General features: G+C 72.4%; 47 protein-coding genes (2 of these 47 only partly in view). 24 read left to right on the forward strand and 23 right to left on the reverse strand.

Annotated features, from left to right (window positions below):
* The 3 genes from ACIOC1_RS03330 to ACIOC1_RS03340 form a co-directional block, all read left to right on the forward strand.
* Positions 1–402: the final stretch of a chitosanase gene (locus ACIOC1_RS03330; protein ID WP_355340133.1), read on the forward strand. The gene continues 435 nt to the left of window position 1, outside the view; the window shows 402 of its 837 coding nt (coding positions 436–837); its start codon lies beyond the left edge, outside the window; it ends in the stop codon at positions 400–402.
* A 105-nt stretch (positions 403–507) separates the two neighbouring features.
* Positions 508–987: an RbsD/FucU domain-containing protein gene (locus tag ACIOC1_RS03335; RefSeq protein WP_401851470.1), complete on the forward strand. Its 480-nt coding sequence runs from the start codon at positions 508–510 to the stop codon at positions 985–987.
* 96 nt (positions 988–1,083) lie between these two features.
* Complete coding sequence (locus ACIOC1_RS03340) at positions 1,084–1,446, forward strand: hypothetical protein (RefSeq protein ID WP_355339653.1); 363 nt, start codon at positions 1,084–1,086, stop codon at positions 1,444–1,446.
* Positions 1,447–1,453: 7 nt separating this feature from the next.
* Here the strand turns inward: ACIOC1_RS03340 and ACIOC1_RS03345 are convergent, their stop codons facing one another.
* From ACIOC1_RS03345 to ACIOC1_RS03355, 3 genes are all read right to left on the reverse strand, one after another.
* The gene (locus ACIOC1_RS03345; protein WP_391158628.1) at positions 1,454–2,089 is read right to left on the reverse strand and encodes a TetR family transcriptional regulator; all 636 of its coding nucleotides are present in this window, start codon (positions 2,087–2,089) and stop codon (positions 1,454–1,456) included.
* A 45-nt stretch (positions 2,090–2,134) separates the two neighbouring features.
* Entirely contained in the window at positions 2,135–2,620 is a 486-nt protein-coding gene (locus ACIOC1_RS03350) for a GNAT family N-acetyltransferase (RefSeq protein ID WP_391041850.1), read from the reverse strand.
* Between the two features lie 147 nt (positions 2,621–2,767).
* A complete protein-coding gene (locus ACIOC1_RS03355; protein ID WP_391158623.1) occupies positions 2,768–3,616 on the reverse strand; it encodes a helix-turn-helix domain-containing protein in 849 nt (282 codons plus the stop codon).
* Positions 3,617–3,717: 101 nt separating this feature from the next.
* On the opposite strand from ACIOC1_RS03355, the gene ACIOC1_RS03360 reads away from it, so the two are divergent.
* Entirely contained in the window at positions 3,718–4,431 is a 714-nt protein-coding gene (locus ACIOC1_RS03360; RefSeq protein WP_355339665.1) for an SDR family NAD(P)-dependent oxidoreductase, read from the forward strand.
* A gap of 70 nt (positions 4,432–4,501) precedes the next feature.
* On the opposite strand, the gene ACIOC1_RS03365 is transcribed toward ACIOC1_RS03360, so the two are convergent.
* Both ACIOC1_RS03365 and ACIOC1_RS03370 read right to left on the reverse strand, forming a co-directional pair.
* Positions 4,502–4,975: a carboxymuconolactone decarboxylase family protein gene (locus ACIOC1_RS03365; protein WP_355339668.1), complete on the reverse strand. Its 474-nt coding sequence runs from the start codon at positions 4,973–4,975 to the stop codon at positions 4,502–4,504.
* Positions 4,976–5,139: 164 nt separating this feature from the next.
* Positions 5,140–5,796, reverse strand: coding sequence for a hypothetical protein (locus ACIOC1_RS03370; protein WP_401851475.1), 657 nt, complete (start codon positions 5,794–5,796; stop codon positions 5,140–5,142).
* Between the two features lie 319 nt (positions 5,797–6,115).
* On the opposite strand from ACIOC1_RS03370, the gene ACIOC1_RS03375 reads away from it, so the two are divergent.
* From ACIOC1_RS03375 to ACIOC1_RS03400, 6 genes are all read left to right on the forward strand, one after another.
* Entirely contained in the window at positions 6,116–7,477 is a 1,362-nt protein-coding gene (locus ACIOC1_RS03375) for an efflux RND transporter periplasmic adaptor subunit (RefSeq protein WP_401851476.1), read from the forward strand.
* Positions 7,474–8,649 (forward strand): ABC transporter ATP-binding protein, encoded by a 1,176-nt coding sequence (locus tag ACIOC1_RS03380; protein ID WP_401851479.1) that lies wholly within the window; start codon positions 7,474–7,476, stop codon positions 8,647–8,649. Before ACIOC1_RS03375 ends, ACIOC1_RS03380 begins: the two co-directional genes overlap by 4 nt.
* Entirely contained in the window at positions 8,646–9,866 is a 1,221-nt protein-coding gene (locus ACIOC1_RS03385; RefSeq protein ID WP_355339680.1) for an ABC transporter permease, read from the forward strand. The genes ACIOC1_RS03380 and ACIOC1_RS03385 overlap by 4 nt, the downstream gene beginning before the upstream one ends.
* A gap of 51 nt (positions 9,867–9,917) precedes the next feature.
* The gene (locus ACIOC1_RS03390; protein ID WP_401851482.1) at positions 9,918–10,733 is read left to right on the forward strand and encodes a hypothetical protein; all 816 of its coding nucleotides are present in this window, start codon (positions 9,918–9,920) and stop codon (positions 10,731–10,733) included.
* Positions 10,734–10,801: 68 nt separating this feature from the next.
* On the forward strand, positions 10,802–11,539 hold the full coding sequence (locus ACIOC1_RS03395; protein ID WP_391158611.1) for a response regulator: 738 nt from the start codon (positions 10,802–10,804) through the stop codon (positions 11,537–11,539).
* Between the two features lie 13 nt (positions 11,540–11,552).
* A complete protein-coding gene (locus ACIOC1_RS03400; protein WP_401851485.1) occupies positions 11,553–13,151 on the forward strand; it encodes a sensor histidine kinase in 1,599 nt (532 codons plus the stop codon).
* Between the two features lie 499 nt (positions 13,152–13,650).
* Here the strand turns inward: ACIOC1_RS03400 and ACIOC1_RS03405 are convergent, their stop codons facing one another.
* The 3 genes from ACIOC1_RS03405 to ACIOC1_RS03415 all read right to left on the reverse strand — a co-directional run bounded on the left by ACIOC1_RS03405 (position 13,651) and on the right by ACIOC1_RS03415 (position 16,130).
* Complete coding sequence (locus ACIOC1_RS03405; RefSeq protein ID WP_401851487.1) at positions 13,651–14,658, reverse strand: aldo/keto reductase; 1,008 nt, start codon at positions 14,656–14,658, stop codon at positions 13,651–13,653.
* Between the two features lie 49 nt (positions 14,659–14,707).
* Entirely contained in the window at positions 14,708–15,580 is an 873-nt protein-coding gene (locus ACIOC1_RS03410; RefSeq protein WP_355339695.1) for a slipin family protein, read from the reverse strand.
* Positions 15,581–15,776: 196 nt separating this feature from the next.
* Complete coding sequence (locus ACIOC1_RS03415; protein WP_355339698.1) at positions 15,777–16,130, reverse strand: hypothetical protein; 354 nt, start codon at positions 16,128–16,130, stop codon at positions 15,777–15,779.
* 165 nt (positions 16,131–16,295) lie between these two features.
* On the opposite strand from ACIOC1_RS03415, the gene ACIOC1_RS03420 reads away from it, so the two are divergent.
* From ACIOC1_RS03420 to ACIOC1_RS03430, 3 genes are all read left to right on the forward strand, one after another.
* Positions 16,296–17,114, forward strand: coding sequence for a hypothetical protein (locus tag ACIOC1_RS03420; protein WP_401851490.1), 819 nt, complete (start codon positions 16,296–16,298; stop codon positions 17,112–17,114).
* A 9-nt stretch (positions 17,115–17,123) separates the two neighbouring features.
* Positions 17,124–18,107 carry an aldo/keto reductase gene (locus ACIOC1_RS03425; protein WP_391158602.1) on the forward strand — a complete coding sequence of 328 codons (984 nt, stop codon included), beginning with the start codon at positions 17,124–17,126 and terminating at the stop codon, positions 18,105–18,107.
* A 109-nt stretch (positions 18,108–18,216) separates the two neighbouring features.
* Positions 18,217–18,666, forward strand: coding sequence for a type II toxin-antitoxin system PemK/MazF family toxin (locus ACIOC1_RS03430; protein ID WP_391158600.1), 450 nt, complete (start codon positions 18,217–18,219; stop codon positions 18,664–18,666).
* Positions 18,667–18,790: 124 nt separating this feature from the next.
* Here ACIOC1_RS03430 and ACIOC1_RS03435 read toward each other — a convergent pair whose 3' ends face one another.
* Positions 18,791–18,982: an antitoxin gene (locus ACIOC1_RS03435; RefSeq protein ID WP_355339710.1), complete on the reverse strand. Its 192-nt coding sequence runs from the start codon at positions 18,980–18,982 to the stop codon at positions 18,791–18,793.
* 209 nt (positions 18,983–19,191) lie between these two features.
* Positions 19,192–20,190: a MerR family transcriptional regulator gene (locus ACIOC1_RS03440; RefSeq protein ID WP_401851494.1), complete on the reverse strand. Its 999-nt coding sequence runs from the start codon at positions 20,188–20,190 to the stop codon at positions 19,192–19,194.
* Positions 20,191–20,273: 83 nt separating this feature from the next.
* Between ACIOC1_RS03440 and ACIOC1_RS03445 the strand changes: the two genes are divergently transcribed.
* Together ACIOC1_RS03445 and rpmG are read left to right on the forward strand one after the other, a co-directional pair.
* Entirely contained in the window at positions 20,274–21,755 is a 1,482-nt protein-coding gene (locus ACIOC1_RS03445; RefSeq protein WP_401851497.1) for an alpha/beta fold hydrolase, read from the forward strand.
* Positions 21,756–21,865: 110 nt separating this feature from the next.
* Positions 21,866–22,030 (forward strand): 50S ribosomal protein L33, encoded by a 165-nt coding sequence (gene rpmG, locus ACIOC1_RS03450; protein ID WP_355339719.1) that lies wholly within the window; start codon positions 21,866–21,868, stop codon positions 22,028–22,030.
* Positions 22,031–22,042: 12 nt separating this feature from the next.
* On the opposite strand, the gene ACIOC1_RS03455 is transcribed toward rpmG, so the two are convergent.
* On the reverse strand, positions 22,043–23,023 hold the full coding sequence (locus ACIOC1_RS03455) for an aldo/keto reductase (protein ID WP_401851499.1): 981 nt from the start codon (positions 23,021–23,023) through the stop codon (positions 22,043–22,045).
* A 174-nt stretch (positions 23,024–23,197) separates the two neighbouring features.
* On the opposite strand from ACIOC1_RS03455, the gene ACIOC1_RS03460 reads away from it, so the two are divergent.
* A complete protein-coding gene (locus ACIOC1_RS03460) occupies positions 23,198–24,073 on the forward strand; it encodes a helix-turn-helix domain-containing protein (protein ID WP_391041822.1) in 876 nt (291 codons plus the stop codon).
* 51 nt (positions 24,074–24,124) lie between these two features.
* On the opposite strand, the gene ACIOC1_RS03465 is transcribed toward ACIOC1_RS03460, so the two are convergent.
* From ACIOC1_RS03465 to ACIOC1_RS03475, 3 genes are all read right to left on the reverse strand, one after another.
* Positions 24,125–26,104 (reverse strand): amino acid transporter, encoded by a 1,980-nt coding sequence (locus ACIOC1_RS03465; RefSeq protein WP_355339728.1) that lies wholly within the window; start codon positions 26,102–26,104, stop codon positions 24,125–24,127.
* Positions 26,105–26,439: 335 nt separating this feature from the next.
* Positions 26,440–28,521: a glycosyl hydrolase family 28-related protein gene (locus ACIOC1_RS03470; protein WP_391158589.1), complete on the reverse strand. Its 2,082-nt coding sequence runs from the start codon at positions 28,519–28,521 to the stop codon at positions 26,440–26,442.
* A gap of 664 nt (positions 28,522–29,185) precedes the next feature.
* Positions 29,186–29,866 (reverse strand): hypothetical protein, encoded by a 681-nt coding sequence (locus ACIOC1_RS03475; protein ID WP_401851502.1) that lies wholly within the window; start codon positions 29,864–29,866, stop codon positions 29,186–29,188.
* Between the two features lie 372 nt (positions 29,867–30,238).
* Here ACIOC1_RS03475 and ACIOC1_RS03480 point away from each other — a divergent pair, with 372 nt between their 5' ends.
* Both ACIOC1_RS03480 and ACIOC1_RS03485 read left to right on the forward strand, forming a co-directional pair.
* Positions 30,239–30,442 carry a cold-shock protein gene (locus tag ACIOC1_RS03480; RefSeq protein WP_161307368.1) on the forward strand — a complete coding sequence of 68 codons (204 nt, stop codon included), beginning with the start codon at positions 30,239–30,241 and terminating at the stop codon, positions 30,440–30,442.
* Positions 30,443–30,709: 267 nt separating this feature from the next.
* Positions 30,710–32,212 carry a DEAD/DEAH box helicase gene (locus tag ACIOC1_RS03485; RefSeq protein WP_401851505.1) on the forward strand — a complete coding sequence of 501 codons (1,503 nt, stop codon included), beginning with the start codon at positions 30,710–30,712 and terminating at the stop codon, positions 32,210–32,212.
* Between the two features lie 167 nt (positions 32,213–32,379).
* On the opposite strand, the gene ACIOC1_RS03490 is transcribed toward ACIOC1_RS03485, so the two are convergent.
* Complete coding sequence (locus ACIOC1_RS03490; RefSeq protein ID WP_401718494.1) at positions 32,380–33,273, reverse strand: phosphatase PAP2 family protein; 894 nt, start codon at positions 33,271–33,273, stop codon at positions 32,380–32,382.
* Positions 33,274–33,649: 376 nt separating this feature from the next.
* Between ACIOC1_RS03490 and ACIOC1_RS03495 the strand changes: the two genes are divergently transcribed.
* The 3 genes from ACIOC1_RS03495 to ACIOC1_RS03505 all read left to right on the forward strand — a co-directional run bounded on the left by ACIOC1_RS03495 (position 33,650) and on the right by ACIOC1_RS03505 (position 37,759).
* Positions 33,650–34,159 (forward strand): MarR family winged helix-turn-helix transcriptional regulator, encoded by a 510-nt coding sequence (locus ACIOC1_RS03495; protein WP_355339742.1) that lies wholly within the window; start codon positions 33,650–33,652, stop codon positions 34,157–34,159.
* 206 nt (positions 34,160–34,365) lie between these two features.
* Entirely contained in the window at positions 34,366–35,607 is a 1,242-nt protein-coding gene (locus ACIOC1_RS03500) for a PP2C family protein-serine/threonine phosphatase (protein WP_401851508.1), read from the forward strand.
* A 217-nt stretch (positions 35,608–35,824) separates the two neighbouring features.
* Positions 35,825–37,759, forward strand: a complete 1,935-nt coding sequence (locus tag ACIOC1_RS03505; protein ID WP_401851510.1) for a transglycosylase domain-containing protein — start codon at positions 35,825–35,827, stop codon at positions 37,757–37,759.
* A 63-nt stretch (positions 37,760–37,822) separates the two neighbouring features.
* On the opposite strand, the gene ACIOC1_RS03510 is transcribed toward ACIOC1_RS03505, so the two are convergent.
* The 8 genes from ACIOC1_RS03510 to ACIOC1_RS03545 all read right to left on the reverse strand — a co-directional run bounded on the left by ACIOC1_RS03510 (position 37,823) and on the right by ACIOC1_RS03545 (position 51,140).
* A complete protein-coding gene (locus ACIOC1_RS03510; RefSeq protein WP_401717635.1) occupies positions 37,823–39,148 on the reverse strand; it encodes a hypothetical protein in 1,326 nt (441 codons plus the stop codon).
* A 195-nt stretch (positions 39,149–39,343) separates the two neighbouring features.
* Complete coding sequence (locus ACIOC1_RS03515; RefSeq protein ID WP_401305624.1) at positions 39,344–41,359, reverse strand: protease pro-enzyme activation domain-containing protein; 2,016 nt, start codon at positions 41,357–41,359, stop codon at positions 39,344–39,346.
* 728 nt (positions 41,360–42,087) lie between these two features.
* Positions 42,088–44,118, reverse strand: a complete 2,031-nt coding sequence (locus ACIOC1_RS03520; RefSeq protein ID WP_401851514.1) for a beta-galactosidase — start codon at positions 44,116–44,118, stop codon at positions 42,088–42,090.
* Between the two features lie 8 nt (positions 44,119–44,126).
* The gene (locus tag ACIOC1_RS03525; RefSeq protein ID WP_401851517.1) at positions 44,127–46,160 is read right to left on the reverse strand and encodes a TIM-barrel domain-containing protein; all 2,034 of its coding nucleotides are present in this window, start codon (positions 46,158–46,160) and stop codon (positions 44,127–44,129) included.
* A gap of 152 nt (positions 46,161–46,312) precedes the next feature.
* Positions 46,313–47,344 (reverse strand): LacI family DNA-binding transcriptional regulator, encoded by a 1,032-nt coding sequence (locus ACIOC1_RS03530; RefSeq protein WP_355339763.1) that lies wholly within the window; start codon positions 47,342–47,344, stop codon positions 46,313–46,315.
* Between the two features lie 113 nt (positions 47,345–47,457).
* A complete protein-coding gene (locus tag ACIOC1_RS03535; protein ID WP_401851519.1) occupies positions 47,458–48,423 on the reverse strand; it encodes a carbohydrate ABC transporter permease in 966 nt (321 codons plus the stop codon).
* Complete coding sequence (locus ACIOC1_RS03540; RefSeq protein WP_401851522.1) at positions 48,420–49,457, reverse strand: ABC transporter permease; 1,038 nt, start codon at positions 49,455–49,457, stop codon at positions 48,420–48,422. Before ACIOC1_RS03540 ends, ACIOC1_RS03535 begins: the two co-directional genes overlap by 4 nt.
* 3 nt (positions 49,458–49,460) lie before the next feature.
* Entirely contained in the window at positions 49,461–51,140 is a 1,680-nt protein-coding gene (locus ACIOC1_RS03545; protein ID WP_401851524.1) for an ABC transporter substrate-binding protein, read from the reverse strand.
* 387 nt (positions 51,141–51,527) lie between these two features.
* Here ACIOC1_RS03545 and ACIOC1_RS03550 point away from each other — a divergent pair, with 387 nt between their 5' ends.
* The 3 genes from ACIOC1_RS03550 to ACIOC1_RS03560 form a co-directional block, all read left to right on the forward strand.
* The gene (locus tag ACIOC1_RS03550; RefSeq protein ID WP_401851527.1) at positions 51,528–54,491 is read left to right on the forward strand and encodes a glycoside hydrolase family 3 C-terminal domain-containing protein; all 2,964 of its coding nucleotides are present in this window, start codon (positions 51,528–51,530) and stop codon (positions 54,489–54,491) included.
* Positions 54,492–54,619: 128 nt separating this feature from the next.
* The gene (locus ACIOC1_RS03555; RefSeq protein ID WP_355339778.1) at positions 54,620–55,483 is read left to right on the forward strand and encodes an aldo/keto reductase; all 864 of its coding nucleotides are present in this window, start codon (positions 54,620–54,622) and stop codon (positions 55,481–55,483) included.
* Positions 55,484–55,531: 48 nt separating this feature from the next.
* Positions 55,532–56,485 carry the 5' portion of an aldo/keto reductase gene (locus tag ACIOC1_RS03560; RefSeq protein ID WP_391041793.1) on the forward strand. The gene runs 21 nt beyond the window's last position, so 954 of the gene's 975 nt are visible here — the first part of the coding sequence; the start codon lies at positions 55,532–55,534; the stop codon falls past the right edge of the window.

The raw sequence follows: 56,485 nt of genomic DNA on the forward strand, positions 1-56,485 counted from the left end.
ACCGTCTTCCAGACCGCGCAGAACGACGAGCGCGACCGCGTCTACTTCAACCCGTCGGTCAACCAGGCCAAGACGGACGGCCTCGGCACCCTCGGCCAGTTCATCTACTACGACGCCATCGTGATGCACGGCCCCGGCGACGACTCCGTCAGCTTCGGCGGCATCCGCAAGACCGCCATGAAGAAGGCCAAGACCCCGGCCCAGGGCGGCAACGAGACCACGTACCTCAATGCCTTCCTCGACGCCCGCAAGGCCGCGATGAAGACCGAGGACGCCCACGACGACACCAGCCGCGTCGACACCGAGCAGCGCGTCTTCCTCAACGCGGGCAACCTCAACCTGGACCCGCCGCTGAAGTGGAAGACGTACGGGGACTCGTACCAGATCCTGACGCTTCCGTAGCGCCCGACGCTTCCCGCCCCCGGCCCGCCGACCCTTGTGTCGGCGGGCCGGGTACGCTCCCGGGGTCGGATGCAGAGATCGGATGTATCGAAGGAGCCGCCGCCCATGCTGCGCTACGGACTGACCCACCCCGCGATCCTCGCCGCACTCGCCGCCGCGGGCCACGGCTCCCGCGTCCTGATCAGCGACGGCCACTATCCGCACACCACGGGCGCCAACCCGGCTGCCGAGCGCGTCTACCTCAACCTCAGCCCCGACCGGCTGCTGGTCACCGAGGTACTGGACGCCCTGGTCGACGCGATCCCGATCGAGGCGGCGGCCGTCATGACCCCGCCGCCTGACCGTGACGACACTTCCGAGACGTCCGACACTTCCGAGACGTCCGACACTTCCGACCTTTCCGCGCCGGAGATCTTCGCGGAGTTCCGTGCCGCCCTCCCCGGCCTCACCCTCGACGGCCTCGACCGCTTCGCCTTCTACGACGCGGCCCGCGGCCCCGACACCGCCCTCGTGGTGGCCACCGGCGACCGGCGTACGTACGCCAATCTGCTGCTCACGATCGGAGTGCGGTCGGAGGACCGCTGAGCGGCGGACGGCCTTCGCCCCCTGCCGTCCCGGCCGGATGGCGGCTTACGCTGGGGCCCACACGCTGTGCACGCTCGACACGGGGGTTCCTTCCGTATGAACTGGCTCTGGTGGGTGATCGCCCTCTTCGCGGTCGGCGGTTTCACCTCGATCGCCGACACCGTCCGCACCGCGCTGCGCACCCGGCACGAGCGCACGATGGAGCGCCTTGAGGCGGACCGCAAGGAGCGCCGCGAGCTGGAGGCGGCGGGGCGCGGCCCCGAGCCGGTCTGCGGCTGCACCCACCACCTGGCCAAGCACGACAAGTCCGGCCGCTGCCACGAGACCGTCGAGGTCCCCACGGCCTGGGACGCGGACAAGAAGCCCACGCACTACGAGCCGGGCACGTGCAACTGCCAGCAGTACGTGGGCCCGCAGCCGCTCACCACGCTCTACGCCCAGGAGATCACCGACCTCTGACGACGCGTCAGCGCGGCTCTCGCGCGACGGTCGGCAGCGCGCGGGCCAGGGCGCGGGCGGTGCGCGCGGCGCGGGACTCCGCGCGGGCGACGGCGTCCGGCGCCGGGCCGAGCAGACCCTCCGCGAGGAAGAGGACCAGGCCGTGCGCGGCCGAGGAGACGTCCAGTATCAACTCCACCGCGCGGTCGCCCGAGGTGAGGCGGCGGGCCGTCGGGAGCACGGCGGTCAGCACCTGGTCGCCCGCCGAAGCCAGGCTCGAATAGCGGGACTTGTCGAGTCCCGCGCTGAACGTGATGTCGAACAGGGCCCGTTCCTCCACCGCGAACCGGACGTAGGCGGCGGCGAAGTCCGCCAACTGCTCGACCGGGTCCGCGGATTGACGGACGGCGGCCGAGAACCGGCGGTGCTGCTCGCGGTACCCGCGCTCGGCCAGCGCCGCCAGCAGCGCGTCCCGGTCGGCGAAGTGCTTGTACGGCGCCGCCGCGCTGACCCCCGCCCGCCGACTGGCCTCCGCGAGCGTGAAGCCGTGCGGCCCGCGCTCGGCGACGAGGCCGAGGGCGGCCCGCTCCAGGGCGTTGCGGAGGTCGCCGTGGTGCTGTCCACTGCGGCGGGCCGGTGCGGTGCGCTCGGCGGGAGGCGTCATATCCGCAGGTTAACACCCGTCACCACAAGGTGAATCGCCGTAACCTCAGGCGTTCATGACCGGCGAGGGGCGCACCATGAACACGTCGACCGCGTCCTCCGTCTCCAGGACGAAGCCCCACCGTTCGTAGAGCCGCCGGGCGGCGCTGCCCTGGAGGACGTTCAGCCGTACGTCCTCGCCGCGCGCGTCGGCGCGGCCCAGCAGTTCCCGCAGCACGGCCGAGCCCAACCCGCGCCCCTGGTAACGGGGTTCCAGATAGAAGTGTTCGAGCAGAGCGCCGCCGGTCTCGGCGGGCCGCAGCGTCACGCACCCGGCGAAGTCCCCCTCGACGGTGACGACCGAGGTGTACCGCGTCGAGAACGAGTCCCGCAGCCGCTGCCGTACCCTGTGCCCGTCGTACCGCCCGAGCCGTTCCAGATCCGCCCGCATCACGACGGCCCGCAGCTCGGCTATGGGCTCCACGTCCCCCGCGACGGCCGCGCGCAGCGCCCACCGCAGGTCAGCGCTCTGTACCGCCCCATTCGTCCGCATCCCCCAAGTATCCGCGAGCGCCCGCGCCGCCCCGCCCCGGCCCCCCCTCGCGCCACCGCCCCGGCGGCAGACCGCGGAGCCACCGCCCCGGCAGCAGGGCTCGGGGGAGTCGTCCGCGCCGTCTTCCGCGAGGCGTACGGACGCGGGTCAGGTGCCGGGGGTCCCGGCGGGGCTGAGCGCCTGGGTGCCGACGACGCCGAGCAGGGTGAGGCGTTCGGCGTCCTCGGTGCCGGGCTCGGCGGTGTAGACCATGATCCGCAGATCGCTTCCGGCGACACTGAGGATGTCGCAGTCCAGGGTCAGCGGGCCGACCACCGGGTGGTCGATCGTCTTGCGGGAGGCGTCGTGCCGGGTGACCTCGCCGGATTCCCACAGCTCGGCGAAGCGCGGGCTGCGGGCGCGCAGCTCGGCGACCAGGCGGCGCAGGCGCTGGTCGGCGGGGTAGCGGTTGGCGGTGGCGCGCAACTGGGCGACCTGGGAGATCTCCAGCAGCCGCAGCGACTCGGGGGTGTGGCGGACCCGGGAGCCGGAGCCGAGGAAATTGCGCCAGATCGCGTTGCGGTCGTTGCCTTGCTGCTGCCCCATCAGGGCCACGTACAGGGGGTTGGCCAGCAGCAGCGTCCACGCGGCGTCGCTGACGGCGACCGGCGTCCCGGTCAGCCGGTCGAGCATGCGCTGCACGCTCGGCGTGATGTACGCGGGGACGGTGCCCTGGCCCGGTGGTACGAGTCCGGCGACGTGGAAGAGGTGCTCGCGCTCGGCGGTGGTCAGCCGCAGCGCGCGGCCGAGCGCTTCGACGACCTGCTCGGAGGGGTTGGCCGCGCGGCCCTGTTCGAGCCGGGTGACGTAGTCGACGGAGATCCCGGCGAGCAGGGCCAGCTCCTCGCGGCGCAGCCCGGCCGCCCGCCGGTGGCCCCCGGCGGGCAGCCCGGCCGCCTCGGGGGAGACCCGGTCGCGCCAGCGCCGTACCGTGTGCCCGAACTCCGTGGTCGCCATGGTTCCACTGTGCACCGTGCGGCCCACGCCGTCCTGGTACCGGCAGTCCCAGGAAGACCGGGCCACTGGCTGCCCCGGCGGGCCTGCCGCACCGTGGACGTATGACAACGACACTGATCACCGGAGCGAACAAGGGCCTCGGCTTCGAGACCGCCCGCCGCCTGCTGGCCGCGGGGCACACCGTCTACGTGGGCAGCCGGGACGCCGACCGCGGGCGGGAGGCCGTCGAGCGGCTGGGCGCGGGCGCGCGGGCGGTCCGGCTCGACGTCACCGACGACGCGTCCGTCGGGGCCGCGGCCGAGGCGATCGCGGCGGACGGCGGCCTCGACGTCCTGGTCAACAACGCGGGCATCGAGAGCAGGACCGCCGACAACGGCGTCGTCGGCGCCGCCGACCTGACCGCCGACGTCATGCGGGAGACGTTCGAGACGAACGTCTTCGGCCTGGTGCGCGTCACCCACGCGTTCCTGCCGCTGCTGCGCCGCTCGGCCGCGCCGGTCGTGGTCAACCTCAGCAGCGGGCTGGCCTCGCTGTCCCGGCTCAGCGCCCCCGGCACCCCCGCCTACGCGTATCCGGGCGTCGCGTACCCGGCGTCGAAGACCACCGTGAACATGATCACCGTGCAGTACGCGAAGGCGTTCCCCGAGATGCGGATCAACGCCGTCGAGCCCGGTTTCACCAAGACCGATCTGAACGGGAACACCGGGGTCCAGACGGTCGAGCAGGGCGCCGAGATCATCGTCCGGATGGCGCAGGTGCCGGCCGACGGCCCGACCGGCGGGTACTTCGACGCCGAGGGGCCGCTGCCCTGGTAGCCGCGGCCCCTGACGGGGCGGCCCCGACGGCCCCTGTACGCCGGGGCCGCCGGTGCCGCCCGGCTGGGTCTCAGCCGAACATGCCCGGCTCGTAGTCCCCCGCGGGCTGCTGAATGATCACGTTCAGCCGGTTGAAGGCGTTGATCAGGGCGATGCCCGTGACGAGGGCGGCCAGCTCCTCCTCGTTGTAGTGCTTGGCGGCGTTCGCCCACACCTCGTCCGCGACGCCCCCGGCCGCGTCGGCGATACGGGTGCCCTGCTCGGCCAGCTCCAGGGCCGCGCGCTCGGCGTCGGTGAAGACCTTGGCCTCGCGCCACGCGGCCACCAGATTGAGCCGCTGCTGCGTCTCCCCGGCCGCCGCCGCGTCCTTGGTGTGCATGTCGGTGCAGAATCCGCAGCCGTTGATCTGGCTGGCGCGCAGCCGTACCAGTTCCTGGGTGGCGAGCGGCACCGTCGAGTCCGCCAGCACTTTGCCGGCCGCGGTGAGGTGCCGCAGCGACTTCGCGGCGAGCGGGCTCTCGAAAAGGTTCAGACGGGCTTCCATGGCGTTACTACTCCTCGGGCTCGTGCGTTTCCGCGCCGCCGCCGCCCTTCCACGACGTCCCCGGCGCACGCACCTCCCTGACGCCCCGCCCCACCCCGATGTGACCGCCCCCCGAAGTGACCCCCGTCTCCCCTCCGGGGGGCGGGGGGCGGCCGGGAGGGCGGTTATGTCGCTGAGGGGGAGGCGGGCGGGCGGGTGGGGAGGAGGGGTTTGCAGGTGGTGTAGGCCTTGGCCGTCTTCGGGTCGGAGGTGTTGAGGTCGCCGAAGCCGAAGCCGCCGCGGCGGGTGGTGGGGGAGGGGGTGGGGAGGGTGACGCCGTGGTCCTTGAGGCAGCTCGTGAACGCCTGGAAGGCGGAGCTGTCGCCGCCGGGGCCGCCGCCGCGCTGGCCGTTGAACTGGGGACGCAGCGAGGCGCATGCCTCCATGGCCTTCTGGGTGGCCGGGTCGGCGGACTCGCCGCCGAAACCGCCGAAGCCGCCTGAGCCCCCGCCGAATCCGCCGCTCGGGCGGCCCGAGGGACGGCCCGAGGGGCGGCCGGACGCGCGGTCGGAGGGGCGGCCGGAGAAGGACGGCAGCTTCACGCCGTGCTGGGAGAGGCAGTCGCGGTAGGCCGCCATGTCCTGCGCGCCGCCGGAGGCGCCCTTGGCGGAGGACGACGGCGAGGACGAGGACGACGCCTTCGCGTCGGCGGACGCCGAGCCCGAGGAGCCCGACGACGAGCAGGCGGTGAGCAGCAGCGCGCCCGAGGCGAGGACGGCGACGCACGCGCCCGCCCGCAGCGCGGAGCGGCGCGCGGACTGCCGGGTGGTGGTCAGGGTCATGACCGTGGTCTCCTCGGATGCGGGGGCGGGGGGCGCCGCTCACCCACGCGCACGCGCGGGACACGAGCACCCATGAGTGGCGGCGCATGAGTGAACCGCCGCGAGTTAGGCACAGCCAGGGCGCGAGCTGTGAGTTCCCGGGGAGCCGGGGCGCGCGAATCGGCCGTCGCGATCCGTACGGGCCCGCCGTACGGTCCGGTTGAGACGTAAAGCGACCGCTTCGTGCCGTGGCGGGGCGGCCTCGCGCACGGCGCCGTTCCCAGGAAACTCCCAGCCTTCTCCCAGGCCATCAAAGGCGTCGGCGGCCAGGATGCGCGCCATGAAGGTGCTCCCACGGCGGCGCAGGGCCGTCCTGATCAACTCGGTGCTCGGCGTGGTGGTCCTCGCGGGCGCAGGCGGCGCCTACGCGGCGGTCAACAACGGTGACAGCGGCAACACCCGTGGTACGGGCGCGCGCGTGGTGACGGTGTCCAAGGGCACGGTGCTGGCGACGGTGTCCGGCTCCGGCACGCTCGCCTCGCCCAGTGACGCCGGTGTGGACTTCACCACGGGCGGCACACTCACCGAGGTCGATGTGAAGCCGGGCGACAAGGTCACCAAGGGCCAGGTGCTGGCGAAGGTCGATCCGACCGACGCCGAGGAGACGTTGCAGCAGGACCAGGCGACGCTGACGGCGGCGCGGGCCAACCTCACCAAGGTCGAGGCGGGCGAGCTGGTCACCTCCGCCACGGGCTCCGGCAGCGGCTCCAACACCGGCTCCGGCAGCGGCGGCTCGCGGGACGCCGCCCCGACGCCCACGCCGTCCCCCACCTACACCGTCGACCCGGCCCAACTCGCCCAGGCACAGGCCCAGTTGACCCAGGCCCAGAACGCCGTGGACGCCGACCAGCGCGCGGTGGACGGCACCACGCTCAAGGCCCCGGTGTCCGGCACGGTCGCCTCGGTCTCGGCCGCCAAGGGCCAGACGGTGTCGGGCACCGGCGGCACCGGCAGCGGCTCGGGCGGCCAGGGCTCGAACTCCAGCAGCTCCAACTCCACGTCGAGCAGCAGCGGTTCCAGCACCCCGTCCGGCTTCGTCGTCCTGACCAACCCCACCGGCATGCAGGTGACGGCGAACTTCTCCGAGGCCGACTCGCTGAAGGTCAAGGCGGGCCAGCCCGCCACCGTCACCCTCAACGCGCAGTCGAGCACGGTGCTCAACGCCAAGGTGCTGTCGGTCAGTTCGCTCCCGGTGAGCAGCGGAAGCGGCAGCGGCGGCGGGAGCGGCAGCGCCGTGCAGTACGCGGCCACGCTCGCCATCACCAGCCCCACCGCGGACCTGCGGACCGGCCTGAGCGCCAGTATCCAGGTGATCACCGGCTCGGCGTCCGGCGCGCTGAACGTGCCGACCGCCGCGGTCTCCGGTACCGGCGCCAACCGTACGGTCACGGTGGTCAACTCCGACGGCAGCACGACCCGTACGTCCGTGACCGTCGGCGTCGAGGGCGACACCGCCGACCAGATCACCAGCGGTCTGAAGGAGGGCCAGCAGGTGCAGATCGCCACGGTCGCGTCCTCCGGCAACGGCGGTTTCCCGAGCGGCGCGTTCCCCGGCGGCCTCGGCGGCGGCGCGAACCGGATCGGCGGCGGCGGTGGCTTCCGTACCGGCGGTGGCGGCGGTGCCGGCGGTGGCCGCGGATGAGGCCCGCCCTGCGGCAGCGCCTCGGCGGCCTGCGGCCCGGCGCCCGTACCGGTGACGCCGAAGAGAGTCCGGGCGCGGAAGAGACCTCGGGCGTCGAGCAGACCTCGGGCGTCGAGCAGACCTCGGGCGTCGAGCAGACCTCGGGCGTCGAGCAGACCTCGGGCCGCGAGGAAACCGCGGGTGTCGAGGGGGACGACGACAGCCCCTGGGGCCGCCCGCCGGTCATCGAGGTGCGGTCGCTGCTGAAGACGTACGGGCACGGCGACGCCGCCGTGCGCGCGCTCGGCGGCGACCCCGACCCCGTCACCGGCGTCTCGCCCGGCGTGAATCTGCTGGTCGAACAGGGCGACATGGTGGCCGTGATGGGCAGTTCCGGGTCCGGCAAGTCGACCCTGATGAACATCCTCGGCTGCCTCGACATCCCCACCGAGGGCCGTTATCTGCTCGACGGCATCGACGTCGGCGGCCTGGACGAGCACCAGCTCTCGCTCGTCCGCAACCGTAAGATCGGCTTCGTCTTCCAGTCGTTCAACCTCGTGCCGCGCACCCCCGCGCTCGCGCAGGTCGAACTCCCCCTGGCCTACGCGGGTGTGCGGTCCGCCGAGCGCAGGAGGCGCGCGCTGGCGGCGCTCGCGCTGGTCGGCCTCGCCGACCGCGTCGACCACCGGCCGAACGAACTCTCCGGCGGCCAGCAGCAACGCGTCGCCGTGGCAAGGGCGTTGGTCACCGCACCGGCCATGCTGCTCGCCGACGAGCCGACCGGAAACCTGGACAGCCACAGCACCGAGGAAGTGCTCGCCATCGTCGACCGGCTCAACGCCTCCGGGCGCACCGTCGTACTGATCACGCACGAGGACGAGGTCGCCCGGCACGCCAAGCGGGTGATCACGCTGGTCGACGGCCAGGTGGTCGAGGACCGGCGCCAGGCACCGGCCGACGGCCCGCCGCCCGCGCTGCGCGACCCGGCGTCCTTCGCCGCGCACCACCCGCAGGACCCGATAACCGGCGGCCGGCGTCAGGCCCTCACCGGAAGCCGCCACGGCAACGGCGGCAACGGCGGTACGGGCAACGGCGGTACGAGCAACGGCAGTACGGGCAACGGCGGTACGGGCATAGGCAACGCGGGCAACGGCAGTACGGGCAACGGCTTCGGAAGCGGGGGCACCGCGTGAACCCCTTCGAGACCCTCCGCTTCGCCTTCGGCGGCCTCGCCGCCAACAAGGTCCGCTCCGGACTGACCATGCTCGGCGTCCTGATCGGCGTCGCCGCCGTCATCATCCTGCTCGCGGTCGGCAACGGCTCCTCGCAGTCCGTCAAGGACTCCATCGAGAAGCTGGGCACCAACTCGCTGACCATCTCCTCCGGCGCCGGATTCGGCGGCGGTTCGTCCTCGTCGGCGACCACCGTCAAGCCGCTGACCGTGGACGACGCGCGGGCGCTCGCCGACCCGACGGCCGCGCCCAGCATCGAGTCCGTCGCCCCCGAGGTGACCACGTCCTCGCAGACCGCGCTGTACGAGGGCACCTCGCACGACGTCGCGCAGGTCGTCGGCACCTACCCCGCGTACTTCAAGGCATCCAACAGCAAGGTCGCCAAGGGCGACTACTTCAGCGCCGACGACGTCCTCAACTCCCGCAAGGTGGCGGTGATCGGCTCGACCACGGCCACCGACCTGTTCGGCACGGCCGACCCGGTCGGCAAGAAGGTGGTGCTCGGCGGGACGCCGTTCACGGTCGTCGGCGTGCTGGAGACCAAGGGCGGCACCGGCTTCCAGGACCCGGACGACATCCTGGTCGCGCCGCTGCCGACCGTGCAGAACGCCTTCACCGGCTTCGGCTCGGTCAACCAGATCCTCGTGGAGGCCACGTCGGCCGACGCGACGACCCCGGCGCAGAACGAGATCACCACGATCCTGATGGGCACGCACGGCATCAAGGACGCCAACGCGCTGGACTTCCGGGTCAGCAGCCAGCAGTCGCTGCTCAGCACCCAGTCCGACACCAACAGGACGTTCACGGTGCTGCTCGGCGCGGTCGCGGCGATCTCGCTGCTGGTCGGCGGGATCGGCATCACCAACATCATGCTGGTGACGGTCACCGAGCGGACCCGCGAGATCGGCATCCGCAAGGCGATCGGCGCGCCCAAGGGCGTCATCCTCGGGCAGTTCCTCGCCGAGTCGACCCTGCTGTCGCTGGTCGGCGGCGGGCTCGGGGTGGTGGCGGGACTGATCGGCTCGCGCTTCACGATCGTCGGCATCAAACCGGTGATCATCCCGGAGTCGGTGTGGGGCGCCTTCGCCATCGCGGTCGCCATCGGCCTGTTCTTCGGCAGCTACCCCGCCAACCGGGCCGCCGCCCTGCGCCCGATCGAGGCCCTGCGCCATGAGTAGGCCGTCCACCACCACACCGCACGACGTACGAGGGACGAGGGAGAACCGGACATGGCGCGACGCCGCACCGAACTCGTGAAGGCCGACGCCGACACGGAGCTGCTGCCGCTCACCGACACGTTCGGCGAGGTGGAGATCGTCGAGCGGCCCGGCGAGGCGGTGCTCACCGAACGGCCGGAGGACGTCCTGTCCGAGCCGCCGGACGCCCGTGACATCTCGGCCGAGCTGGCCGCCCCGCCGCGCCGCAAACTGCCCTGGCTGACGCTGCTGCTGTCCGCGGGCGTCGTCGCCGCGGCGGCCTTCGCGGGCGGCGCGCTGGTGGAGAAGAACCACCTCAACGGCCGCTCGTCCGGCGGCGGTTCGGCCGCGGCCCGCGACTTCGCCTCGGCCTTCGCGGGCGCCAACGGCCGTACGGGCACGGGCTCCGGTACGGCGCCGGGCGCGGCTCCCGGCGCGGCTCCCGGCGCGGGCGGCGGCACCGGCTCCGGTGTCACCGTCGGCACCGTCAAGCTGGTGGACGGCGACACCATCTACGTCACCGACGCCCAGGGCGGCATCGTCAAGGTCACCACCGGCGGCTCCACGAAGGTCACCGTCACCAAGGACGGCAAGACCTCGGATCTCCAGCCCGGCCAGAGCGTGACCGTACGCGGCAGCGCGAACTCCTCAGGCGACATCGCCGCCACCACCGTCACCGAGGGCGCGGCCACCGCGGGCGGCTTCGGCGGCGGCTTCGGAGGCTTCGGCGGCCGTGGCGGCGCCGGAGGTGCCGGAGGTGCCGGAGGTGCCGGAGGCGCGGGCGGCGGTACGGGTACGGCGGGCGGCGCGGGCGGCTCGGGCGGCTCGGGCGGCGGTACGGGCAACTGACCCCGCCTTCACAGGACGGGAGCGTACGGTGCGAAACCGCACCGTACGACGGGGGCCAGGAGGACTCCATGGACACGACGCCCGAGGCCAGCCTGCTGGTCGTCGACGACGAGCCCAACATCAGGGAACTGCTCTCCGCGTCCCTGCGCTTCGTCGGCTTCAAGGTGGTCTCCGCCGCCTCGGGCGCCGACGCGCTGGCCGCCGTCGCCCGTGAGCGCCCCGACCTGGTCGTCCTCGACGTGATGCTGCCCGACATGACCGGTTTCGCGGTCGTCCGGCACCTGCGCGAGGAGTCGGGGCCGCGCGCGCGCCCCGGCAGCGGCGCCGCCGACCGGCTCCCCGTGCTGTTCCTGACCGCCAAGGACGGCGTGGACGACAAGATCAGCGGCCTGACGGCGGGCGGCGACGACTACGTCACCAAGCCGTTCAGCCTGGAGGAGCTGATCGCCCGCATCCGCGCGATCCTGCGCCGTACCGGCGGCCCCACCGACGAGGGGCGGCTGGTCGCGGGCGACCTGGAGCTGGACCCGGTCGGCCACCAGGTGCTGCGCGCCGGCCGCCCGGTCTCCCTCTCACCCACCGAGTTCAAGCTGCTCGCCTACCTCATGGCCAACGCCGACCGCGTCGTGTCCAAGCTCCAGATCCTCGACCACGTGTGGGCGTACGACTTCGGCGGCGACCTCAGCATCGTCGAGTCGTACATCTCGTACGTGCGCCGCAAGGTCGACTCCGGCGCCGACGGCACGGTCAAGCTGATCCATACGGTGCGCGGCGTCGGGTACGTGCTGCGCCGACCGCAGGGCTGACGCCGTGCGCACCGTGCGGTCCCTCAGGTCCCTCAGCTTCCTCGGGTCCCTCCGCTCGTTGCGGCTCTCCGCGCTCTCGCTGCGCTCCCGGCTGGTGCTGCTCTGCCTGGTCCTCGTCCTGCTCGGCCTCGCCGTCAGCGACACCGTCGTCCTCGGCACGGTCCGCGGCCAGCAGGTGCGGCGCGTCGACCAGCAGCTCCAGCGGTACGGCGAACCGCTCGCGCGGCGGCTCGGCACCGACGGGGTGCCCGCGCCGCGCTACGTACGGCCGGGGCCCGGCGCGCCGCGGCCGTGGCTGCCCAGCCAGTTCGTGGTGGCCTTCGCCGCGGCGGACGGGCGGGTCTCCGACCAGTTCCGGCTGCCGGTCTCGGCCGGGGACCCGCGCCCGCTGTGGCCGACGATGGACGCGGGGTCGCTGCGCGAGCGGCTGGGCAAGCCGTTCGACGTCGCCAGCGACCACGGCGGCGGGCGGTGGCGGGTGCTGATCGAACCGGTCGCCGCGGGCACGGCCGCCCCCTCCGCCGACCTGCCCGCGGGCGTCGTGGTCGCCGCGTCCCTGGACGAGGTGTCCTCCACGGCCTCCCACCTGCGCACCGCGTTCCTGCTGATCGGCGCGGTGGTCGCGGCGCTGCTCGGGGTGGCGGGCTGGTTCGCGGTACGAGCCGGGCTGCGGCCGCTGCGGCAGATCGAGGCCACCGCCGCCGAGATAGCCGCCGGGCGCCCGCTGTCGCACCGTATGCCCGCCGCGTCCCCGCGCACCGAGGCCGGGCGGCTGTCCGCCGCGCTCAACGGGATGCTCGCGCAGATCGAGTCGGCCTTCGCGGCGCGCGCGGAGTCCGAGAAGCAGATGCGCCGGTTCGTCGCCGACGCCAGCCACGAACTGCGCACCCCGCTGGCCGGTATCCGGGGCTTCGCGGAGCTGTACCGGATGGGCGCGCTGCCCGACGAGGCCGACGTGAAGCGGACGATGACGCGGATCGAGAGCGAGGCCGTACGGCTCGGCGGCCTGGTCGAGGATCTGCTGACGCTGGTGCGGATGGACGAGCAGCGGCCCGTGCAGCTCGCCCCGATGGACCTGCGCACCCTGGCCGTGGACGCCCTGCACGACACGACCGCCCTCGATCCGTCCCGGCCGGTCTCCCTCACCGGGCCGGGTGGGTCAGGGTCCGGCTCCGGCTCCGGTCCCGGTCCCGGTCCCGCACCCGTGCTCGGTGACGAGGCCCGGCTGCGGCAGGTCGTCGCCAATCTCGTCGGCAACGCCGTCGCCCATACGCCTCCCGGCACGCCCGTCCGGATCGGCGTCGGCACCGTCGGCGGACACGGGGTCCTCGAAGTCGCCGACGCCGGGCCCGGGCTCGGGCCCGACCAGGCCGCGCGGGTCTTCGAACGCTTCTACCGCGTGGACGCCTCCCGCAGCCGGGGCGCCGGGGGCGGCGCCGGTCTCGGGCTCTCCATCTGTGCCGCGTTCGCTGCCGCTCACGGTGGGTACATCGAGCTCGACACGGCTCCCGGCCAAGGCGCCCTCTTCCGCCTCCGCCTCCCCTCCGCTTCCCCGCCCCCACCGGCCGGTGGTCCGGACACCACCGAACTGCCCCGCTGGGGCGGGTGGTGACCTGCGGCAGCGTCGGCTCGCCGTCCGGGCGAAAGACGGTGCGCCCCGTCAGGGGCGCGGGGAACTGCGCGGCCAGCCCCCACCGGCGGGTGGTCCGGGAACAGCCGATCTGCCCCGCTGGGGCGGGTGGTGACCTGCGGCAGCATCGTGGCTGGTGGCGCAGTTCCCCGCGCCCCTTAAAAGATCGGCTCGCCGTCCGGCCGAAAGACGGTGCGCCCCTAAAGGCACGTGGCTGAGCGCGCCCACGCGGCGGCAGCCGCAGATCAGGAACAGTCCCGCGCCCCTTAAAGGATCGGCTCGCCGTCCGGGCGAAAGGGGGTGGGCCCCGTCAGGGGCGCGGGGAACTGCGCGGCCAGCCCACCACCGGCCGGTGGTCCGGGAACAGCCGATCTGCCCCGCTGGGGCGGGTGGTGACCTGCGGCAGCGTCGTGGCTGGTGGCGCAGTTCCCCGCGCCCCTGAAGGCGCGTGGCTGAGCCGCCCGGGCGGCGGCGGCCGGGGCTACCAGGCGAAGGCTTCGGGGGAAGGGCCGGGGCCCGGGAAGATGGCGTCGAGGGCGGCGAGGAGGTCCACGGAGAGGTGGAGATCGAGGGCGCGGAGGGCGCCGTCGAGGTGGGCGGGGGTGCGGGGCCCGATGATGGGCCCGGTCACGGCGGGCCGGGTGAGGAGCCAGGCGAGGGCCACCTCCCCGGGGTCGAGCTCGTGCTCGGCGAGCAGATCCTCGTAGCGCTGAACCTGGTCGCGGACCACCGGATCGGCCAGCCCCCGCGCCGAGCGCCCGGCGTGGGTGCGGGAGCCGCCCCCCTCACGGGACTTGCGGATGGCGCCGCCCAACAGCCCCTGGTGCAGGGGGGACCAGGGCACGACACCGAGCCCGTACGCCTCGGCGGCCGGGAGGACGTCCATCTCGGCGGTGCGCTCGAAGAGGTTGTACAGGCACTGCTCGCTGACGAGCCCGAGCGAACCGCGCCGCGCCGCCGCCTCATTGGCCTGCGCGATGTGCCAGCCGGCGAAGTTGCTGGAGGCGGCGTAGAGCACCTTGCCCTGCTGGATCAGGACGTCGATCGCCTGCCAGATCTCGTCCCAGGGCGTGGCCCGGTCGATGTGGTGGAACTGGTAGACGTCGATGTGATCGGTGCCCAGCCGCTTCAGGCTGGCCTCCACCTCGCGGCGGATGTTGAGGGCGCTCAGCCGCTGGTGGTTCGGCCAGGGCTCCTCCTGCCAGGGGTTGCCCTGCGTCATGTTCCCGTACAGCTTGGTGGCCAGCACCACCTTGTCGCGCCGGTCGCCGCCCTGGGCGAACCAGCTTCCGAGGATCTCCTCGGTGCGGCCCTTGCGCTCGTCCACGCCGTAGATGTTCGCCGTGTCGAAGAAGTTGATGCCCGCGTCCAGCGCGGTGTCCATGATCGCGTGGCTGCCGGGCTCGTCGGTCTGCCCGCCGAAGTTCATGGTGCCGAGGACGAGGCGGCTGACTTTGAGGCCGGTGCGGGCGAGCTGGGTGTACTTCATGGCTCCACAGCCAACACCTTGGAGTGCGCTCTATCGCAAGGGGCGGGTCTCAGTGATGGACGAGCCTCGGCCGGTCCGGCGGGACGTTCTCGTCGACCGGGCCCGTACGGGCGTCGGGGCCGGTGTCCGGTTCCGCGTGGCCCGCGCCGTCGGTGGCCGTGTCCCCGGCCACGCGGTCGAAGAAGCGCAGGATCTCGACCGGGAACGGCATCACGAGGGTGCTGTTCTTCTCGGCGGAGACGTCCACCACGGTTTGCAGCAGCCGCAGTTGGAGGGCGCCCGGAGTGTTGGCCATCGTGGCGGCGGCATCGGTCAGGCGCTGCGACGCCTGGAATTCGCCCTCGGCCGCGATGACACGGGCCCGCCGTTCACGTTCGGCCTCCGCCTGCTTGGACATCGACCGCATCATCGACTCCGGCAGCGCGATGTCCTTGATCTCCACGCGCTCGATCCGCAGGCCCCAGGGCTCCTCGGTCGGCTCGTCCATCACCGTCTTCAGCTCGGCGTTGACGTGGTCGCGGTCCGACAGCAGCGTGTCGAGGTCGGCGCGGCCGATGACCGACCGGAGCGAGGTCTGCGCGATCTGGGAGACGGCGCTGGGGTAGTCGTGCACGTTGACCAGGGCCTTGACCGGGTCCAGGACCCGGAAGTAGACGACGGCGTCGACGGTCACGGTCACGTTGTCGCCGGTGATGGCGCCCTGCGCCGGGACGCCGAGCACCTCGGTCTGGATGGAGACCTTGCGCATCCGGTCGACGATCGGGCGGATCGTCCGCAGGCCCGGCTGCCGCAGGTTCGGCAGCAGACGTCCGAAGCGGAAGACGACGCCCCGCTCGTACTGCTGCACATCGTGCAGGCTCATGGCGAGCAGGATCAGTCCGATCAGGACGACCACCACCAGCACAGTGATCAGAGCAACCATCGATCTCACGACCTTCTGGCGTGGCCGAAGACAGGCGCGCGCCGCACAGGCACGTGCCGCACCGCCACGCTCACCTGCACTTTCAGCCTACTCCGGCAGCCGCTTCCGGGGGCTGTCACCGGTCGCGGGCCGACTCCTCGGCCGACTGTCGGCCGACTCCTCAACGAGCTTCTGGACTAGGCCGTGAGCCGAGTGGTCAGGCCGCCCACGGCGGTACCGGGTCGTGCAGGTGCCGCGCCCGCTCGACGAATTCCACCAGCGCCACGCGCTGCCCCGGGCTCAGCTCCCCCGCGAGCCCCGACTCGCGGATGTGCGCCCGCACCAGCAGGTAGTGGCTGTCGAACATCCCCATGCCCGGCAGCGCCCGCAGCAGCGCCTCCACCCGGATGCCCGCCGCGTCCTCGTCGCCCGCCGCCGCCCTGCGCAGCACTCGCGACAGCCCCACCATCCCCTCCGCCGCCACCTCGCTCAGCACCAGGGCCCTGCGGTGACTGGCCTCCCAATCCTCAGGGTCCGTGGTCCCACGGTGACGCGACCCCATGATCGTCATGGCCACCACCTCGCTCCCTTTAGTCCCTTTTATCCCTCTCCCCGGACGAGCGTACGCCCGTCCCCCCGCCCCGCAAACGGCTCACTCCCCGTGACCGCGCCGGGCCCCTGCGTGGGTTTTCCCAAGGCCGGGTCACCGGCGGCGGCCGTCGGTTACTGTGCGCGAATGTCTTACGCGCGGATGGACGGCGGGCGGAGCGCGCGGGGCGGCCCCGCCGGGCAGGGCGGATACGGCGCGTACGGCGGCTATCGGACGGGCCTGCTGTGGCTGGGCGCGGGCGCGGCCTTCGCGGTGCTCGCACTGGGCCTCGCGGTCGCGCTGTTCGGCATGATGGAGTTCGACGAGCGGTGCGCGCAGGGGATGACGAAGGGCCCCGGCCCGCTGGTGCGCACCCGGAACCAGGCGTTTCCGCCCGCCACCGTCTGCGAGTTCCGCGACGGCGACGTGACCTCCGTCGGCGGCGGCGCGCTGCTCACCGGACTGCTCTGGGCCGCCTTGCTGTTCATGACCGCGTGCGTGTTCCTCGCGCTGCTCGCCGAGTGCTTCGAGCCGCCGCTTCGCGGAGCCTTCGCCAGCGAGCTGGTCGTGCCGATGTCGCGGGACGAGAAGGTCCGCCGTACGGGGGCGGCGTTCTTCGTCACCGGCTCCTTCTTCCTGATGATCTACGCGCTGGCGGGCTGGAAACTGCTGGCCGGGCCGTCCTCCGCGTGCTCGGCGGGCGCCGACTGGGGCAGCGGCCCGCCGCGCACCGTGACGTACAGCTTCTTTCCGCCGCAGGCCACCTGCCAGTACACCAGCGGCATGACCGACCGGATCAACCCCGACTGGCTGGCCTCGCTGACGGCCGAGATGATCGCCCCCGCGCTCCTGGCGGGGCTCGGGTTCTTCCTCGCGTGCCGCCGCAGGAGCGCGGAGCGCCGGACCGGGCGACCGGCCGGGCGACCGGCGGACGCCACGAGCGCCGACCGGACACCGGCGACGTAGCATCGCCGCATGGAGCAGCGGATTCTTGGCAGGACGGGCCGGAAGGTGTCCGTCGTCGGGCTCGGGACATGGCAGTTGGGTGCCGACTGGGGCGAGGTGCGCGAGGCGGACGCCTTCGCCGTGCTGGACGCGGCCGTCGCCTCGGGCGTGACCTTCTTCGACACGGCCGACGTGTACGGGGACGGCCGCAGCGAGCAGTTCATCGGGCGGTATCTCAAGGAGCGCCCGGACGCCGGGGTGTTCGTGGCCACCAAGATGGGCCGCAGGGCCGAGCAGGTGCCCGAGAACTACGTACTGGCCAACTTCCTCGCCTGGAACGACCGTTCGCGCGCGAACCTCGGCGTCGACACCCTCGACCTGGTGCAGCTCCACTGCCCGCCCACGGCCGTCTACTCCTCGGACGAGATGTACGACGCCCTGGACACGCTGGTGGCGCGGGGGCGCGTCGCGGCGTACGCGGTGAGCGTCGAGACGTGCGAGCAGGCGCTGACCGCCATCGCGCGGCCCGGCGTCGCGAGCGTGCAGATCATCCTGAACCCCTTCCGCCTCAAGCCGCTTGAGGCGGTGCTGCCCGCGGCGGCCGAGGCGGGCGTCGGCATCGTCGCGCGGGTGCCGCTGGCCTCGGGGCTGCTCACCGGCAAGTACACCCGCGACACCGTCTTCGCCGCCGACGACCACCGTACGTACAACCGGCACGGCGAGGCGTTCGACCAGGGCGAGACCTTCTCCGGGGTGGACTTCGAGACCGGCCTCGACGCCGCCGCCGAATTCGCCGCGCTCGCGCCCGAGGGCGCCACGCCCGCGCAGACGGCGCTGCGCTGGATCATCCAGCAGCCGGGCGTCAGCAGCGTCATCCCCGGCGCGCGCGATGTCGCCCAGGCGCGGGCCAACGCCGCCGCTGCCGCGCTGCCGCCGCTGACCGACGCCACGCTGGACGCGGTGCGCGAGCTGTACGACCGTCGCATCAGGGCGCAGGTGCACGGCCGTTGGTGAGGCACGGCTGAGGCACGGCTGAGCCGCGGGTGCGCCGCCGGGCGGTTCGTGACCGACGGGTTCCGACCCGCTCGCCGGGCCGCCGCCCGCAGGGCCTACCGTCTTGCGGATGACTGCGAATGCTGCCAATGCTGAATTCCCCGGCGCCAGCGGGCCGTACGCCACCACCGAGGCGGAGCCGCGCGAGGTGGGCCGGGTGCGGACGTCTTACGCGCCGGATCACGACGGTGACCCCGACCCCGGGGAAATCGTCTGGACCTGGGTGCCGTTCGAGGAGAACGACGGGCGCGGCAAGGACCGGCCGGTGCTGGTCGTGGCGCGCGAGGCGGGCGGCACGCTGCTCGCCGTCCAGCTCTCCAGCAAGCGCCACGACAACGACCACGAGTGGGTGCCGATCGGCACCGGGCCCTGGGACCGTGAGGGCCGCGAGTCCTGGGTCGCCGTCGACCGCGTCCTGCGCCTGCACGACCAGGGCATGCGGCGCGAGGCGTGCGCCCTGGACCGGGGCAGGTTCAACCTCGTCGTGAACCGGCTCAAGGAGTTGTACGGCTGGGCGTGAGCCCCCGGTCGCGCATGACGCGTCGGGCTGACGCGTCGGGCAGCCGCGTCCACCTCCGAGGCGGTGGACGCGGCTGCCCGTACGTCGACGCGTACGCCGTACGAATGCCGGCCGCGTCGTACGGTTACGGCTGCTCGTTCGACGGACGGGTGCCGCCGCCGAGCTGGTCGTTCAGCTTGTCCTGGACCTGGTCGACCTGGCCGCTGTACTTGTCGCCGGTCTTCTTGTCGACCATGTCACCGGCCTTTTCGACGCCTTGGTGCGCCTGGTCCTCGTGACCCTTCAGCAGGCCCTTGAGCTTGTCGAGCATGGACATGGCTGCCCTCCTTGGGGGAACGCCTTGCTCTCCCCGTTGCCCTCCCAGCATCGGGGCCCCCGAAGGTTTTCGCATTCCGGACAGGTCCGGACGAGTTCGTACGTTCTCCGGGGACGCCTTCCGGAACGTTTCCGCGGCGTACGGTCCGGTGAACGTATCCGCGTACCGGCGTATTGGCGTGTTGGCTTACTGAAGTACCGGCGTACGGCTCAGGCGGCCTCGGCGGTCGCGCCGTCCAGCGCGGCCAGCAGCCAGTCGTGCGTGCTGCCCGGGGTCGGCTCCGCCGGGCCGAACAGCTCCCCGGCGAGCTGCCAGTAGCGGTCGATCCGGGGGTCCGCGCCGAGCACCACGCCGAGGCGGCGGCGGAAGGCCGGGGTGTCGCGGGCGCCGCGCGAGCGGGCGTACGCGGCGACGAAGCAGTCCAGCGCCTCGCCCTCGTGCGGACGCCGCCCGGCCCGCAGGTGCGGGGCGGCGAGCCCGTACGCCTCGATGAGGCCGTCGTACAGGACGGCCGGGCGGTAGCCCTCCTCGGGCCGGTGCGCGGCGGGCTGGGTGGGGTCGCGGCCGTCGCCGGGGCTCGTGCCGGACGCTTTTCCGGAGACCTTTCCCGCACCGTCGCAGCTCCCCGACACCAGCGCGTGCAGGCGCGCGAAGGCCAGGGCCTGCGCCGGGGTCGGCGCCTCGGGGAGCTGCGGAATCGTCCCGTCGAGGATGGCCGAGACCAGCCGGGCGGGCATCCGCGGCGGCAGCCAGCGCCGCCAGAAGCGGGCCATGGCGGCGGTGCTGGGCGGGCTCGGCAGCGCGCCGACCAGCAGCAGCCGCTCGGCGCGCTCCCCGGGGCCGCAGTCCTGGAGCGCCCGGAGCGCGGCCTCGCGCCAGCGCAGGGCGGCCAGGCCCGCGCCGACCTCGCGCAGTTGCCCGGCGATCAGGCCGTCGAGCACGTCGGCCGCCGCGTCGGCCCCGGCCGCGCTCGCGCGGTCGTCCTCGTCGAGGACCCGGTGGACGTCGGGGACCGCGAGGCCGATGCCGCGCAGCGAGCGGATCGTGCGGAGCCGGTCGAGCGCGGCGGGGCCGTACCTGCGGTGGCCCCCGCTGCTGCGGCGCGCCTCGGGGAGCAGGCCGCGGTCGGAGTAGTAGCGGACGGTCTTGACGGTGACGCCCGCGCGCTCGGCGAGTTCCCCGATGGTCCACAAACGGTCAGGCGGCACGGCTTGAACCTCCCTCAGGGGGAGTTCCTACGGTACCCGCGGCCGGGAAAGCGGCCGTTCCGCAGGGTGACCGAGGAGATCTCATGACGGCGTACGTACTGGTGGCAGGCGCTCACACCGGCGGCTGGATCTGGCGGGAGACCGCGCGGGCGCTGCGGGAAGCGGGCGCGCGTGCGTATCCGGTGACGCTCACCGGCATGGGCGACGGCGGCCGTCCGGCGGGGCCCGACACCGATCTGGAGACGCACATCCGGGACGTGCTGGAGGTGATCGACGCGGTGGCCGCCGCCGAGGGGCCGGTGGTGCTCGTCGGGCACGACTACGGCATCCACCCGGTGGTCGGGGCCGCCGACCGCCGCCCGGCGCGTACCGCCCGCGTCGTCCATCTGGACACCGGTATCCCGCGGGACGGCGATCCGCCGCTCGCGCTCTGCCGCGACCAGGAGCTGCGGGACCGCGCGCAGGACGGTGACGGGCCGGTCCCGCCGCCGTCCGGCCCGGAGGAGTGGGCACGGCACGGCAGTACGGCCGGGGTCCCGGCGGACGCGCTGGCCCGGCTGACCGACCGCGCCGTACCGCAACCGCGCGCCACCCTCACCCGGCCGCTGCGCCTGACGGGCGCGGTCGCGGCGCTGCCGGTGACGGGCGTCTTCTGTACGGCGAACGGTTCGAGCATCGCGCTGGTCGAGACGCTGGTCGGGCTCGGCGACCCCCGGCTCGCCGTGCTCACCGAACCGCGGGTGACCTTCTTCGACCTCGGCACCGGGCACTGGCCGATGCTGTCCGCTCCGCGCGGGCTGGCGGACGTCCTGCTGCGGGCGGTCGCGGGGGAGGGGCGGCGGCTCGCGCCCAGGGGTGAACAGGCCCCCCAGCAGCGGCCGTTCCCCCTCCCCGTCCCCGAACTCCCCCGCGAGCGGCACGGTCGCGTCGACCTCCACCTCCCCCGTGCCGAACACCCGTCCCCCGCCGTCGTGTTCGTCCACGGCGGCCCCGTATCGCCGGACGTCCGCCCCACGCCGCGCGACTGGCCGGCCTTCCTGGGCTACGCCCAACTCCTGGCCTCCCAGGGCGTGGTGGCCGCCACCGTCGACCACCGCTTCCACGACCTCACCGACTTCGACCGCGCGGCCCACGACGTGGCCGAGGCCGTCGCCCTCGTCCGGGCCGACCCCCGCGTGGACCCCGACCGTGTCGCCCTCTGGTTCTTCTCGGCGGGCGGCCTGCTCTGCGCCGACTGGCTCGCGGCCCCGCCGCCGTGGCTGCGCTGCGTCGCCCTGACCTACCCCGTCCTCGCCCCCCTCCCCAACTGGGGCCTGTCCGCCACCCGCTTCCACCCCGCCCCCGCCGCCCTCCCCACCGTCCTCACCCGCGTGGCCCTCGAGGTCCCCGAAATCGCCGCCACGGTCGACCGGTTCATCGCCTCGGCCGCCTCCTCCCGCGCCCCCCTGGAGGTCGTCGAAGCCCCCGAGGCCCACCACGCCTTCGAATCCCGCGACCCCGCCCGCGTCTCCACCCCGCCCCTGCGCGCCGCCGTCTCCGCCGTCCTCGGCCACCTCACGGCGTGAGCGCGGCTCGGAATCCCGGACGCCGGACGCGGGGCATCGCAGTGGCGGTCGCCGGGACGGCCCCCAGCCGGTCTATTGACAACGACAACCGTTTTCGTATAGTGGACGTCATGGCACGCAACGAAGTACGTCCCGTGATCAAGCTCCGGTCCACCGCCGGTACCGGATTCACCTACGTCACCCGCAAGAACCGTCGCAACGACCCCGACCGGATGGTGCTGCGCAAGTACGACCCGGCGGCGGGCCGGCACGTGGAGTTCCGCGAGGAGCGCTAGGCCCTGACGGGGTCAGAAGAAGGTCGGCTCGCGAGGGGTGTAGGGGGCCTCGAGGGAGTCGACCTCCTCCCGGGTGAGCGTGAGGTCGAGCGCGGCGGCGGCGTCGGCGAGGTGGTGGGGCTTGGTCGCGCCGACGATGGGGGCGGAGACGACCGGGTTCTTCAGCACCCAGGCCATCGCGACCTGGGCCATGGGGACGCCTCGGTTCCGGGCGATCTCCTGGACGGCGTCGACGATGGCCCGGTCGGCGTCGAGGAAGATCGGGCGGTCCTGCGGGTCGACGGTCCGGTTGACGGCCGCGCGCGGCGTGGAGCGCTCGCCCCAGGGCCGGGTGACCAGCCCGCCGGACAGGGGACTCCAGGGGATGCTTCCCACGCCCTGGTGGGCGAGCAGGCCGAACATCTCGCGCTCCTCCTCGCGGTGGAGCAGGCTGTACTGGTCCTGCATGGACACGAACCGGGTCCAGCCGTGGAACTGCGCGGTGTGCTGCATTGTGGCGAACTGCCAGGCCCACATCGACGAGGCGCCGATGTAGCGGACCTTGCCCGCCTTGACCACGTCGTGCAGCGCCTCCATCGTCTCCTCGACCGGCGTCCGGGGGTCGAACCGGTGGATCTGGTACAGGTCGACGTAGTCGGTGTCCAGCCGCCGCAGCGAGGCGTCGATCTGCTCCATGACGGCCCTGCGGGACAGACCGGAACCGCCCGGGCCCTGGTGCATCGGCGCCCACAGCTTGGTGGCCAGGACGATGTCGTCACGCCGGGTGTACTTGCGCAGCGCCCGCCCGACGATCTCCTCCGAGGTGCCCAGGCCGTAGATGTTCGCGGTGTCCCAGAAGGTGATGCCGAGCTCGACGGCCCGGCGGAAGACCGGCTCGGCCGCGTCGTCGTCGAGGGACCAGGTCAGTCTGGTGGCGGGGTCGCCAAAGCTCATACAGCCCAGGGCGATCCGGCTGACCCTGAGCCCTGACGTTCCCAGTCGCGTGTACTCCATGGCCTGTTCCTCCTCGGTGACGCGGAGCCGCTCGCCCGCTCCGGGACGGCGGATCGCCTTCCCTTCCCACCGTGGCACGAACCGCTGCCCATGGCCTCTCACCAGGGGATTCCTGCTGTTACAGGTACTGACGGAGCCTGTCAGGCAGGCGAAAACGGCCGTACGGTTGGACGCATGGACGCCCGCACCGAATTCCGCGACTTCCTCACCTCGCGCCGCGCCGGGATCACCCCGGAACAAGCCGGCCTGCCAGTCGGCGGCGGATTCCGCCGGGTGACCGGGCTGCGCCGCGAGGAGGTCGCGCTGCTGGCGGGCGTCAGCGCCGACTACTACATCAAGCTGGAGCGCGGCAACGCCCGCGGCGTCTCCGACGGCGTCCTGGAAGCCCTCGCGCGCGCCCTCCGCCTCGACGAGGCCGAACGCGCCCACCTGTTCGACCTGGCCCGCGCCGCCGGTTCCGGGGCGCGGACACCCGCCCGCGCCCCGAAGCCTCATGTGCGCCCCAGCATCCAGCGCATCCTGGACTCCATGTCCACGACGACCCCGGCCTACGTACGCGACCGCCGCCTGGACATCCTGGCCACGAACCGACTCGGCAGGGCGCTCCTCGGCCCGGTCCTCGCGACCCCGGGGCGACCGCCCAACGTGGCCCGCTTCATGTTCCTGGACCCCGCGGCCACCGACTTCTACCGCGACTGGGAGCGGATGGCGGCGGGCACCGTCGCGATCCTGCGCGCCGAAGCCGGGCGCGACCCCCACGACAGGGCCCTGAGCGACCTGGTCGGAGAACTCGCCACCCGGAGCGACCTGTTCCGCACCCGCTGGGCCACCCACGACGTCCACCTGCACCGCGGCGGAGTCAAACGCCTCAACCACCCCGTCGTCGGCGAACTCACCCTCGCCTACGACGCCTTGGAGCTGCCCGCCGACACCGGGCTGACCATCATGGCCTACAGCGCGGAACCCGGCACGCCCGCGCGTGACGCCCTTGATCTGCTGGCCAGTTGGGCCGCCACCAACGACCGCGAGGCCGCCGATCACGCGGTCTGAGGCACGCGGGCTGACGCACGCTGACAAACCCGCGCGGTCTGCCCGCGCGGACTAACCCACGTGGACGCGGGGGCGGCGGGAGCGGTCGGGCTCGGCTTCGCGCAGGACCTCGCGGGTGACCGGGGCGACCTCGCCGTGGCCGAAGAGGAAGAAGCGGAGGAAGTTGGTGAAGGGGCTGCCCTCGGTCCACTCGAAGTAGATGTGCGGCTTGGTGCCGGTGGTGTCGCGGACGTGGAGGAGGAGGGCGGCCAGCGCGTTGGGGACGGACGAGCTCTCCAGGGACAGCACGCGGTAACGGCCGTGCAGGACATGCCCGGTGACGCGCAGGGCGGACTCGAACTCGGAGGCGTCGAGGACGGTGACCTCGACGAAGACGAGGTCGTCCTCGGGCGGGATGTCGTTGTCGGCGCGGATCTGGTGCACCTTGTCGCGGTACTCGGCCGCGTCGCGCAGCCCCGGCTCATTGGCGATGAAGCGAATGCGGCGACTGGCGATGTCGCGGACGAACCGCGTGGCCATGTCGTCCAACTCCACGCTGGTGACGCGCAGTTCGAAGGCGCGCGCGAGCCGGGACAGCAGCGAGACGAGGATGATCCCGGCGATGAAGCAGGCGCCGATCTTGACGCCGTCGGGCCGCTCCACGACGTTGACGACCGTCGTGTAGAGGAAGACCACCGAGATCACGGCGAAGACGACCGTCCAGCGCCGCTGCCCGGCCTTGCGGGCGGCGATCGTGACGGCCAGCGCGGCCGAGCTCATCAGGACGAGGACGCCGGTCGCGTACGCGCCGCCCTGCTTGTCGACGCTGGCGTCGAAGATCCAGGTGACGAGGAAGGCGACGAGCGTGAAGACCAGCACCATCGGCCGCACCGCGCGCGCCCAGTGCGGGGCCATGCCGTACCGCGGAAGGTAGCGCGGCATCAGGTTGAGCAGGCCCGCCATCGCGGAGGCGCCCGCGAACCAGAGGATGGCGATGGTGGAGAAGTCGTAGACCGTGCCGAAGACCGACCCCAGGTACTCGTGGGCGAGATACGCCAGCGCGCGGCCGTTGGCCTTGCCGCCGGTCTCGAACTCCTTCTTCGGGATCAGCACGGTGGTGATGAAGCTGGTGCAGATCAGGAAGACGCTCATGATCAGCGCGGCCGTCGTGAGCAGCTTCTTCGTGTCGCGGATCCGGCCGACCGGCCGCTCCTCGGTGTCACCGGGGTCGCCCGCGACGTTCGGCATGACGGCGACGCCGGTCTCGAAGCCGGACATGCCGAGCGCGAGCTTGGGGAAGATCAGCAGGGACACGCCGATCATGACGAAGACGTTGCCGCGCTCGGCGGTCAGCGCGTGCGACCAGTCGGTGACGACGTGCCCGGCGGTCGCGACGTGCCAGAAGCCGGCGATGACGACGACCACGTTGAGCGCCAGATAGAGCCCGACCAGGACGACGGCGATCCCGATGGCCTCCAGGAAGCCCTTGAGAAACACCGCGCCCAGCAGCGCGACCAGGACCAGCGTGATCACCATCTGGTGGCTGTGCAGCGCCGTGGCGAAGTGCGGATTCTCCACCAGGTGGGTGGAGGCGTCGGCGGCCGAAAGGGTGATGGTGATCAGGAAGTCGGTGGCGGCGAAGCCCAGCAGCGTCAGGACGAAGAGCTTGCCCTTCCAGAACGACAGCAGCCGCTCCAGCATCGCGATGGAGCCCGCGCCGTGCGGGCTCTCCTCGGCGACCCGCCGGTAGACGGGCAGCGCGCCCGCCAGCGTGACCAGGACCAGCACGACCGTCGCGATCGGCGACAGCAGCCCGGCCGCGAGCGCCGCGATGCCGGGCTGGTAGCCGAGGGTGGAGAAGTAGTCCACGCCGGTCAGGCACATCACCCGCCACCAGCGCTGGCCCTTGTGGGCGGGCGCGGCTTCCCGCTCCGCCGCCCCGCCGCCGCCCGACTGGTGCTTGCCCATGTCGGAGAGACCTTCGAGCAGCCAGGCCCTGAAGCGGCTGCGCGGGGGCGTCGAGGACCGCTCGGGCGGGACGGTCGTGGTCATCCGGAGGGCTCCTGGGGTGCGGCGGATCGGTCGGGCCATCGCGGATGACGGCCCGGCCAGCGTACGCACCCCTGCCCCGCTGACACATGATCGGCCGCCCGGGGTGTTCCGGGCGGCCGACCAGGCATTTCATCGGGACGGTGGGGGCTTTGCCGGGGTCTGTCCCGGCGCGCCGGCCACCGCGGCCCGCGAGTCTTAACGCTTTCTTAGCGGCCCCGCGCGAAACCTGTACGGATCTCCGTATGGACTTCGCGCGAGGCGCTTGTCACGAGGTGTCGCTCAGCGCGCGCTTCTCACGGCGCGCTTCTCACCGCGCGCTCCTCAAAGGGCAGCCGTCACCACGCCGACGGAGCCGGCGGTGCCACGACCGGCGGGCGGTCGTCGCAGGTGATCGTGTTCGGCAGCTCCCACGACGCGAACCACGGCCCGGTCGTACCGCCGCCGGTGTTGCCGCCGAGGTCGGTCAGGGAGAACTCCGAGCCCGCGGGCGTGAAGTTGAAGGAACCGCAGTTGTTGACACCGACGGCGCCGACATTGCGCGCGACCACGTTCTCGAAGGACGCGGAGCCCGCCACCCGGCCGCTGACCACCGAGGTACCGGTGCCGTCGACCTTGATGTCCTTGAAGTGGACGTTGGTGACCGAGTACAGGTCCTTCACCGGCCAGTCGGCGACGAGCATGATCGCGTTGTACGTGTTGTCGAGGAAGTTGTCCCCGGTCACCCGGATGTCCGCGTCGATGTTCTTCTCCAGCGCGTAGAACCAGATCGCGCCGAGCCCGATGTTCCAGTTCAGTTCGTACGTGCCCGCCCTGACCGTGGTGTTGTCCGTGATCCACAGGTGGCCGGTGAACGCCTCGGAGCCGAAGCGGGAACCGACCTGGATGGCGCTGCCCTCGCGGATCGGGTCGGCGATCAGGTTGTTGGAGACGGTGTTGTCCGTGCCGCCGTAGAGCGCGATGCCGTTGGCGAGCACCGGCGTCTGCACGGTGTTGTGGTCGATGGTGTTGCGCGCGTCCTCGGTCTTCTCCGACCACAGCGCGAGCGCGTCGTCACCGGTGTTGCGCAGGAAGTTGTTGGAGACCGTCGAATTCGTCACGCCGGTGTGGAAGTTGATGCCGTCGGCGATCTGGTCGACGATCACGTTGTTGGTGATCCTCAGGTTGCTCATCGGCCCGTCGAACCACATGCCGACCTTGGTGTGCTGGATGTACAGGCCGTCGATGGTCGAGTTGCTCAGCGAGCCGCCGATGCCGTTGACCTGGTCGGTGTCGATGCGCTCCCGGACGTCGCCCTGGATCGCGAAGCCGGACAGGTGGACGTTCGAACTCCCGCCCTTCGAGGCGTCCTTGCCGTAGAAGCCGACACCGGTGTGGACGCTTCCGTCGGGCGCCGGGGTGGCGAGGTCGACCTGGCGGCCCTTGATGATCGTGTACCAGCTACCCGCGCCCTCGATCGTCACGTTGTCGACGACGATGTGCCGGTTCACCTGGTACGTGCCCGGCGGGATGTACACCTTCAGGTGCGTGAGCTTCGCGAAGGCGATGGCCTTGTCGATGGCGTTCGCCGAGTCGCGGCGGCCGGTCGGATCGGCGCCGAACGCGAGGACGTTGGCCGCGATCAGGTCGATCTTCGGCGGCGCGACGAGCTGCGAGTCCAGCAGGTCGATCGTGGTGGTCGCGGCGGTGGCGCCCGCCGGGACCTGGAGCCGCACCTTGTCGCCCGCGCGGTACGTCTTCCCCAGCGACAGCCGCTGCTCGTCGTAGAAGTGGTTGGGGCGGAACGGCTTGGCGAACACCGGTGCGGGCGTGGTGTCCTGGGGCACGCAGGCGCACTCGGTCACCCAGTAGTCGGGGTGCAGGACGTCGGCGCCCGGGTCGTTCGAGAACGGGTACAGGTTGTAGAGCCACGCGTACTGCGAGGTGAGCGTCAGGGCCTTGCGGTCCTTGCCGTTCACCGTCACGTCGAGCGGCGAGGTGATGCCGCCGCCGGTCGGCGCGTCCGGGATGCTGTACCGCACGTTGATCGCGTTGGCGGCACTCGGAAGGGTGAACTCGACGTACTGGCCCGGCTTCAGCGACACCGCCTTGCGGCCCGACGCCTCGGCGGGCAGCGTGTACGCGTCCCGGCCGGGGCCGATGACCGTGCCGTTCGTCGCGGCGTTCTCCGCCTCCTGCTCCGCGAAGCCGACGTTCGCGCCGCGGCCGGCGACGAGCGAGGGGTCGAGCGCGGCCCGCGTCACCACCGGGGCCGTACCGCCGCCTGTTCCGCCCGATCCCGTACCCGCCAGGGCGGTCGTACCACCGGCCATGATGCTGAACCCGACGGCTACCGCGGTCGCCGTCGCGACCACGACCGCGGCTCTTCGCCGCGGTCTGCCCGACCACTCCACCACAGCGCCTGTGCTGCTCCGTGACATCGAAAGCTCGTTTCTGTCGAGACCTGCCGAGAGGGTGAGGTGACATTAGGGCGCGCGCGTCCGGTTCCACAAGGCTCATGCGAAATGATTTCGTAACCCTGCTGTCGAACTACGTCTGTTGGTTGACTTCTTGCAATCGCCTGCAACACCTGTTGCAGGCGTCCCCGCCTCCGCGCCGGAGCGATTGCCGGGAAGCGGCCCCGGCGGGGGTGCCAACAGGGGCAGAATCGGGGGGGACTTCGGCGCCGCGCGGACGCGCGGGCGCGCAGGCACGAAGAGCGGTACCCGGGGGAGGCGACGAGGCGTGGGACGGCGACTTGCTCCGCTGATCGCTCCGTACGAGCACGAGCACGAGCGCGAGCACGAGCACGAGGGCGCGGGGCTGCGGCAGTTGACCGCGCCGGGGCACGACGCGGAAGCCCTCGTCCTGCTCTACTTCACCGGCCACGGCCTCAAGGACGACGCCGGACGGCTGCGCCTGGCGACGGTCGACATCCGCCGCGACCAGAGCCCTGCCGGTGGCGCGTCTCCGTCGGCACCTCGCTCAACGCGTCGCCCGCGGTGGCGTACGGCGCCGGGTACGTCGGCGGTATGCGGTGCCCCGCGCCGGAGGGTGGGAACCGGCGCCGGAGGGTGGGAACCGGCGCCGTCCACGACGGTACGGCTACGCCTCGGCGTCCTCGGTGGCCTTGGCCTTCTTCCCGTCGGCCTTCTCCGTGGCGTCGGCCGTGTCGGTCGTGTCGGCCTCTTCGGCCTCCTCGACCTCTTCCACGTCGTCCGTGGCGTCGGCCGCCTCCGGCTTGTCGTCCTCGAAGTACGTGTCCAGCACCGCGTCCAGCTCGGCCGCCCAGGTCTTGAGCAGCGGCTTGGAGGGCGCCTCGACGTCGGTGTCGAACCAGCGCCGGGTCGAGGTGTAGACGGTGACGGAGAAGCGGCGGCCGAAGCGCGGGGTGTCGATCTCGACGGCGCCGATCTCGTCCCAGCCGAAGTCGGCGGTCTCGCCGTCCAGTTTGAAGGTGATGCCGGTGCGGTCGGCGGTGATCGAGCCGCGGCGGTCGGAGACCGAGAACACCGGGCCGGTGTCCTCCTCCGTCGCGTCCTCGTCGTCCGCCGCGCCCGTGTCCTCGGCCACGGCCTCGACGGCGGCTTCGGGCACGGCCTCGGCCGCCGGTTCCGGCTCGGCCTCGGGCGCGGCCGGGGGCGCGTCCTCCGGGGCGTCGTCGTCCACCACGGGCGCGGGCACCTCGGCGGCGGACCGCGCGGGGGGCGTCAGGCCGGGTATGTACGCCGGGTCGACTCCGGCGGGCGGTATCGGCGGGGTGTTCGGACCTGTTTTCTGCTCCACGGCGCGAAGTATGGCCGATGAACCTGTGCCCGCGACAGCCGTAACGGCCCCTGGGGCCGGGATACGGGCGCGATCGTGATGCGCGCGCGCCCGGCCGCCCCCGCGCCCGGGCGAGGGGCCGACGACACCCCCGTGGGGCGCGCCGGGGCGGGGTGTGACGCGTTTTACCCGGCGAAAATCTGGTTCCGTGGTACCGTTGTTTTCAGTTGCAGTTGTGGTTCCCAAAGACTTACAAGTGCTCCTTCATCGGCATACGTGCCGATAGGTGCACTTTTGTATTTCCGCTGTTCTTTCCTGAACGGGGCAATCATTGCGGCGACACGGGGTCCGTAATCCGCGGGCTTCGATGTACTGCCCCTGAAGGAGATTAATATGGCTTCCGGTACCGTGAAGTGGTTCAACGCTGAAAAGGGCTTCGGCTTCATCGAGCAGGACGGCGGCGGCGCCGACGTCTTCGCCCACTACTCGAACATCGCCGCCCAGGGCTTCCGTGAGCTCCAGGAAGGCCAGAAGGTGACCTTCGACGTCACCCAGGGCCAGAAGGGCCCGCAGGCCGAGAACATCGTTCCCGCCTGACGCGTCTGAATACGCCTGACACGTTCAGCGATATAGCTGGGGCCCGCGCCTTGGGGTGCGGGTCCCGGCTTGTTGCGTTGTACGGATTTCCACCGCGTTCCGCCGTTTTCCACGGCTTTTTCATGGCGCGGAAATGTCGAAGCCACGGGAGGAAATGTCCCGACCGGCTTCGTTTCGCTTTTTATCCGGCTCGTTCTTGCGATTGTCCCCGCCGCCTCGCGGCCGCCGGGAAATCCTCGATACGTGTCGCATCGAGGAAGGGTTCCTTTGAACCGCACATCTCGCACGAACGACCGTTTCAGCCGCACCCGAACGGGTGGTTCCTCCCGTACGGGCGGCTCCGGCTCGGGCGCCGGCCGCTCCGGCGGCCAGTCCCGTAGCGGCGGCGGCTCCCGCTCCGGCGGCTACGGACGGCGGCCCTCCGCGCCGCAGGGCGAGTTCGCCCTGCCGGTGACGGTCACCCCGCCGCTGCCCGCCGTCGAGTCCTTCGCCGAACTCGACCTGCCCGACGCCGTGTTGAACGCGCTGACCGTACAGGGCGTCACCGTACCGTTCCCGATCCAGGCCGCCACGCTGCCCAACACCCTCGCGGGACGTGACGTGTTGGGCCGCGGGCGCACCGGCTCCGGCAAGACGCTCGCCTTCGGCCTGGCGATGCTGGCCCGTACCGCGGGGCAGCGCGCCGAGTCCCGGCAGCCGCTCGCGCTGGTCCTGGTCCCGACCAGGGAACTCGCCCAGCAGGTCACCGACGCCCTCACCCCGTACGCCCGCACGCTGCGGCTGCGGCTGGCCACCGTCGTGGGCGGCATGTCCATCGGCCGCCAGGCCAGCGCGCTGCGCGGCGGCGCGGAGATCGTTGTGGCGACGCCCGGACGGCTCAAGGACCTCATCGACCGCGGCGAGTGCCGGCTGGACCGGGTCGCGATCACCGTGCTGGACGAGGCCGACCAGATGGCCGACATGGGCTTCATGCCGCAGGTCACCGAGCTGCTCGACCAGGTGCGGCCCGGCGGCCAGCGGATGCTGTTCTCCGCCACGCTCGACCGCAACATCGACCAGCTCGTGCGGCGCTACCTCTCCGACCCGGTGGTCCACTCCGTCGACCCGTCGGCGGGCACGGTCACCGCGATGGAGCACCACGTGCTGCACGTCCACGACGCCGACAAGTACGCGACCGTCACCGAGATCGCGGCGCGCGACGGCCGGGTGCTGATGTTCCTCGACACCAAGCACGCCGTCGACAAGCTCACCCAGCACCTGCTCAAGAGCGGTGTACGGGCGGCGGCGCTGCACGGCGGCAAGTCGCAGCCGCAGCGCACCCGTACCCTCGCGCAGTTCAAGACCGGGCATGTGACGGTGCTGGTCGCCACCAACGTGGCGGCCCGCGGCATCCACGTCGACAACCTCGACCTCGTCGTGAACGTCGACCCGCCGAGCGACCACAAGGACTATCTGCACCGCGGCGGGCGTACCGCGCGGGCGGGCGAGTCCGGCCGGGTCGTCACGCTCGTGGTGCCCAGCCAGCGCCGTGAGATGACCCGTCTGATGGCCAACGCGGGGATCGCGCCGCAGGTGGCCCAGGTGCGGTCGGGCGAGGCCGAGCTGACCCGGATCACCGGCGCCCAGGCGCCGTCCGGCATCCCGGTCACCATCACCAACCCGGTCGCCGACCGCCCGCAGCGCTCCGGCGCGCCGTCCTCCCGCGCCCGCCGCGGCCGTCCGACGTCGCAGTCCCGCCGCCGCTCGTCCCCGATGCGCGGCGCGGCGTAACCCCTCAGGGGCGCGCGACCAGCACGACCGGCGCCACCAGCACGACTGGCACCACACGTACGACGAGGGCCCGAGCCGTTCGACACGGCTCGGGCCCTCGTGCGTCCTGGCCGCGTTCGTCCTCGCGGCCCGCGGTGCGCGCGCGTTCGTCGGCGGCGCGCGGAGGACTACTGCCTGGTGCCCGTGCGGGCGCCCACCGGACCCAGGGGGCCCGGCGGGAGCGGGTCGGGGGCCGGGTAGAGGTAGGCGGGGCGGCCGAGCAGCAGGCGCTGGATGAGGAAGCCCAGGGCCAGGGTGAGGGCGCCCGCCACGGCGTCGGCGAGGAAGTGGTTGCCGGTGGCGAGGATGACGGTGAAGGTGAAGAAGGGGTACAGGAAGCCCAGGACCCTGACCCACGTTCTGCGGGCCAGCGCCGCGACCGTCAGACCGCTCCAGGCCGACCACACGATGTGGACGGACGGCATCGCCGCGTACTGGTTCGACAGCGACGACACGTCGTCGTTGTCCCACGAGCCCCACGTATGGTGCGTGACCACCGTGTCGATGAAGCCCTGGCCCTCCATCAGGCGCGGCGGCGCCAGCGCGAAGAAGGTGAAGCCGATCAGGGCCACGAAGGTCGCCGCGTACAGCGCGGTGCGCGCGCTGCGGTAGCTGGCGGGGTGGCGGGCGTAGAGCCAGATCAGGACGCCGAGGGTCACGATGAAGTGCAGCGTCGCGTAGTAGTAGTTCATGCCGACGATCAGCCAGTCGATCTTGTCGATCGCGTGGTTGATCGTCAGCTCGATGTTCACGTGCAGCTTGCGCTCGGCGTTGAGGATGTCCGTGGCGCGGTGCAGCGCGGCCTCGTGGTGCTCGGGCGCGGCGCGGCGGGTCAGCGAGTACGTCTTGTACAGCACCACGCTGAAGACCAGTTCGACCAGCAGGTGCGGGCGGCCGAGGCGGCGCAGCCGGGCGGGCAGGAGCGGGCCGAGGCGGCGGAATCTGCTCCTGGGGGCCTCGGCGGGCGCGGACCCGGACTCGGGTGCGGCCTCGGGCTCCGGGGCCGCGTCCTTGCGGAGCATGCCGGTGCGGGGCTCGTCGCCACGGGGTCCGTCCGTACGGGGTCCGTCCGTCCGCGCGCCGTCCGTACGCGGCGCGTTGCGCGTCGGGGACGTCATCGGCCGCCCTCCGGCGCGGCTGCGGGCAGGACCCGTCCCGGGTGCCGGGCACCTTGTGCGGGACTCGGGGGATACGCCAGCAGCATGAAGGTTTTCACTCTCGCCGTACGGTCCGGCCGTGGCCGGCGGACTCGGACGAGATTACATCGGACACCGAAGTTTCCGTCGTCCGGGTGGCGCCGAAGTGACGAGTCACCGCCCGCCGCGACGGGGTCCCGTCCCGCTCCTGAGAGGCCGCGGACAGGTGGTCCGTGACATGCCAGGGCCTACGCTCAAGGGCATGTCCCCGCACCACCCCGCGGTTTCCCCGCCGCGACCGCTCAGCAAGTCCGCCGACGCCCGGCTGCTCACCGAGGCCGTCACCCGGCTCCGCCGTGCCCTTCGGGTGTCCGTCGGCGGGGACGACCCGTGGGAGGCGCTGCCCATGGCCCAGGTGGAATTGTTGCAGGTCCTGGGCGAGCACTCGCCCGCCCGCATCGGTGATCTGGCCGTCCGGCGACGGCTCGCCGCCAGCACCGTCAGCGGGCTCATCGGGCCCATGATCGCCGCCGGGCTCGTCGCCCGGCAGACCGATCCCGCCGACCGGCGCGCCTCGGTCGTCACGCTCACCGCTGCCGGGCGGGAGCGGCTCGCCGCGTGGACGCTGGCGCACGAGCGGCGGATGGACGCCGCGCTTGAAGCTTTGCCCGATGCTGACCTTCGAGCGGTGCGCGCGGCCCTTCCCGCCCTCTTCCGGCTCGCCGAATTCCTCGACGGCCCCGCCCCCGCCCGGGACGGCTCGCCCCTGTAGGGCCCCGGGCCCGGTCCGTTCACCGTGCGCGGGCGGGCGCTTTTGAGGACCGCCGGGCTCACCCACCCGCCTGGAGCCGACGCACAGGGGGCCCGGCCCGGAAAAGACCGGGGGACGGGCACGTGGGAACGGGGGCAGCGGCGGGGGCCCTGGAAGGATCAGGGGGTGCCCGCCAGGGCGAACGGTGGGAGAGGCGGCGTGGAGTGGTGAGCGGACCGGTCGAGGGGGAGGCGGAGGGCACGGACGGGGGCCGGTTCGGGGTGGCGGAGGAGGCGGTCGAGGCCATCGGAAGCACCCTGGACGAGCAGACGACCTGCGCGGAGCTGGTCGGCTTCCTGTGCCGCCGGGTGAGCGACGCGGCGGCCGTGGACCTGCTGCCCGAGGACGTACCGGCGGACCGGTGGCCGGAGGAGCCGGCGCTGACGCGGACGGCGGCGGCGGGCAGGTCGGAGCTGCTGGAGCCGAGGACGCCGCTGAGCGCGCGGTCGCTGTTGGTGCGGGCGCTGGACGAGGGGCATCCGATCACGGCGACGGCGGACGCGGACGGGAGTCTGCCGCGTACGGCGGTGTCGATGCCGCTGCTGGCGCACGGACGGCTGTACGGCGCGCTGTTGGCGGTACGGGCGGGCCGGCGGGGGTTCACGGCGGAGGAGACGGCGGCCGTGCACTACGCGGCGCGCCTGGCGGCCGTGCACCTGAGCCACGCGCGGCAGCACACGGCGGCGCACAGCACGGCGCTGAATCTCCAGCGGGCGCTGCTGGCCGAGCCCCGGCGCCCGCACCCGAACCTGGACATCGCGACCCGCTATCTCCCGGCGGGCGGCGGGAGCCTGGTGGGCGGCGACTGGTTCGAGACGGTACGGCTCAGCTTCGGCCGGACGCTGCTGGTGATCGGTGACGTGATGGGCCACGGCCTGGACGCGGCCGTGGACATGAACGCGTACCGCTCGATGCTGCGGTACGTGGCCTCGGCGGATCTGCCGCCGCACCGCGTGCTGCGCCAGCTCGACGCGGCCGTGGCCGAGGACGGCACCCGCCGCCCCGCGACATGCCTGCTGGTCCGGGTCGACCCGGCGCGGGGCAGCGTGGCACTGGTCAGCGCGGGGCACCTGCCGCCGGTGCTGTTCTCGGCGGACGGCGCGGGCAGCCTGCTGCACCTGCCCGTGGGGCCGCCGCTGGGCACGGGCGTCGGCGGCTACGAGCTGACCACCCGTGACATCACCCCCGACCAGACGCTGGTGATGTTCACCGACGGCCTGGTCGAGCGGCGCAAGGAGGACATCGACGTCTCCCTGGCCCGCCTCGCCGATCTGCGGCTCCCGCCGGGCGCCGCGATCCAGGCCGTCCTGGACGAAGTCCTCACCCGGCTGGACGCCACCCGCGCCGAGGACGACGTCGCCGTGCTCGCCGCCCGCCTCCACCTCCGCGCGCGCCGCCTGCCCTCCTGACCCGGTGGCCCCGGGCCCCGCCGCTGTTACAGAACTGTGGCGGTCCCGCCCTCGGGCGGTCCACAACCGGCCTTAGCTTCCGGGGGTGTTGGGGAAAAAGTGGCTGAAGTTAAGGCGGTTGGGCCGAGGCGCGGTACGCGTGACCCGTGCGAAACGCGTGGCCCGTGTGTTGCGGCCGCGCTATCCACGGCCGGGGCGGCGCGGGATACGGCGGTGGGTGCCGTCGCTTCGCCAGGCGTCGCTGCTGGCGCTGTGGGTGCTGGTGACGCTGACCGCCGTGGTGGGAGTGGCGTACGCGCGGACCCGGATACCCACCGACCTCAATGAATTCGCCACGCAGCAGGACAACGTCTACTACTGGGCCGACGGCACCGAGATGGCGCGGGTGGGCCCGGTGGACCGGCAGGCGATGCCGCTGGACCGGATACCCACGAGCGTGCAGTGGGCGGTGCTGGCCGCCGAGAACGCCTCCTTCTACTCCGACCCTGGCGTCTCGCCGAAGGGCATCGGCCGGGCCGTCGCCACCATGGTGACCGGCGGCGACACCCAGGGCGGCTCCACCATCACCCAGCAGTACGTGAAGAACGTCTACCTCAACCAGAACCAGACGCTCTCCCGCAAGATCACCGAGATGTTCATCTCGGTGAAGCTGGACCAGAAGATGAGCAAGAGGCAGATCCTCGACGGCTACCTCAACACCGCCTGGTTCGGGCGCGGTACGTACGGCGTGCAGCGCGCCGCGAAGGCGTACTACGGCAAGGACGTCTCCCAGCTCAACGCCGGCGAGGGGGCCTTCCTCGCCACGCTGCTCAAGGGCGCCGCGCTCTACGACCCCGCGATCAGCCCGGCCAACCACCAACGGGCGGTGGCCCGTTGGAAGTGGGTGCTGGACCGGATGGTGAAGACCGGTCAGCTCTCGCGCGCCGAGCGCGCCGCGTACACCGTCTTCCCCGAGCCCAAGGCGCCGCCGAAACCCGCGGGGCTGAGCGGGCAGACCGGCTATCTCGTCGACACCGCGCGGGCGTACGTGTCCGCGCACGGCGACATCTCCGACGCGCGCTTCGACCTGGGCGGCTACCAGATCTACACGACCTTCGAGCGCCCGCGCGTCGACGCCCTGGCCGAGGCCGTGCGGCACGAGACCGCGGGCCTCGCACCGAAGGCGAGGACCGCCGACCGGAACGTCCGCGTCGGCGCCGCGTCCGTCGCCACCGACGGCCGGATCGTCGCGCTCTACGGCGGCCCCGACTACATCGAGCAGGGCTTCGACGACGCCAACATCACGATCGTGCCGGTCGGTACGGCCTACGCGCCGTTCGTCTACGCGGCCGGACTGCGGGACGGCGCGCTGCTCACCCGCGGCGCGCCGCGTACGCCCGTCACCCCCGACTCGGTCTACGACGGCGACGACAAGGTGCCGATACGGACGCCGGAGGGGCCGTACTGGAGCCGGGACGGCACGATCGTGAAGAGCCGCAACGACGGCGGGAAGTCCTGGGGGCGGATCAGCCTGCGGCAGGCGGTGGCGGACTCCGTCAACGGCCCGATCACCCAACTCGGCATGGACGTCGGCCTGGACCGGGTGCGGAAGGCGTCCGTCGACGCCGGGCTGCTGCCGCGCGGTTTCGGCGAGCAGGTGCCCGCCTTCGCCACCGGCACCGGCGTCACCCCGAGCCCGATCCGGGTGGCGAGCGCGTACGGCACTTTCGCCGCCGCCGGCGCGCACACCGATCCGTACTCCGTGCTCAAGGTCACCCGCGACGGGCAGCGCGTGGACATCGAACAGCCCGCTGTCACGCACCCGTTCACGCCGAAGGTCGCGGGCGAGGTGGACGACGCGCTCAAGGACGCGGTGACCGGCGGGACCGCACGCCGCGCGGTGAGGGCGGGCGGCGGGCTCGCGGGCAGGACGGAGCTGGCGGGCAAGACGGGCACGGCGGCCGGGGACCTGTCGGCCTGGTACGTCGGCTACCCACCGAGGGGGGCGCGGGCCGCCGCGGTGGCGACGTCGGTCGCCGTCTTCCGACTCGACCCGAAGACACAGGAGTTGCTGCCGCTGACCGGGACCGGCGGGCCGTCGAAGGCCACGAAGGAGTTCGGCAGCACGTATCCCGTCGACATCTGGACGCGGTACGTGGCGGCGGCCGGCTGAGCGGGCCGGGCCCCTCGGCGCGGGGCCCGGCCGCCGGTTCCCTGATCTCTCCGCCAGGCCCGGCTACTTGGCGGGAAACGTCGTCCAGTCCGGCGACTCGCTCGGGTCGAGGCCGCGCAATTCGGCCAGCACCGCCGGGTCCTGGACGTCCAGCCAGTCGGACAGCTCCTTGAACGACACGCAGCGCACCCCGTCCCGGTGGCAGACGTCCTTCACCACGTCCTCGACGGCCTGCATGTAGATGCCGCCGTTCCACGTCTCGAAGTGGTTGCCGATGAACAGCGGCGCCCGGTTGCCGTTGTAGACGCGCTCGAAGCCGTTCAGATAGCCCTGCCGGGTCTCGCGCTCCCAGGCCGGGAACTTCGCCGGGTCGCCCTGGGTCTGCTCGCCGCCCGACTGGTTGTAGAGGAAGTTGAAGTCCATCGACAGGACCTGGAAGTCCTTGCCGGGGTAGGGCATCAGCTCCAGCGGGAAGTTCCACACCCCGCCCGACTTGGCGGGCCAGAGCTGGAAGTCGCCGGGCGAACTGGCGTCGTACCGCCAGCCCAGCGCCTTGGCCGCGGGCAGCAGATTCTTCTGCCCCTCCAGGCACGGCGCGCGCCCGCCGACCAGCTCACGGCCGTAGTCGAAGGGCAGCGGCGGGAGGTCGGTGAAGCCGGTGTTCGTCTTCCAGTGCTCCACGAACGAGTACGCCTGGGCGATCTCCTTGCGCCAGTCCGCGGTGCTCCACGTGCCGCCGCCGCCCGCGTCGGGCGCGCAGAAGTGCCCGTTGAAGTGCGTCCCGATCTCGTCTCCGTCCTGCCAGGCCAGCCGCAGTTGCTCCAGCGTCTCCTTGATGTGCGCGTCGGTCGGGAAGTCGATCGCGGACGTCCCCGCCGCGTGCCGGGGCGGGTGGTAGAGCGACCGCTTCGCATCCGGGACCAGGTAGATGCCGGACAGGAAGAACGTCATGTTCGCGTTGTTCTCCTTGGCCAGCTCCCGGAAGCGCGAGAACAGATGGTCGTCGTTCTCCAGCGCGCCGTCCCAGGAGAACACCACGAACTGCGGCGGTTTCTCGCCCGGCTTGAGCTTTTCCGGCTTCGGCTGGTGCGGCTGCGGGCCGGTGTACGCGGTGGACCCGTCGCCGATCGGACCCTTCGTCTCGGTGACGGTCGGCGTCGGTGTCGGCGTCCCCGTCGATGGCCGTGCCGTCCTCGGGCTCGGCGCGCGGCTGGTCGGCGTCGCCCGCGACCGCGCCGCCGCGTCGTCCGCCTTGCCGCCGCCGTCCCCGCCTGCGCCTGCGCCTCCGCCGGTCAGCGTCGCGACCAGCGCGACCGCCACTCCCGCGGCGCCCACCGCCGACGCCCCCGCCACCGCCGCCTTCGGCCGCTGCCCGACCCACGACCGCATCGCCGCTAATTTCACCGTCGCCCCTTGCTCCCCACCGGCACCGCACACGTCCGGCGCCAGTATTGACCGCCTTGCTGTGTATGCAGACGCGCGTTCGGGGCGTCCTGTCACAGCCGATACGGCGGAATCGGCGGCGGCGGGGAATGCCGAAGGGCCCGGCGGAGGGTCGCTCCGCCGGGCCCTTCGGGGGATCGGTCAGCGGCGGCCGAAGGAGCGGAGGTAGGACAGGGTCGGGGAGCCGACACCGGTCGCGTTGTCGAAGCCGCGGACCGCGTTGAGCGAGGTGTCCTCGCCGAAGGCGGCGAGGCGCACGGCGAGGGTGCCGTTGACCAGGCCGAAGTCGGCGACGTTGCTCAGCGGGGCCTTGTGGTGGTGGGCGGCGTTCTGGTCCACGACGTCCTTGAACAGCCCGGCGCGGGCGTAGATCGCCGGGTTGGCGAAGCCGATGGCGTGGTGCCTGGCCTGGATGGCGTCGGCCTGGACCGCGGCGAATTCCGGCGCCGAGACGCTGGTGCCGCCGTAGCCGCCCTCGCTGTACGGGGCGCCGTCGGAGATGCCGACGAGGACCGAGGTGTACAGGTCGCCGTTCATCGAGACGTCCGGCGTGACGCGCTGGGCCGTACGGCTCTTCGCGCCGGTCATCAGCGTGTGCGACAGCGAGCCGGGCACGACACCGCGCTGGTACGCGGGCTGTGCGAAGTCCTCGCTGGTGCCGCCGCCACCGCCGAAGTAGAACGGGGCCGGGGGAGCGGGGGTCCAGCTCTTGCCGTCGGCCGACAGGTTGGAGCGCAGCGTGCCCATGTCGGTCTCGAAGCCGTACGAGCCGCTCTTGTCCTTCAGGCCGAGCGCGGTGCCGCCGACCGAGGTCACCCACGGGTCGGAGTCGGGCCAGTTGGCCTGCGCGCGCGAGGTGTCGGGCTGGCAGTTGACGCCGGTCGCGGCGGCCAGCGGGCTGCTGTCGCCGCAGTCGCCCGCGGAGAAGCCGATGGTGATGCCCTCGACGGCGGCCTGCTTGAAGACCTGCTCGTAGGCGGCGATCAGCGACGAGGTGACGTCGGCGTCGTCCGTGGTGTGCATGATCTCGCCCCACGAGTTGGAGACGACATCGGCCAGGTGGTTGTCGACGATGGTGCTGATGGCGCCCAGCAGGTCGTTGTCGTCGCAGGAGTTGGCGCCCACGTAGACGACCTTGGCGTCGGGCGCGAGGCCGTGCGCCATCTCGACGTCCAGCGCCTCTTCCGGCGCCCAGCCCTCGGGGCCGCCGCACAGGTCCTGGTTGGTCCACTGCGACGGGTCGACGACCTCGCTGTACTGGCCGGACCTGAACGCCTTGTCACCGTGCGCGGTCGCGTACTGGTTGGCGTCCGCCAGCATGGTGGAGCTGCCGTACGCGTCCACGATCGCGATCGTCGCGCCCTTGCCGGTCAGCCCCGAGGCGGTGATGCCGTACGCCTTGCGGAGCTGCGAGGGGTAGAACGAGCACTGGTCGAACGGCACGTCGGACGTGGTGTATCCGGCCGGCGCGCCCTTGGCGATCTTCTGGCCCCAGTAGTCGGAGCAGGTCGCGGTGGTCGGCAGTCCGGCGTCGGGCTTGCCACTCCTGGCCGGGGTCGCGGCGGAGCGGGCCGTGGTGTCGTCGACGCGGTGCGAGTTCGGCTTGGCGACGTTGGCGCCGGGCGTGGTGAAGCCCGTCACGCCGAGGATCGCGGAGGAGACGGACGCGGGGACCACGACGTCACGGGCCGGGGCGTGCCGCAGCGTGCCCGAGACGCGGTACTGGTGGATGCCGGTGCCGAACGCCTTGGTGACCGCCGCGTTGGTGCCCTTGACCGTGATCGCGTGGTCGGAGGTGCTCACGACCTTCAGGCCGGAGTCGGCCGCCCACTTCCGGACCGCGGAGACCTGCGCCTTGGTGGCGCCGAAGCGCGCCTTGTACGCGGCCGGGCTCAGGAACTCGCCGTAGCTCGCGTTGCTCGGGTCGGACACGGCCGTCGCGTACTTCGTCAGGCCCGCGGCGTCCTGGCCCGCCAGGTACACGGTGCCGGTGATCTCGGTGTTCGCCGCGACCGAGCCCTGGTCGGCGGAGGCGGTGGCCCAGTCCGGGTGGCTCTGCGCGATGGTCTTGGCCGCGGGCGCGGGGCCGCTGGCCTGCGAGGGCATGGCGAGGATCAGGGACCCGGACACCATGGCCAGCGAGGCCGCCGCGACCACCGCTGCGCGGGCCCGTGCGACACGGGGTTTTTGTATGTCGTTGATGACGACTCCAACGTGAGGTCAGGAACAGGACAAGGACGAGACCTGGATCGTGGTGCGATAGTTGCGTGTTGCACGCTTTTGACGGGCGACGGCTGTAGTGTGCACGCCACTTCCGGACGCTGGGAATGCCGAACAGCCGTCCTTAGCTGGACCTTTAACCACCGGGCGGGGATTTCGGCGGGCTTAGGTCATATGCCGGGTCTCGGGCCGCATAAGGGCTGGCGCGATCACGTCGGACGGCCGGGGTATACGCGCGTCCGGCCCGCGGCCCTGCGGGTCCCGGTGCGGCGCGGGTGCGTTCCGCCGTCCCTGTCATCTGTCAGGAGCGGGCCCGCCGGGCCGTGCCTACGGTGGTGGGTGTCCGGCCGGACCGGTCCGCACGGGGGAGCCCCCGCGCCCGAACTCGGCCGTCTCGCCGGGGCCGAGCCGCAGCAGCCTCGGGCGCCGCCCGGCCGGTTCCTCTCCCCACCGTGCGTCGGATTCCTCGGGCAACTGCACAATCACCGTGTCCACGCCCGACCCCCTTCCCACCCCAAGCGTCACACCTGTTGCGCAGGAGGGGACGCCCTTCGGGAAGAGCCGGTTGCGTGACCATCCCAGGATGACCGAGAAGCGTTCACTCGTTCAGGTGATGCCGGGGTCACGTTCCGTGCCCGTCCCCCGAGTCGGCAAGGGCGGTCCCCTCAGCCCTCCTCGCGGACGACCACGGCGCTCGCGGGCGGCAGGACGGCGCCCTCGGAAGGAAGGGCGCGGGACGCCAGGAGATCGTGGCCCCGCACGGGGACGCGGACCTCGGCCGGGGAGTGGTTGAGGAGGAAGAGGTACGCGCGGCCGTCGTCGCTGTGGCGGCGGACCGCCTCGACGCCCGCCGGAAGACCGGGGAGTTCGGGCTCCGCGCCGCAGGCCCGTATCAAGCCGCCGATCAGCGCGGTGTACGAGGCGGGGGACAGCCGGGTGGAGGCGTACCAGGCGGTGCCCCGGCCGTGGGCGTGCCGGGTGACGGCGGCTCGGCCGGTCAACGGCCCTTCCGCGTAACCGATTTCGGCCGTCGCGCCCTCCAGCAGCAGCGCCTCGGTCCAGGTGGTGCCGGTGCCGCCGTCGGTCAGGGGGACGGCGGCGCCGGACGGCAGGGGGCGGAACTCCTCGGCGCGCAGGCCGAGCAGTGGCCGCAGCGGGCCCGGCGCCCCGCCGGGCCACGCGCGGTAGTGGGGGTCGACGGCGCCGCTGAAGCACTCGACCAGCAGGGTGCCGCCGCCCTCGACGTAGGCGGTGAGCGCGGCGGCGGACTCCTCGGAGACCAGGTGCAGGCTGGGGGCGAGAACGAGCCGGTACGCGGACAGGTCGGCGGACGGGTGCGCGAAGTCGGTGGTGATCCCGGCGTCCCACAGGGCGCGGTGGGCGCGCTTGAGCGCGGGCAGGTACGGGAGTTCCGGCGTGGGCAGGACGGGGGTGTCCAGCGCCCACCACACGTCCGGGTCGTGCAGGACGGCCGCCCGCGCCCGTACGGTCGAGCCGGTCACCTCGGCCAGCGCGGCCACGGCGTGGCCGGTTTCGACGGTCTCGCGGAAGATCCGGGTGTCCGGCCCCGCGTGCGGGACCATCGCGGAGTGCCAGATCTCGGCCCCGGCCGGTGACTGCCGCCACTGGAAGAACAGCACGCCCTCCGAGCCGCGCGCGATGTGGCTCAGCGAGTGCCGCAGGATGTCGCCCGGCTCCTTGGGCAGGACGAGGTCGCCCGCGTAGACGGTGCTGGTGGCCTGCTCGATCAGCAGCCACGGCCTGCCGCCGCCGAAGGAGCGCGCCCGGTCCGCGCCGAAGGCGGTGTCTGCGGCGGCGTCCAGGCCTGGCGCGTCCGGGTAGTGGTCCACGCCCACCAGGTCGACCTCGCGGCCGAACGCCCACAGGTCGAGCACCTGGTAGCCGGGCAGCATCACGTTGGTGGTGACCGGCACCCGGCTGTGCGCCCGGATCGCGTCGCGCTGCTCGCGGTAGGCGGTCAGCGCGAGGTCCGACCAGAAGCGCCGGAAGTCCAGCACCTGGCCGGGGTTGGGCCGCCACTGCGTGGCGCGCGGCGGCTGGATCTGCTCCCACGCGCCGTAGCGCTGGCTCCAAAAGGCGGTGCCCCAGGCCCGGTTGACGGCCTCCAGGGTGCCGTACCGCTCGCGCAGCCAGTGCCGGAAGGCGTCGGCGGCGTGCTCGCAGTGGCAGACGGTCGCGTACTCGTTGTGCACGTGCCACAGCGCGACCGCCGGGTGCTCGCCGTACCGGGCCGCCAGCGCCTCGGCGACGGCGCGGGCGGCCTGCCGGTAGGCGGGCGCGGCCAGGCAGTACGTGTCGCGGCTGCCGTGGGTCAGCCGGGTGCCGTCGGGGGTGACGGGCAGCGCGTCGGGGTGCGCGAGGCCGAACCACGGCGGCGGCTGCGCGGTGGGCGTGGCCAGGTCCACGGCCACGCCCGCGGCGTGCAGCCGCTCCAGCCGGGCGTCCAGCGGCGCGAAGTCGTAGCGCCCCGGCTCCGGTTCGAGCTCCGCCCAGCCGAAGACGTTCAGCGTCACCAGATTCACCCCGGCCCGCCGCATCAGCTCCTCGTCCTCGCGCCGTACGGCCGGGTCGTCGGCGAACTGCTCGGGGTTGTAGTCGCCGCCGAAGGCGGGGCCGCCGAGCCGGGCGGTCAGCCAACCGGCCGGATCGGCGCGGGAGTCGGGGACGGTGTTCATGGAAGGGCTCACCTCGGCTCCGCGATCGGCAGCCGCGCGCCGTCCCGCAGGAACAGCGGAATGCGGTCGAGCGGCGCCGCGGCCGTCACCGTACGGCCGCCGTCGTGCTCCTCGCCCGTCCACGCGTCCGTCCACCGCGCGCCCGCCGGGAGGTAGACCTCCCGCGTGACCGCGCCCGCCTCGGTGACCGGCGCCACCAGCAGGTCGGGCCCGAGCAGGAAGGCGTCGCGGATGCCCCACGCGTCCTGGTCGTCGGGGAACTCCAGCAGCAGCGGCCGCATCGGCGGCACCCCGCTGCGGGCCGTCACCCGCATCTGCTCGGCGATGTACGGCCGCAGCCGCTCGCGCAGCCGCAGATACGACGCCAGGACCGCGTACGCCCGCCCGCCGTAGGACCAGACCTCGTTGGGCAGACCGGTCATGCCCGGCTCCAGGACCTGTTCCGGGCCGCGGAAGCCGTGCAGGCGGAACAGCGGGCAGAAGGCGCCGTACTGGAACCAGCGGACCAGCACCTCGCGGTAGGCGGGGTCGTCGGGGTCGCCGCCGTGGAAGCCGCCGATGTCGGTGGTCCACCAGGGGATGCCGGAGAGCATCACATTGAGCCCGGCGGTGATCTGGGCGCGCAGCGACGCGAAGTCGGTGCCGATGTCGCCCGACCACAGGGCGGCGCCGTAGCGCTGGGCGCCCGCCCACGACGAGCGGTTGAGGGTCAGCACCTCGCTGTGTCCGGCCGCGCGCAGCCCGTCGTGCACCATGCGGGCGTGCTCGCGTGGGTAGAGGTTGGCGACTTCGAGCCCGGGCCCCGCGTGGAAGCGCAGATTGGCGGGGTAGTTGGGCTTCAGCTCCGGTTCGTCGGCGTCCAGCCAGAACACCGAGACGCCGTGCGCCAGGTAGTTGGCGGCCAGCTTCTCCCACACGTACGCGCGGGCCTCAGGGTGCGTGGCGTCGTAGAAGGCGACCTGCGCCGCGTACGCGCCGAGGCCCTTGTCCGGCCAGTCGGCGTGCGCGAGCGGGCCGTACTCGGTGCCGATCAGCAGCCCGCGGTCCCACATCGGCGCGTGGTTCTCGCTGGCCGGGCTGACCGACGGCCACACCGAGACCATCAACTTCACGCCCATGGAGTCGAGTTCGCGGACCATCGCGGCCGGGTCCGGCCACTCCGCCGGGTCGAAGCGCCAGTCGCCCAGGTGCGTCCAGTGGAAGAAGTCGCAGACGATGACGGACAGCGGCAGCTCGCGGCGGCGGTACTCGCGCGCGACCTCCAGCAGCTCCTCCTGCGTGCGGTAGCGCAGCTTGCACTGCCAGAAACCCGTGGCCCAGTCCGGGAGTTCGGGGCTGTGGCCGGTGGCGTCGGCGTACCGGCGAAGGATCGCGCCGGGGTCGCCCGCGGTGAACCAGTAGTCGATCTGCCGGGCGCTGTCGGCGACCCAGCGGGTGCCGGTGACGCCCAGCTCGACCCGGCCGACCGCCGGGGAGTTCCACAGCAGTCCGTAGCCGCGGCTGGAGATCAGCAGCGGCACGGTCACCTCGCCGTTGCGCTGCACGAGGTCGAGGACCGCGCCCTTCTGGTCGAAGAGTCCGTGTCCGTGCTGGCCCAGGCCGTAGCAGCGCTCGTCCGCGTAGGCGCGGAAGCGCTGCTCCAGGCGGTGGTAGCCGTTGCCGGTGGCCGTGTAGAGGCGCGGGCCCGGCCACCAGAAGTGCGGCGGCTCCTCGGCCAGCAGCTCTGCGCCGTCGTCGGTGCGCACAAAGGTCAACCGGCCCGCCGAGGCGGGCAGTTCCGGGGTCAGCCGGCCCTCGGCGCAGGCGTCGATCCGTACGGTCAGCGCGCCGTTGACGAGGGTCGCCGAGTCGCCGTGCACGGTGATCGCGGTGGTGGCGCCGGGCGGCGGCGCGTCCAGCGCGCCGGGCAGATCCTCGACGATCTCCCCGGCGGGCGCGGACCGCACCCGGACCGCGTCCGGGCCCCACGCCTCGACCCGCAACGTCTCACCCCTGGCCCGCCATTCGAGGGCGTGCTCGCGGATGCGGAAGTGCTCTGCCATGCGGTGGCTCTCCTGACGTTTCTGTGCGAGGGCGGAAACGGGCGTGCGGGGGTAGGGAAGCGGCGTCACCGGGGGGAAGCGGGGGGTAGGGAAGCGGCGCTATTGGGGGAAGCGGGGGGTAGGGAAGCGGCGCTACCGGGGGGAAGCGGGGCTCAGTCGCGGTGCGGGGCCGGGCCCGTGCTCTCGCGTGTGGTCAACAGAGGTGTGAGCAGCGCGACTTCGTCGGCGTCCGCGCCTTCGATCCGCCGCATGACCAGCTCCACCGCGCGCCGTCCCAGATCCTGCGCGGGCCCGGTGACGGCGGTCAGCCGCGGCGAGTACTGGTCGGCCAGCGGCTCGGGGCACAGCGCCACCACCGAGGCGTCCTCGGGCACGATCCGCCCGGCCGCCCGCAGCAGGCTCAGCAGCGGCCCGATCGCGCCCTCGTTCTGCACGACGAAGCCGGTGGTCTCCGGCCGGTCGGCGAGGACGCGGGTGAAGGCGCCCGCCGTGCTCTCGTACGTCCCGTCGCACGGCCGGTGCACGATCCGCAGCCCGCGCTCGGCCGACCTCGTACGGAAGCCGGTCAGCGTCCGCTCCGCGTAACCGGCGTGCCGCCGGTAGACCGCCGGGCTGTAGCCGATGAAGGCCACGTCGCGGTGGCCGAGGTCGGCCAGGTGGTCGGCGCACAGCGCGCCCGCCGCCGCGAAGTCGTGGTCCACGCACGACAGTCCGGTGGCGTCGGCGGGCAGTCCGATCAGCGCGGCGTGCGTGTTCTGCGCCCGCAGGACGGGGATGCGGTCGTCGTCCAGCTCGACGTCCATCAGGATCACGCCGTCGGCCAGGCCGCTGGCCGCGACCCGCCGCACCCCGTCCGGGCCCTCGTCGTTGGTGATCAGCAGCACGTCGTAGCCGAAGCCGCGCGCGGCCATGGTCACCGCGATGGCGATCTCCATCATGATCGGCACGTAGACGTCGGTGTGCAGCGGCACCATCAGCGCGATGATGTGCGACCGCTTGCCCGCCAGCGCCCGCGCGCCCGCGTTGGGGTGGTAGCCCAACTCCCTGATGGCCGCCTCGACCCGGCGCCTGGTCGCCTCGGAGATCGAGCGCTTGCCGCTGATGACATAGCTGACCGTGCTCGACGACACCCCGGCGTGCTTGGCCACTTCGGCGATGGTCACGGCGGAGGTGCTTCCCATCATGCTGTGCTGCTCCTGTCGTGGTGGCGGCCCCGCGGTCCCCTGCGTACGTTCACCCGTGCCCCGACCGCTCATCCCGTGCCCGCTCATCCCGTGACCGTCCGTCCCCCGACCGCTCATCCCTTGACCGCTCCGGTCAGCACGCCGGTCTTGAAGTGCTTCTGCATGAAGGGGTAGACCATCAGGATCGGTACGAGGGTGAGCACCACGACGGCCATCTGGAGCGACAGCGGCGCGGTCTGCGCGTGCGCGGTGCCGAAGCCGCTGTTCACCGAACCCGGCATGTTCATCCCGTAGTTGACGTACTCCAGCAGCACGTACTGCAACGGCCACTTGGGGCTGTCCGTGGGCATGTAGAGCATGACATTGAAGAAGGAGTTCCAGTATCCGACCGCGTAGAAGAGCGTGACGACGGCGGTCACGGCCCGCGAGGTGGGCAGCACGACCGACCACAGGATGCGCCAGTCGTTCGCGCCGTCCATCCGCGCCGCGTCGATGAGTTCCGCGGAGGTGCCGGAGTAGAAGGCGCGCAGTACGAGGATGTTGAACACGGAGATCGCGCTGGGCAGGATCAGCGCCCAGTACTGGCCGTAGCCGCCGAGGCCGGTGACGACGAGGTACGTCGGGATCAGGCCGCCGCTGACGAACATGGTGACGATCAGCACCATCAGGATCGCCCGGTGGCCGAGCGACCCGGAGCGCGACAGGCCGTACGCGCACAGCACGGAGACCACCATCGAGATCGCGGTGCCGACGCCCGTGACGCCGAGGCTGACCAGCAGGGCGCGGGTGACCGCGCCGTTCTCCAGCATCAGCCGGTAGGCGTTGAGCGTCACCCCGTCCGGCCAGATCACCAGGCCGCCCGCGCGGCCGATCGCACCCGGCGTGGACAGGCTGGTCAGCGCCACGATCCACAGCGGCACCAGGACGGCCGCCACGACCAGGGCCAAGGTGGCGCCCTTGAAGGTCTGCCCGGCGACGCCCGGCGCCTCCTCCCACGACGGGCGCTGCGGGCTCTTGCGCGCACGGGGGTTCCGCGTACGGCCGGCGCGGTCGCCGCCCACGGTCAGTGTGTCGGTCATCTGCGGTACAACCCGTCCTCGCCGAAGGAGTGCGCCAGCCGGTTCGCGCCCCAGATCAGCAGCAGCGAGATGACGCTCTTGAACAGACCGGCGGCGGCGCCGTAGCTGTAGTTGTTGGTGGCGATGCCGTAGTAGAAGGAGAAGGTGTCCAGGACGTCGGCCGCGTCGTGGCCGACCGCGCCGCGCTGGATCAGGAACTGCTCGAAGCCGACGGTCAGCGCGTTGCCGAGCCGCAGCACGAGCATCAGCACGATCACCCCGCGCATGCCGGGCAGCGTGATGTGCCACATCCGGCGCCACCGGCCCGCGCCGTCGACGGCCGCGGCCTCGTACTGGTTCTGGTCGATGGCCGCGAGCGCCGCGAGGAAGACGATGATGCCCCAGCCCGCCTCCTTCCACACCGCCTGCGAGGTGATGAGCAGCGCGAAGGTGTGCGGGTCGGTCATCACGTCCCAGGTGCCGATCGAGTGCCGGCGCAGGAACTGGTTGAGCACGCCCGCGCCGCCGAGCATCTGCTGGAAGACGGTGATCGTCAGCACCCAGGAGAAGAAGTGCGGCAGATAGACGATGGACTGCACGAAATTCCGCAGCCGTTCGCTGATCACGGTGTTGAGCATCAGGGCGAGCGCGATCGGCACCGGGAAGAAGAGGACGATCTGGACGGAGCTGAGGAAGAGCGTGTTGCGCAACGCGCCCCAGAACAGCGGGTCGTGGAAGAGCTGCCGGAACTGCTCCAGGCCCGCGAAGTCGCTGTTGCGGACGCCGACCAGCGGGTCGTAGTACTCGAAGGCGGTGACCAGGCCGAACAGCGGCGCGTAGTTGAAGACCAGCAGCAGCGCGACGGCCGGGAGGGTCATCAGCAGCAGCGACTTGTCGCGGCGCAGCCGCACGCGCCAGGTCAGGCCGCCGTGCGCCGTGCTCTTGGCCTCGCGTGAGCCCTTCTTGCCGTCGCGTGCGCCCTTGCCGGTGTCCCCGTCCGCGGCGGCCGGCTTCCCCGGTGTCCCGTCCGCCTTCCCGGTGATGATCGCGGCCACCGCCTACTGCCCCGAGCCGTACTTGTCGAGCACGTTCGTCTGCATCCACGTCGTCAACCGCGTGCCGCCGCTGCTCTTCCACGAGGAGATCGCGGCCTGCACGTCGGAGACCTTCTTCTTGCCGTGGTAGCAGTCCTTGATGGTGTCCTCGACGGCCTGGCCCGCGTCGGCGGTCGCGAAGCGCTGCGGCACGGTGATGTTCATGTTCCAGAACACCGGCTTGTACGCGGTCGCCGCCGCTGCCGCCTGCCAGGCCGCGTAGTCCTTGGTCACCTGCGGGGCGCCCGGATTGCTGATCACCGCGGAGCAGGTGGCCAGGAACGGGTACGTCTGCTGCTGGACGTCCTTCTTGCCCTCGTCGGTGAAGGTGGGCGTGCCGTTGTCCATCGTGTAGTGGACGCCCTCGGCGCCGTAGTTCACCATCGTGTACTCGGCGGAACCGTAGGGCGCGGCAAGGTAGTTGGCGACCGCCAGCAGCTCCTTGATCCGGTCCTTCGACAGCTTGATGTTCAGATAGCTCATCAGGCTGGTGGAGTTGCCGAGGAAGATGCCGGGCTTCGACGTGCCGTCGGCGGCGAAGACCTTGAACGCGCCGCGCCGGTACTTCGGATCGGCCGCCGTGCCCGCCTGCGCGTCGGCGAGGTTCCACGCGCCGGTGCCGTCGCCGGTGACGACGACCTTGCCCGCGTAGAACCGGTTCTTGCCGTCGTTGGTGTTGCCCGCGAGCGCGTCCGGGTGCATGTAGCCGGACTTGGCGAGCTTGTAGTGCCAGTCCAGCGCCTCCAGCAGCTCCTGGCCCTCGTACTTGTGGACCAGCTTGCCGTCCTTGACCGTCCACTTGTTGGGCACGCCCCAGAACGGGGAGAGATACGTCCACAGGTCGTCGAAGGCCCACACGCCGCCCTTGGCGTTCGTCAACTCCTTGCCGAGCGCGAGGAGATCGGCGGCCGAGGAGATCTCGTCCGGGTTGATGCCCTTGGACTGGAGGATGTCGGCGCGGTGGTAGGTGGTGCCCGCGACGACGAAGCCGCTGGAGAAGGACGGGATGCCGTAGAGCTTGTCCTCCCACACCCCGGCCTGCCAGGCGCCGGTCGGGATCGCGGCGAGGTTCGGGTAGTCCTTGACCGCGTCGCCCGCCAGGTACGGCGTGAGGTCGGCCAGTTGGGTGCCGGCCAGCTTGCCGACGTTGAAGCTGGCGTTCCACCAGGTGGGGAGCTGGATCCAGTCCGGCAGCTTCTTGGCCGCCGTCATGGTGGGGATGGCGGTGTCGTAGTGGTTGCCGTCGGCGGGCTTCATCGTCAGCGTCACGCCGAGGGCCTTGCTCATGGCCTGGTAGAAGGAGTTGCCCGGCTCCGGGATGGTGCCCCACAGCGGGGTGACGGCGGTGTAGCTGCCGCCCTTGCCCGGCACGCCGTCGACCGTCTTCACCGGGTTCGCCGGGTAGGTCAGGAAGCCGGGGTCGGTGGCGGTGCCCGCGGCGCCCGGCACCGCCGGGATGTCCGCCGTGACCGAGCGGCTCGCGGTGAACTGCGGCAGCGCCGCCTTCAGTCCGCTCTTGCTGCTGGTGCCACCCTTGCTGCTCGACCCGCTTCCGCAGGCGGTCAGCAGCGGGGACAGCGCCGCGGCTCCGGCTGTCGCCGCCGCCGCGCTCACAAAGGTTCTGCGGTTCAACTGGCTGGTCATGGTGGGTCCTTCGCCGTGTGGGGTGGTCCGATCCGGGGGGACGCCGAGGGTGCGTGCCGTGGGTGCCGTTTTGCCGTGCCGGTGCCGCGTGGAGGGGGCGAGGCGCCGGGGAGAGTGTCGAAGAGGACTGTCGAAGCGCTTCGATGTGTCGGCGACAGTAACCACGTGCTTCGGTTCCGACAAGAGTTCTGACGCGACTGTCCGGCGGGCGGATTCCGGCCCCGTACGGTCCTGCGGACATCATCGCCGCCCTGGTCAGGGCGTTCGATGAATTCGACAGCGGTGCGCCGGACGGAGGTTGTGCGCGACCCGTTGACACCCTCGTCGGCGGCGTGTCAGCTTCGGCGAAGCGCTTCACCACGTCACCGGCCCAAGGGGTTTGCCTCAGTGAGTACGACGCCCGTGCACGACCGGCCGCCCTTCCGCGACGCGGAACTGCCGCTGCGCGAACGGGTCGAGGACCTGCTCGGCAGGCTCACCCCCGACGAGCGCGTGGCGCTGCTGCACCAGTACGCCCCGGCCGTGCCCCGGCTGGGCATCGCCGCCTTCCGCACCGGCACCGAGGCGCTGCACGGCGTCGCGTGGCTCGGCACCGCCACCACCTTTCCGCAGGCCGTGGGCCTGGGCGCCACCTGGGACGAGGAGCTGACGCACGCGGTCGCGACGGCCGTCTCCGTCGAGCAGCGCGCCTTCCACCACCACAGGGCCGCACCCATCGGCGCCGGGCCGATCAGCCTCCAGGCGTGGGCGCCGGTGGTGAATCTGCTCCGCGACCCGCGCTGGGGGCGCAACGAGGAGGGCTACGCGGAGGACCCGCTGCTCACCGCGCGCCTGGGCGACGCCTACTGCCGGGGCATGGCGGGCGACGACCCCGAGCACCTGCGCACGGCGCCGATCCTCAAGCACTTCCTCGCCTACAACAACGAGGACGACCGCTGCGTCACCTCCTCGGGGCTGCGCCCGCGCGTGCTGCACGAGTACGACCTCGCCGCCTTCCGCCCGGCCGTCGCCTCGGGCGCCGCGACCGGCGCGATGCTCGCGTACAACCTGGTCAACGGCCGTCCCTGCCACGTCAGTCCGCTGATCGAGTCGGAGCTGCGGCGCTGGGCAGCGCCCACCGGGCACGAGCTGTTCGTGGTCAGCGACGCCGAGGCGCCGAGCAATCTGGTCGACCCCGAGCACTACTTCACCGACCACGCCGAGTCGCACGCGGCGGCGCTGCGCGCCGGGGTCGACAGCTTCACCGACCACGGCGAGGACTCCGCCGTCACCGTCGGCCGCCTCCAGGAGGCGCTGCGGCGCGGGCTGATCGACGAGGACGACGTGACGCGCGCGGTACGGCGGCAGCTCGCGATCCGCTTCCGGCTCGGCGAGTTCGACCCGGAGCGCGACCCGTACGCGGCCATCGGCTGGGACGCCGTCGACTCGCCCGCGCACCGCGAACTCGCCCTGCGCGCGGCCACGGAGGCGGTGGTGCTGCTGAAGAACGACGGGACGCTGCCGCTGGAGCCGGTCGCGGGGGTACGGCACAAGGTCGCGGTGATCGGGCCGCTCGCGGACACCCTCTTCGAGGACTGGTACAGCGGCACGATGCCGTACCGGATCACGGCCGCCGACGGGCTGACGGCCGCGCTGGCCGCGCGCGGCGACGAGGTGACCGCCGTGGTCGAGGGCGTCGACCGGATCGCCCTGCACGCCACCTCGTCGGACGGCGCGCTGTCGGTGCCCGCCGCCGACCCGGCGGGACCGCTGCTGCTCGCGGCCCCGGCGGCCGAGGTCCCGGCCGACGACTTCTGCTTCGACGTCTTCGACTGGGGCGGCGGGGTGCTGACCCTGCGCAGCGCCCGCACCGGCCGCTATCTGACCGCGCGCGACGGGGGTGTTCCCAGCGGCGGCGACGAAAACGCTTCCGGGCAATGGGTGCTGACGGCGGATCAGGCGCTGCCCAACGGCTGGGACGTCCAGGAGACCTTCCGCCTCGAGGAGCGGGCGGACGGTACGGAGCTGCTGCGGCATGTGCACAGCGGCCGGTACGCGGCCGTGGACGGGGCGACCGGGCGCGTGACGGTGAGCGCCGACACCCCCGCGGAGGCAGAGAGTTGGCGCCGTACGGTCGTACGCGACGGGATCGCGCAGGCGCGGGCCGCCGCCGCGGCGGCCGACACCGCCGTCGTCGTCCTCGGCAACGACCCGCTGATCAACGGCCGTGAGACGCAGGACCGCCCCGACACCGCCCTGCCGCCCGCGCAGGACGCGCTGCTGCGGGCGGTCGCCGCCGCGCAGCCGCGCACCGTACTGGCCGTGACCAGCAGTTATCCGTACGCGCTCGACTGGGCGCAGGAGCGGGTGCCCGCGGTGCTGTGGACCGCGCACGGCGGGCAGGAGAGCGGCCGGGCGCTGGCGGCGGTGCTGCTCGGCGCGAGCGAGCCGACCGGGCGGCTGCCGCAGACCTGGTACCGCGGCGACGACCCGCTCCCGCCGCCGCTGGACTACGACATCATCACGGCGGGCTGGACGTACCAGTACCACCGGGCGCCCGCGCTCTACGGGTTCGGGCACGGCCTGTCGTACACCACGTTCGGCTACGAGGACCTGCGGCTGTCGGCGGCGCGGATCGCGCCGGGCGAGCCGGTGACGGCGACGGTGACCGTCGTCAATACCGGGGAGCGCGCGGGCACCGAGACCGTGCAGCTCTACACCCGTGCGGTGGACGCCCGTTACGACGCGCCGCTGCTGCGGCTCGCCGCCTTCCGCAAGGTGCGGCTCGCGCCGGGCGAGCGGCGCGAGGTGAGCGTCGAGGTGCCCGCCGACGCGCTCGCGCACTGGGACGTCGGGACCGGCGCCTTCACCGTGGACCCGGGCGCGTACGACGTCCTCGTGGCGCGCGGGGTCCAGGACGTCGCCGCGACCGCCCGGCTGGAGGTCACCGGCCCGACTCCCGCTCCCCGTACGGCGGTCGGAGTGCGTGTGGCGGCCGTGGACTTCGACGCCTGTACGGGGCTGCGGCTGCTGGACGCGGGCCCCGTCTCCGGTGACGCGGTCGGCCCCGCGGCGCCGGGGGAACCGGCCACCGCCGTCTTCCGGGACGTCGGCCTGACCGGGGCGCGTACGGTCGCGGTCGAGGTCAGCCGTCCGGCGGCCGAGGGCGGGTCCTGCGCCGTACCGTCCCGGATCGAGCTGCGCTGCGACGGCGCGCCGCTGGCCGCCTTCACCCCGCCGCCGACCGCCGACCGGCACACCTGGACGGAGCTGACCGCGCCGCTGTCCGCCCCGCCCGGCCCCGGCCCGCACACGCTGACCTGGACACTGACCGGAGACGCGCTGCTGGCCGGTTTCACCTTCGCGGAATGAGCCACGGCGCGCATTGAACGGCCGCGCTTCTTAATTCGTTCGCTTTCTTCTATTGGACGACTGCCCGCCCCACGGGTGAAGCTGGAGGTCCGTTGTCGTCGTAGGTGGAATGAGAGAGGCGCGAAACCATGCAGAGCCGTCGTATCGGTGCCGTCGAGGTCAGCGCGATCGGGCTGGGCGGGATGCCCATGTCGATCGAGGGGCGCCCGGAGGAGGCACGTTCCGTCGCGACGATCCACGCGGCGCTCGACGCCGGGGTGACCCTGATCGACACCGCGGACGCGTACCACTGGCACGCCGACGAGGTCGGGCACAACGAGTCGCTGATCGCGAAGGCGCTGGCCTCGTACGGCGGCGACAGCGACGGCGTGCTGGTCGCGACCAAGGGCGGCCACCTGCGGCCGGGCGACGGTTCGTGGACGCTGGACGGCAGGCCCGAGCACATCAAGGCGGCCTGCGAGGCGTCGCTGCGGCGGCTCGGGGTCGAGGCGATCGGCCTCTACCAGTTCCACCGGCCCGACCCCGCCGTGCCGTACGAGGAGTCGGTGGGCGCGCTCGCCGAGCTGCTGGACGCGGGCAAGATCCGGATGGCGGGCATCTCCAACGCGAGCCCGGACCGTATCCGGCTGTCCCAGGAGATCCTGGGCGGGCGCCTGGTGTCGGTGCAGAACCAGTTCTCGCCCGCGTATCGCTCCAGCGAGCCGGAGTTGACGCTCTGCGACGAGCTGGGCATCGCCTTCCTGCCGTGGAGCCCGCTCGGCGGTATCGCCCACGCCGGTGAACTCGGCTCCTCCTACGGGGAGTTCGCCAAGGTCGCCGCCGCGCACGGCGTCAGCCCGCAGCAGGTCTGCCTGGCCTGGCTGCTCGCGCTGTCCCCGGTCGTCGTCCCGATCCCCGGCTCCAGCCGCCCCGAGACCATCCGCGACTCGGTCGCCGCCGCCGAACTCACCCTGGACGCCGACGAGATCGCCCGGCTCAGCGCCGCCGGCTGACGGTCCGCCCGCGCCTTCGCATTCCGCAACCCCGAGAAGAGGAAGTCTGTGCGTTACCGCGAACTGGGCCGCAGCGGCCTGTCCGTGTCGGAGATCGGCTACGGCGCCTGGGGCATCGGCGAGGGGGCGTGGGTGGGCGCGACCGAGGACGAGTCGGTGCGCGCCCTGCACCGGGCCGTCGACCTCGGCGTGAACCTCATCGACACCGCCCGCGGCTACGGCGAGAGCGAGCGCATCGTCGGCCGGGTCGTCCGCGAGCGGGCGGCGGCCGGTGACGAGATCCTGGTCGCCACCAAGGTCCCGCCGGGCAACGGCACATGGCCCGCGCCCGCCGGGGTGACCGCGGAAGAGGCGTTCTCCGGCGAGCACATCCGCGCCAGCCTGGAGACCAGCCTGCGCGCCAGCGGCCTCGACCACTTCGACGTGCTCCAGTTCCACGTCTGGCGGGACGAGTGGGTCGGCAGGGGCGACTGGCTGGAGACCGTCGCCGACCTCAAGCAGCAGGGCAAGATCCGGCTGTTCGGCGTCTCGATCAACGACCACGAGACGGACAACTCGCTGGCGCTGGTCCGCAGCGGTGTCGTGGACACCGTCCAGGTCATCTACAACATCTTCGAGCAGACGCCCGCCGAGTCGCTGCTGCCCGCCTGCCAGGAGCACGGCGTCGGCGTGATCGTCCGCGTCGCGCTCGACGAGGGCGGTCTGACCGGCGCGGTCACGGCCGGTACGACCTTCCCCGAGGGCGACTTCCGCAACCGCTACTTCCGCGGCGACCGCCCGGCCCAGGTCGAGCAGCGCGTCCGGGCGATCGTGGACGACCTGGGCATCGCCCCCGACGCCATCGCCGAGACCGCCCTGCGCTACGTCCTCAGCGCGCCGGCCGTCTCCACCGTCATCCCCGGCATGCGGTCGGTGCGCAATGTCGAGCGCAACACCGCGGTCAGCGACGGGACGCCGCTGACCGACGAGCAGCTCGCGATCCTCGCCAAGCACCGCTGGCAG

The sequence above is a fragment of the Streptomyces sp. NPDC088197 genome, from assembly GCF_044741185.1.
In the GTDB taxonomy this organism is placed as follows: domain Bacteria; phylum Actinomycetota; class Actinomycetes; order Streptomycetales; family Streptomycetaceae; genus Actinacidiphila.

Coding starts and splice junctions, on each gene's coding strand:
- ACIOC1_RS03370 (WP_401851475.1), bottom strand. CDS start 5,796: ATGACCCTGACCACCACCCGGCAGTCCGCGCGCCGCTCCGCGCTGCGG.
- ACIOC1_RS03380 (WP_401851479.1), top strand. CDS start 7,474: ATGAGGCCCGCCCTGCGGCAGCGCCTCGGCGGCCTGCGGCCCGGCGCC.
- ACIOC1_RS03510 (WP_401717635.1), bottom strand. CDS start 39,148: ATGCGGTCGTGGGTCGGGCAGCGGCCGAAGGCGGCGGTGGCGGGGGCG.
- ACIOC1_RS03395 (WP_391158611.1), top strand. CDS start 10,802: ATGGACACGACGCCCGAGGCCAGCCTGCTGGTCGTCGACGACGAGCCC.
- ACIOC1_RS03365 (WP_355339668.1), bottom strand. CDS start 4,975: ATGGAAGCCCGTCTGAACCTTTTCGAGAGCCCGCTCGCCGCGAAGTCG.
- ACIOC1_RS03465 (WP_355339728.1), bottom strand. CDS start 26,104: ATGACCACGACCGTCCCGCCCGAGCGGTCCTCGACGCCCCCGCGCAGC.
- ACIOC1_RS03525 (WP_401851517.1), bottom strand. CDS start 46,160: ATGGCAGAGCACTTCCGCATCCGCGAGCACGCCCTCGAATGGCGGGCC.
- ACIOC1_RS03535 (WP_401851519.1), bottom strand. CDS start 48,423: ATGACCGACACACTGACCGTGGGCGGCGACCGCGCCGGCCGTACGCGG.
- ACIOC1_RS03340 (WP_355339653.1), top strand. CDS start 1,084: ATGAACTGGCTCTGGTGGGTGATCGCCCTCTTCGCGGTCGGCGGTTTC.
- ACIOC1_RS03470 (WP_391158589.1), bottom strand. CDS start 28,521: ATGTCACGGAGCAGCACAGGCGCTGTGGTGGAGTGGTCGGGCAGACCG.
- ACIOC1_RS03545 (WP_401851524.1), bottom strand. CDS start 51,140: ATGACCAGCCAGTTGAACCGCAGAACCTTTGTGAGCGCGGCGGCGGCG.
- ACIOC1_RS03420 (WP_401851490.1), top strand. CDS start 16,296: ATGTCTTACGCGCGGATGGACGGCGGGCGGAGCGCGCGGGGCGGCCCC.
- ACIOC1_RS03460 (WP_391041822.1), top strand. CDS start 23,198: ATGGACGCCCGCACCGAATTCCGCGACTTCCTCACCTCGCGCCGCGCC.
- ACIOC1_RS03480 (WP_161307368.1), top strand. CDS start 30,239: ATGGCTTCCGGTACCGTGAAGTGGTTCAACGCTGAAAAGGGCTTCGGC.
- ACIOC1_RS03445 (WP_401851497.1), top strand. CDS start 20,274: ATGACGGCGTACGTACTGGTGGCAGGCGCTCACACCGGCGGCTGGATC.
- ACIOC1_RS03555 (WP_355339778.1), top strand. CDS start 54,620: ATGCAGAGCCGTCGTATCGGTGCCGTCGAGGTCAGCGCGATCGGGCTG.
- ACIOC1_RS03405 (WP_401851487.1), bottom strand. CDS start 14,658: ATGAAGTACACCCAGCTCGCCCGCACCGGCCTCAAAGTCAGCCGCCTC.
- ACIOC1_RS03520 (WP_401851514.1), bottom strand. CDS start 44,118: ATGAACACCGTCCCCGACTCCCGCGCCGATCCGGCCGGTTGGCTGACC.
- ACIOC1_RS03490 (WP_401718494.1), bottom strand. CDS start 33,273: ATGCTCCGCAAGGACGCGGCCCCGGAGCCCGAGGCCGCACCCGAGTCC.
- ACIOC1_RS03360 (WP_355339665.1), top strand. CDS start 3,718: ATGACAACGACACTGATCACCGGAGCGAACAAGGGCCTCGGCTTCGAG.
- ACIOC1_RS03350 (WP_391041850.1), bottom strand. CDS start 2,620: ATGCGGACGAATGGGGCGGTACAGAGCGCTGACCTGCGGTGGGCGCTG.
- ACIOC1_RS03495 (WP_355339742.1), top strand. CDS start 33,650: ATGTCCCCGCACCACCCCGCGGTTTCCCCGCCGCGACCGCTCAGCAAG.
- ACIOC1_RS03425 (WP_391158602.1), top strand. CDS start 17,124: ATGGAGCAGCGGATTCTTGGCAGGACGGGCCGGAAGGTGTCCGTCGTC.
- ACIOC1_RS03435 (WP_355339710.1), bottom strand. CDS start 18,982: ATGTCCATGCTCGACAAGCTCAAGGGCCTGCTGAAGGGTCACGAGGAC.
- ACIOC1_RS03335 (WP_401851470.1), top strand. CDS start 508: ATGCTGCGCTACGGACTGACCCACCCCGCGATCCTCGCCGCACTCGCC.
- rpmG (WP_355339719.1), top strand. CDS start 21,866: ATGGCACGCAACGAAGTACGTCCCGTGATCAAGCTCCGGTCCACCGCC.
- ACIOC1_RS03390 (WP_401851482.1), top strand. CDS start 9,918: ATGGCGCGACGCCGCACCGAACTCGTGAAGGCCGACGCCGACACGGAG.
- ACIOC1_RS03345 (WP_391158628.1), bottom strand. CDS start 2,089: ATGACGCCTCCCGCCGAGCGCACCGCACCGGCCCGCCGCAGTGGACAG.
- ACIOC1_RS03355 (WP_391158623.1), bottom strand. CDS start 3,616: ATGGCGACCACGGAGTTCGGGCACACGGTACGGCGCTGGCGCGACCGG.
- ACIOC1_RS03430 (WP_391158600.1), top strand. CDS start 18,217: ATGACTGCGAATGCTGCCAATGCTGAATTCCCCGGCGCCAGCGGGCCG.
- ACIOC1_RS03410 (WP_355339695.1), bottom strand. CDS start 15,580: ATGGTTGCTCTGATCACTGTGCTGGTGGTGGTCGTCCTGATCGGACTG.
- ACIOC1_RS03455 (WP_401851499.1), bottom strand. CDS start 23,023: ATGGAGTACACGCGACTGGGAACGTCAGGGCTCAGGGTCAGCCGGATC.
- ACIOC1_RS03375 (WP_401851476.1), top strand. CDS start 6,116: ATGAAGGTGCTCCCACGGCGGCGCAGGGCCGTCCTGATCAACTCGGTG.
- ACIOC1_RS03530 (WP_355339763.1), bottom strand. CDS start 47,344: ATGATGGGAAGCACCTCCGCCGTGACCATCGCCGAAGTGGCCAAGCAC.
- ACIOC1_RS03415 (WP_355339698.1), bottom strand. CDS start 16,130: ATGACGATCATGGGGTCGCGTCACCGTGGGACCACGGACCCTGAGGAT.